60 protein-coding genes and 6 tRNA genes (1 of these 66 only partly in view) are annotated in these 56221 nt (G+C 38.2%); 50 read left to right on the top strand and 16 right to left on the bottom strand.

What is annotated here, in order from left to right; all coding sequences use genetic code 11:
* Positions 1 to 128: 128 nt before the first annotated feature.
* Complete coding sequence (locus GVV20_RS01290) at positions 129 to 1355, top strand: DUF349 domain-containing protein (RefSeq protein ID WP_159812676.1); 1227 nt, start codon at positions 129 to 131, stop codon at positions 1353 to 1355.
* Between the two features lie 82 nt (positions 1356 to 1437).
* The gene (locus GVV20_RS01285; protein ID WP_159740988.1) at positions 1438 to 2493 is read left to right on the top strand and encodes a zinc metalloprotease; all 1056 of its coding nucleotides are present in this window, start codon (positions 1438 to 1440) and stop codon (positions 2491 to 2493) included.
* Between the two features lie 34 nt (positions 2494 to 2527).
* On the opposite strand, the gene GVV20_RS01280 is transcribed toward GVV20_RS01285, so the two are convergent.
* Complete coding sequence (locus GVV20_RS01280) at positions 2528 to 3826, bottom strand: dicarboxylate/amino acid:cation symporter (RefSeq protein WP_159635464.1); 1299 nt, start codon at positions 3824 to 3826, stop codon at positions 2528 to 2530.
* Between the two features lie 295 nt (positions 3827 to 4121).
* Here GVV20_RS01280 and GVV20_RS01275 point away from each other — a divergent pair, with 295 nt between their 5' ends.
* Positions 4122 to 5300 (top strand): BaiN/RdsA family NAD(P)/FAD-dependent oxidoreductase, encoded by a 1179-nt coding sequence (locus GVV20_RS01275; protein WP_159740987.1) that lies wholly within the window; start codon positions 4122 to 4124, stop codon positions 5298 to 5300.
* Positions 5301 to 5370: 70 nt separating this feature from the next.
* A complete protein-coding gene (locus GVV20_RS01270; protein WP_159740986.1) occupies positions 5371 to 5940 on the top strand; it encodes a VanZ family protein in 570 nt (189 codons plus the stop codon).
* A gap of 30 nt (positions 5941 to 5970) precedes the next feature.
* Here GVV20_RS01270 and GVV20_RS01265 read toward each other — a convergent pair whose 3' ends face one another.
* Entirely contained in the window at positions 5971 to 6252 is a 282-nt protein-coding gene (locus GVV20_RS01265) for a hypothetical protein (protein WP_159635455.1), read from the bottom strand.
* A 156-nt stretch (positions 6253 to 6408) separates the two neighbouring features.
* Here GVV20_RS01265 and GVV20_RS01260 point away from each other — a divergent pair, with 156 nt between their 5' ends.
* Positions 6409 to 8184, top strand: a complete 1776-nt coding sequence (locus GVV20_RS01260) for a DUF885 domain-containing protein (RefSeq protein WP_159740985.1) — start codon at positions 6409 to 6411, stop codon at positions 8182 to 8184.
* 16 nt (positions 8185 to 8200) lie between these two features.
* Here the strand turns inward: GVV20_RS01260 and GVV20_RS01255 are convergent, their stop codons facing one another.
* Positions 8201 to 10072: an FtsX-like permease family protein gene (locus tag GVV20_RS01255; protein WP_159740984.1), complete on the bottom strand. Its 1872-nt coding sequence runs from the start codon at positions 10070 to 10072 to the stop codon at positions 8201 to 8203.
* A 99-nt stretch (positions 10073 to 10171) separates the two neighbouring features.
* The gene (locus tag GVV20_RS01250) at positions 10172 to 10735 is read right to left on the bottom strand and encodes a TetR/AcrR family transcriptional regulator (protein WP_159740983.1); all 564 of its coding nucleotides are present in this window, start codon (positions 10733 to 10735) and stop codon (positions 10172 to 10174) included.
* A 97-nt stretch (positions 10736 to 10832) separates the two neighbouring features.
* Between GVV20_RS01250 and GVV20_RS01245 the strand changes: the two genes are divergently transcribed.
* Positions 10833 to 11159 (top strand): zinc ribbon domain-containing protein YjdM, encoded by a 327-nt coding sequence (locus tag GVV20_RS01245; protein WP_159740982.1) that lies wholly within the window; start codon positions 10833 to 10835, stop codon positions 11157 to 11159.
* Between the two features lie 25 nt (positions 11160 to 11184).
* Here the strand turns inward: GVV20_RS01245 and GVV20_RS01240 are convergent, their stop codons facing one another.
* Complete coding sequence (locus GVV20_RS01240; protein ID WP_159740981.1) at positions 11185 to 11907, bottom strand: glucosamine-6-phosphate deaminase; 723 nt, start codon at positions 11905 to 11907, stop codon at positions 11185 to 11187.
* Between the two features lie 240 nt (positions 11908 to 12147).
* Between GVV20_RS01240 and nagA the strand changes: the two genes are divergently transcribed.
* Positions 12148 to 13302, top strand: a complete 1155-nt coding sequence (gene nagA, locus GVV20_RS01235; protein WP_159740980.1) for an N-acetylglucosamine-6-phosphate deacetylase — start codon at positions 12148 to 12150, stop codon at positions 13300 to 13302.
* Positions 13303 to 13398: 96 nt separating this feature from the next.
* Positions 13399 to 13818, top strand: a complete 420-nt coding sequence (locus GVV20_RS01230; RefSeq protein ID WP_159740979.1) for a GNAT family N-acetyltransferase — start codon at positions 13399 to 13401, stop codon at positions 13816 to 13818.
* A gap of 57 nt (positions 13819 to 13875) precedes the next feature.
* Here the strand turns inward: GVV20_RS01230 and GVV20_RS01225 are convergent, their stop codons facing one another.
* On the bottom strand, positions 13876 to 16194 hold the full coding sequence (locus GVV20_RS01225) for an HAD-IC family P-type ATPase (RefSeq protein ID WP_159740978.1): 2319 nt from the start codon (positions 16192 to 16194) through the stop codon (positions 13876 to 13878).
* Between the two features lie 62 nt (positions 16195 to 16256).
* Between GVV20_RS01225 and GVV20_RS01220 the strand changes: the two genes are divergently transcribed.
* Positions 16257 to 17306, top strand: coding sequence for an NAD(P)/FAD-dependent oxidoreductase (locus GVV20_RS01220; protein ID WP_159740977.1), 1050 nt, complete (start codon positions 16257 to 16259; stop codon positions 17304 to 17306).
* Here the strand turns inward: GVV20_RS01220 and GVV20_RS01215 are convergent.
* Positions 17296 to 17610, bottom strand: a complete 315-nt coding sequence (locus GVV20_RS01215; protein WP_159740976.1) for a hypothetical protein — start codon at positions 17608 to 17610, stop codon at positions 17296 to 17298. The two genes, GVV20_RS01220 and GVV20_RS01215, sit on opposite strands and share 11 nt — an antisense overlap.
* A gap of 174 nt (positions 17611 to 17784) precedes the next feature.
* On the opposite strand from GVV20_RS01215, the gene GVV20_RS01210 reads away from it, so the two are divergent.
* The 12 genes from GVV20_RS01210 (at position 17785) to cysE (ending at position 29454) form a co-directional block, all read left to right on the top strand.
* Positions 17785 to 18516, top strand: coding sequence for a LytR/AlgR family response regulator transcription factor (locus GVV20_RS01210; RefSeq protein ID WP_159740975.1), 732 nt, complete (start codon positions 17785 to 17787; stop codon positions 18514 to 18516).
* Positions 18516 to 19838, top strand: a complete 1323-nt coding sequence (locus GVV20_RS01205) for a sensor histidine kinase (protein WP_159740974.1) — start codon at positions 18516 to 18518, stop codon at positions 19836 to 19838. The genes GVV20_RS01210 and GVV20_RS01205 overlap by 1 nt, the downstream gene beginning before the upstream one ends.
* Before the next feature lie 363 nt (positions 19839 to 20201).
* Positions 20202 to 21275 (top strand): ABC transporter ATP-binding protein, encoded by a 1074-nt coding sequence (locus GVV20_RS01200; protein ID WP_159640709.1) that lies wholly within the window; start codon positions 20202 to 20204, stop codon positions 21273 to 21275.
* Positions 21275 to 22159 (top strand): carbohydrate ABC transporter permease, encoded by an 885-nt coding sequence (locus GVV20_RS01195; RefSeq protein WP_159812678.1) that lies wholly within the window; start codon positions 21275 to 21277, stop codon positions 22157 to 22159. Before GVV20_RS01200 ends, GVV20_RS01195 begins: the two co-directional genes overlap by 1 nt.
* Positions 22160 to 22161: 2 nt before the next feature.
* On the top strand, positions 22162 to 22980 hold the full coding sequence (locus GVV20_RS01190; protein WP_159741694.1) for a carbohydrate ABC transporter permease: 819 nt from the start codon (positions 22162 to 22164) through the stop codon (positions 22978 to 22980).
* Entirely contained in the window at positions 22964 to 24223 is a 1260-nt protein-coding gene (locus GVV20_RS01185) for an MBL fold metallo-hydrolase (protein ID WP_159812680.1), read from the top strand. The genes GVV20_RS01190 and GVV20_RS01185 overlap by 17 nt, the downstream gene beginning before the upstream one ends.
* An 11-nt stretch (positions 24224 to 24234) precedes the next feature.
* A complete protein-coding gene (locus tag GVV20_RS01180) occupies positions 24235 to 25506 on the top strand; it encodes an extracellular solute-binding protein (RefSeq protein ID WP_159812682.1) in 1272 nt (423 codons plus the stop codon).
* A 190-nt stretch (positions 25507 to 25696) separates the two neighbouring features.
* On the top strand, positions 25697 to 26620 hold the full coding sequence (locus GVV20_RS01175; protein WP_159741105.1) for a polysaccharide deacetylase family protein: 924 nt from the start codon (positions 25697 to 25699) through the stop codon (positions 26618 to 26620).
* A gap of 94 nt (positions 26621 to 26714) precedes the next feature.
* Positions 26715 to 27260, top strand: coding sequence for a hypothetical protein (locus GVV20_RS01170; protein ID WP_159741106.1), 546 nt, complete (start codon positions 26715 to 26717; stop codon positions 27258 to 27260).
* Entirely contained in the window at positions 27260 to 28186 is a 927-nt protein-coding gene (locus tag GVV20_RS01165) for a helix-turn-helix transcriptional regulator (protein ID WP_159741107.1), read from the top strand. Before GVV20_RS01170 ends, GVV20_RS01165 begins: the two co-directional genes overlap by 1 nt.
* 69 nt (positions 28187 to 28255) lie before the next feature.
* A complete protein-coding gene (locus tag GVV20_RS01160) occupies positions 28256 to 28912 on the top strand; it encodes a deoxynucleoside kinase (RefSeq protein ID WP_159640691.1) in 657 nt (218 codons plus the stop codon).
* A gap of 11 nt (positions 28913 to 28923) precedes the next feature.
* Complete coding sequence (gene cysE / locus GVV20_RS01155; protein WP_159741108.1) at positions 28924 to 29454, top strand: serine O-acetyltransferase; 531 nt, start codon at positions 28924 to 28926, stop codon at positions 29452 to 29454.
* Between the two features lie 29 nt (positions 29455 to 29483).
* Here the strand turns inward: cysE and GVV20_RS01150 are convergent, their stop codons facing one another.
* The gene (locus tag GVV20_RS01150) at positions 29484 to 30275 is read right to left on the bottom strand and encodes a CorA family divalent cation transporter (RefSeq protein WP_159741109.1); all 792 of its coding nucleotides are present in this window, start codon (positions 30273 to 30275) and stop codon (positions 29484 to 29486) included.
* A gap of 81 nt (positions 30276 to 30356) precedes the next feature.
* Here GVV20_RS01150 and GVV20_RS01145 point away from each other — a divergent pair, with 81 nt between their 5' ends.
* From GVV20_RS01145 to GVV20_RS01120, 6 genes are all read left to right on the top strand, one after another.
* Positions 30357 to 31031: a response regulator transcription factor gene (locus GVV20_RS01145; protein WP_159635383.1), complete on the top strand. Its 675-nt coding sequence runs from the start codon at positions 30357 to 30359 to the stop codon at positions 31029 to 31031.
* Positions 31021 to 32025 carry a sensor histidine kinase gene (locus GVV20_RS01140; RefSeq protein ID WP_159741110.1) on the top strand — a complete coding sequence of 335 codons (1005 nt, stop codon included), beginning with the start codon at positions 31021 to 31023 and terminating at the stop codon, positions 32023 to 32025. Before GVV20_RS01145 ends, GVV20_RS01140 begins: the two co-directional genes overlap by 11 nt.
* A gap of 11 nt (positions 32026 to 32036) precedes the next feature.
* Positions 32037 to 33992, top strand: coding sequence for an FtsX-like permease family protein (locus tag GVV20_RS01135; RefSeq protein ID WP_159741111.1), 1956 nt, complete (start codon positions 32037 to 32039; stop codon positions 33990 to 33992).
* Between the two features lie 89 nt (positions 33993 to 34081).
* Entirely contained in the window at positions 34082 to 34849 is a 768-nt protein-coding gene (locus GVV20_RS01130) for an ABC transporter ATP-binding protein (RefSeq protein ID WP_159649845.1), read from the top strand.
* Positions 34839 to 36881, top strand: a complete 2043-nt coding sequence (locus GVV20_RS01125; RefSeq protein ID WP_159741112.1) for an ABC transporter permease — start codon at positions 34839 to 34841, stop codon at positions 36879 to 36881. The genes GVV20_RS01130 and GVV20_RS01125 overlap by 11 nt, the downstream gene beginning before the upstream one ends.
* A gap of 58 nt (positions 36882 to 36939) precedes the next feature.
* On the top strand, positions 36940 to 37329 hold the full coding sequence (locus GVV20_RS01120; protein WP_159741113.1) for a hypothetical protein: 390 nt from the start codon (positions 36940 to 36942) through the stop codon (positions 37327 to 37329).
* A gap of 13 nt (positions 37330 to 37342) precedes the next feature.
* On the opposite strand, the gene GVV20_RS01115 is transcribed toward GVV20_RS01120, so the two are convergent.
* From GVV20_RS01115 to GVV20_RS01080, 8 genes are all read right to left on the bottom strand, one after another.
* Positions 37343 to 38035, bottom strand: coding sequence for a hypothetical protein (locus GVV20_RS01115; RefSeq protein WP_159741114.1), 693 nt, complete (start codon positions 38033 to 38035; stop codon positions 37343 to 37345).
* A 107-nt stretch (positions 38036 to 38142) separates the two neighbouring features.
* A tRNA-Gly gene (locus tag GVV20_RS01110) sits at positions 38143 to 38216 on the bottom strand.
* A 7-nt stretch (positions 38217 to 38223) separates the two neighbouring features.
* Positions 38224 to 38299: transfer RNA gene (locus GVV20_RS01105), tRNA-Asp, on the bottom strand.
* A gap of 176 nt (positions 38300 to 38475) precedes the next feature.
* Positions 38476 to 38551: transfer RNA gene (locus tag GVV20_RS01100), tRNA-Asp, on the bottom strand.
* Positions 38552 to 38635: 84 nt separating this feature from the next.
* On the bottom strand, positions 38636 to 39004 hold the full coding sequence (locus GVV20_RS01095; protein ID WP_159741115.1) for a hypothetical protein: 369 nt from the start codon (positions 39002 to 39004) through the stop codon (positions 38636 to 38638).
* A gap of 131 nt (positions 39005 to 39135) precedes the next feature.
* Positions 39136 to 39209 (bottom strand) — tRNA-Gly (locus GVV20_RS01090).
* 8 nt (positions 39210 to 39217) lie between these two features.
* Positions 39218 to 39293 (bottom strand) — tRNA-Asp (locus tag GVV20_RS01085).
* 5 nt (positions 39294 to 39298) lie between these two features.
* Positions 39299 to 39389: transfer RNA gene (locus GVV20_RS01080), tRNA-Ser, on the bottom strand.
* Positions 39390 to 39781: 392 nt separating this feature from the next.
* Here GVV20_RS01080 and ytvI point away from each other — a divergent pair.
* The 23 genes from ytvI to rplE all read left to right on the top strand — a co-directional run.
* Positions 39782 to 40891: a sporulation integral membrane protein YtvI gene (ytvI, locus tag GVV20_RS01075; protein ID WP_159741116.1), complete on the top strand. Its 1110-nt coding sequence runs from the start codon at positions 39782 to 39784 to the stop codon at positions 40889 to 40891.
* A gap of 215 nt (positions 40892 to 41106) precedes the next feature.
* Positions 41107 to 41526, top strand: coding sequence for a 30S ribosomal protein S12 (rpsL, locus tag GVV20_RS01070; RefSeq protein ID WP_159641142.1), 420 nt, complete (start codon positions 41107 to 41109; stop codon positions 41524 to 41526).
* A gap of 28 nt (positions 41527 to 41554) precedes the next feature.
* The gene (gene rpsG, locus GVV20_RS01065; protein ID WP_159635353.1) at positions 41555 to 42025 is read left to right on the top strand and encodes a 30S ribosomal protein S7; all 471 of its coding nucleotides are present in this window, start codon (positions 41555 to 41557) and stop codon (positions 42023 to 42025) included.
* Between the two features lie 33 nt (positions 42026 to 42058).
* On the top strand, positions 42059 to 44122 hold the full coding sequence (gene fusA, locus GVV20_RS01060) for an elongation factor G (protein ID WP_159812684.1): 2064 nt from the start codon (positions 42059 to 42061) through the stop codon (positions 44120 to 44122).
* A 105-nt stretch (positions 44123 to 44227) separates the two neighbouring features.
* A complete protein-coding gene (gene tuf, locus GVV20_RS01055) occupies positions 44228 to 45412 on the top strand; it encodes an elongation factor Tu (protein ID WP_159635347.1) in 1185 nt (394 codons plus the stop codon).
* A gap of 155 nt (positions 45413 to 45567) precedes the next feature.
* The gene (locus GVV20_RS01050) at positions 45568 to 46548 is read left to right on the top strand and encodes an extracellular solute-binding protein (protein WP_159741612.1); all 981 of its coding nucleotides are present in this window, start codon (positions 45568 to 45570) and stop codon (positions 46546 to 46548) included.
* The gene (locus GVV20_RS01045; protein ID WP_159641133.1) at positions 46536 to 47321 is read left to right on the top strand and encodes an ABC transporter ATP-binding protein; all 786 of its coding nucleotides are present in this window, start codon (positions 46536 to 46538) and stop codon (positions 47319 to 47321) included. The genes GVV20_RS01050 and GVV20_RS01045 overlap by 13 nt, the downstream gene beginning before the upstream one ends.
* A complete protein-coding gene (locus GVV20_RS01040; RefSeq protein ID WP_159741611.1) occupies positions 47314 to 48897 on the top strand; it encodes an ABC transporter permease subunit in 1584 nt (527 codons plus the stop codon). The genes GVV20_RS01045 and GVV20_RS01040 overlap by 8 nt, the downstream gene beginning before the upstream one ends.
* Position 48898: 1 nt before the next feature.
* Positions 48899 to 49780 (top strand): sugar phosphate nucleotidyltransferase, encoded by an 882-nt coding sequence (locus tag GVV20_RS01035; RefSeq protein ID WP_159741610.1) that lies wholly within the window; start codon positions 48899 to 48901, stop codon positions 49778 to 49780.
* 252 nt (positions 49781 to 50032) lie between these two features.
* A complete protein-coding gene (gene rpsJ, locus GVV20_RS01030) occupies positions 50033 to 50344 on the top strand; it encodes a 30S ribosomal protein S10 (RefSeq protein WP_159635332.1) in 312 nt (103 codons plus the stop codon).
* 15 nt (positions 50345 to 50359) lie between these two features.
* Positions 50360 to 51046 carry a 50S ribosomal protein L3 gene (gene rplC / locus GVV20_RS01025; RefSeq protein WP_159635329.1) on the top strand — a complete coding sequence of 229 codons (687 nt, stop codon included), beginning with the start codon at positions 50360 to 50362 and terminating at the stop codon, positions 51044 to 51046.
* On the top strand, positions 51039 to 51668 hold the full coding sequence (rplD, locus tag GVV20_RS01020) for a 50S ribosomal protein L4 (RefSeq protein WP_159635326.1): 630 nt from the start codon (positions 51039 to 51041) through the stop codon (positions 51666 to 51668). Before rplC ends, rplD begins: the two co-directional genes overlap by 8 nt.
* Positions 51668 to 51952 carry a 50S ribosomal protein L23 gene (gene rplW, locus GVV20_RS01015; RefSeq protein ID WP_159635323.1) on the top strand — a complete coding sequence of 95 codons (285 nt, stop codon included), beginning with the start codon at positions 51668 to 51670 and terminating at the stop codon, positions 51950 to 51952. The genes rplD and rplW overlap by 1 nt, the downstream gene beginning before the upstream one ends.
* Positions 51953 to 52024: 72 nt before the next feature.
* The gene (gene rplB / locus GVV20_RS01010) at positions 52025 to 52861 is read left to right on the top strand and encodes a 50S ribosomal protein L2 (protein WP_159635320.1); all 837 of its coding nucleotides are present in this window, start codon (positions 52025 to 52027) and stop codon (positions 52859 to 52861) included.
* A gap of 20 nt (positions 52862 to 52881) precedes the next feature.
* Positions 52882 to 53160, top strand: coding sequence for a 30S ribosomal protein S19 (gene rpsS, locus GVV20_RS01005; RefSeq protein WP_159635317.1), 279 nt, complete (start codon positions 52882 to 52884; stop codon positions 53158 to 53160).
* On the top strand, positions 53160 to 53495 hold the full coding sequence (gene rplV, locus GVV20_RS01000; protein ID WP_159741137.1) for a 50S ribosomal protein L22: 336 nt from the start codon (positions 53160 to 53162) through the stop codon (positions 53493 to 53495). The genes rpsS and rplV overlap by 1 nt, the downstream gene beginning before the upstream one ends.
* Positions 53496 to 53508: 13 nt before the next feature.
* Positions 53509 to 54288, top strand: a complete 780-nt coding sequence (gene rpsC / locus GVV20_RS00995; RefSeq protein WP_159635311.1) for a 30S ribosomal protein S3 — start codon at positions 53509 to 53511, stop codon at positions 54286 to 54288.
* 2 nt (positions 54289 to 54290) lie between these two features.
* Positions 54291 to 54713 carry a 50S ribosomal protein L16 gene (rplP, locus tag GVV20_RS00990; RefSeq protein ID WP_159635308.1) on the top strand — a complete coding sequence of 141 codons (423 nt, stop codon included), beginning with the start codon at positions 54291 to 54293 and terminating at the stop codon, positions 54711 to 54713.
* Complete coding sequence (gene rpmC, locus GVV20_RS00985; protein ID WP_159635305.1) at positions 54710 to 54913, top strand: 50S ribosomal protein L29; 204 nt, start codon at positions 54710 to 54712, stop codon at positions 54911 to 54913. The genes rplP and rpmC overlap by 4 nt, the downstream gene beginning before the upstream one ends.
* Positions 54914 to 54927: 14 nt before the next feature.
* A complete protein-coding gene (rpsQ, locus tag GVV20_RS00980) occupies positions 54928 to 55188 on the top strand; it encodes a 30S ribosomal protein S17 (protein ID WP_159635302.1) in 261 nt (86 codons plus the stop codon).
* 12 nt (positions 55189 to 55200) lie between these two features.
* A complete protein-coding gene (gene rplN, locus GVV20_RS00975; RefSeq protein WP_159635299.1) occupies positions 55201 to 55569 on the top strand; it encodes a 50S ribosomal protein L14 in 369 nt (122 codons plus the stop codon).
* A 10-nt stretch (positions 55570 to 55579) separates the two neighbouring features.
* The gene (gene rplX, locus GVV20_RS00970; protein WP_159635296.1) at positions 55580 to 55888 is read left to right on the top strand and encodes a 50S ribosomal protein L24; all 309 of its coding nucleotides are present in this window, start codon (positions 55580 to 55582) and stop codon (positions 55886 to 55888) included.
* Between the two features lie 14 nt (positions 55889 to 55902).
* Positions 55903 to 56221, top strand: the 5' portion of a protein-coding gene (gene rplE, locus GVV20_RS00965; RefSeq protein WP_159741136.1) for a 50S ribosomal protein L5. 227 nt of this gene lie beyond the right edge of the window; 319 of the gene's 546 nt are visible here — the first part of the coding sequence; the start codon lies at positions 55903 to 55905; the stop codon falls past the right edge of the window.

Here is a 56221-nt window from a genome sequence, read left to right as displayed (position 1 = left end):
TTATTATATAGAATTCATATAGGAGAGAATGTGAAGAGACTTTCAAAGAAAAACTTGACCAAAAATACATCAAACATTACATATTGACTGAATTATGCTAAAATAAGAAGTAGTGATTAGAGAAAGAGGTGTTTATTATTAACGAAGAAAAATTGACTCAGGTCGAAGACAAAGAAGAAGAAACAAAACAACCAGGTTACTCACGCAATGATTTTGGTTGGGAAAGTCTTGCTTCTGTAGAAGAGTCACGCCAAAACCAATTGATTTCCGAAGTTTACAGTATTATGAATACAGGTGACGATGAGAAACTGGAATTCATTAAGCGTGAATGGGATTCGCTTTCAGAGGAAGGCATCGATGCTGCCCTTGAAACGCGCTTCACCCAAGCAATTCATCGTTACGAAACGCGCCAAGAGCGTCTTGAAGAAGCTCAATCTATCAAACATGAACTGATTGAAAAAGCTGATAAAGTCAAAGATTCAACAGACTGGAACAAGACTTCCACTTATTTACAGGAGTTGCAAAACGAATGGAAAGAAGCTGGATTTGCGGGGCAAGATATTGATCAGGATTTATGGGAGAAATTCCGTGCTATCAATGACCATTTCTTCGATAAGCGCAGTAAACATTACGATCAACTAACAGAAGATCGTAAAGATACCCGTGCATTGAAAGAACAATTAATCGTTGAAGCAGAAGCATTAAAGGATTCGACAGACTGGAAGAAAACATCCACAGATATGCGTAACTTGATGACACGTTGGAAACAAGCAGGATTTGCTGGACGTGAATTCGAAGATGAACTCTGGGAACGTTTCAACACTGCTCGTCAGTATTTCTACCAACAACAACGCGTCTTCTTTGACGAAATGCGTGAAACACAGGGTGAAGCTCGCAAAGCCAAAGAAGCTATCATTACTCGTGCTGAGGCATTGGTACAGTCGTTCCATGATGCAACACAACGTTCCGAAATGGAAGCAATGTTTGAAGAGTGGAAACAAGCAGGTCACAGTGGTCGTGAGTTTGAAGAGAAGTTGTGGAATGAATTCCGCGCAATTCAAGATGATTTCTACGATCGCTTCAAAAACCGTGAACAAAACCGCCGTGAAGCAACAATCGCGGATGCAGAAAATCAAATCGAAGATCTAGATGCACGTATCTCGGCACTTGAAAGTATCAATGACAAAATTGAAGCGAAACTTTCAAGTCTTGAAGGTCAACTTGCAAGTAACGACTCCGATGCAATTCGTGAAGAAGTTGCCGCATTAAAACAAACACTTGCCGATAACAATCAAAAACTCGACGAGTATACACAAGAATACAATAAGTTAGACAGCCAACTTAACCGCTTCTAATCTTAAAACACAAAGGGTATATTTCCACGGAAATATACCCTTTTAGTATGAAAGTGTGGTTTAATAATTGCAGAGGTGACCTATGAAGAAAATTCTTAAAATGGTTTTACTATATCTTGTACTTATTGGGCTTGGTTTGTATGGTGGCTTAATGATTGGCTATCTTGCTGCTGAGGCTGATTTTTCAATTTGGCTTTTATTGGGTGTTGGTGGTGTCACCGTTGTCATCAGTCTGTTGATTCATATTCTTATTCATGAGTTGGGGCATCTAGTTTTTGGTAAACTTAGTGGGTATGACTTTGTGTCATATCGAGTCGGAAGCCACATGCTCCAAAAATCAAAGGGTGTTTATAGCTATAAACGTTACCAAATACCGGGAACCGGTGGTCAATGTTTGATGAGTCCATCAGGACTTCCTGAAACCTACCCATACGCAATGTATAACTGGGGTGGTGTTATTTTTAATGGTTTTGCGAGCTTTATCGCCCTACTTATTTTCCTTAGCTTTTCAAGTCTGATGGTGAAGTATGTCGCAACTATATTCATCATTATGGGAATATTTCTAGCGATTATGAATAGTGTTCCGATGAAAAATGGTACATCTGATGGTAGCAATTTGGCGGCCATTAAAGCGAATCCCAAAGCGCGGGAAGCGTTGTGGTATGTGCTTAAGCAAAATGAGCTTTTTGTTGCAGGGGAAACACTCAATACGATTGACAAGCGATTCGTCCCTTTGTTTGATAAACAAGATGTGAAAGATGGCTTAACGATGAATGCCTATGTGAATGCTGTATTTGCATCGGCACGCAATTTAACGCCACTTCAAAAACTAGAATATTATGATGAGTTAGTTACTGACGAGCTTCCGTACATTCCTGTTCTTAAAGGTGCAATTGACTTGGAGTATCACACGCAACAAATGCTCGCCACTGATACGATACCAACTGCAAGTCGTGAATTGGAAATTATCTTAAAAGGAATGAAACACACACCTGAAGTCATTGTGTATCAGTATCTAAAAGTAAAAGGTACGCAAGAAGCACGACCCCAAGCACTTGCGACCTTAGAAAAAATGTGTAAGACATACCCTTATGTTGGAAATGTAACGGAAGCAAAAACACTGATTCAGAAGTATTAAAAAACCCCAAGTTGCTTTGCAACTGGGGTTCTTTTTATGAAGCGGCTTGAACAGGTTCTTCGATTGCACCTTCTCGTGTTGCCACGATTACGGTTGCTGTTGCAGATCCTGTAACGTTTGCCATTGTACGTGCCATATCGACAATAGCCGAAATTGGTGACAAGACAAAGATAATTTCAATAGGTAATCCAGCAGCTGTTAGTACGGCAGTTGCTGCAATGGTTGCAGTTCCAGGTACTCCGGCTGTTCCTAAACCAACGACAACTGTATAAACAATCAATAATAAGTATTGTTGCGTTGTGAATGGAATACCTAAAGCGTTAATACTAAATACGGCGAGTAAAACTGGCCACATTCCAGTACATGCTGGCATACCGACATTGGCTCCCAGACCGGCAACAAATCCTGCGATATCATCTTTGACACCAAGTTTTGTTGTGACTTGTTCGATGACGACTGGAACCGTTCCGATACTGCTTTGTGATGTAAAGGCAACCACTTGAGCAGGCCAAATTGCTTTAAAGAAACGAATTGGATTCATTTTTGCAAATACACTAATTAACGTACCGTGAACTACAAAAGCTTGGAAGAAACTTATCGCATAGGCAATCACAATAATCATTGCGAATGATGCGAGATCTTTTCCACCATCACGTGTGGGAACGTTAGCAATATAAGCAACAACAGCGAATGGTGTTAGTGCGATAATTGATTTAACAACGCGATACGTAAGTTTGTTAGCAGATTCAAAGAATTGAATCATTGGACTTGCGCCCTCAGGATCCTTGGTATTAAATTTGACCAATGCCACACCGACCATTACCGAGAAAATAATAATCGGGATGATTTGGTTCTTTGCAACATGGTTGACCAAGTTACTTGGGAAGAATCCGACAATTGTATCTATAAAAGTTGGAACTTCACGAGCAACATAATCTGTTGGCAATGAAATGGTAAATCCAGAACCAAGTTTGAGGCTAGTAGCTACAATTAATGTAATTGTACTTGCAATCAATGTATTGAGCAGTAACCAAAATACTGATCGGAAACCTAGAGTTTTAAGACGGGTAATACTGTTAAGTGACGCGATACTAGAAATAATGCTGAAGAATAGTAGTGGCGCCACAATTGCATAAATTAATTGTGTAAAGATTGTTCCAAATGGTGTGACGTATTGTGTATTCCCTTGAAATACAAATCCAATTACCAATCCGAAGCCCATCGCAATAATCGTGCGAAGCCCGAAATTCACACGTTTCTTACGCAAATGTTGAAGAAATGCAAACACTACGAGCGTCGTCGCGAATGCAATCCATGGTAAGTATGTAGACATAATAAAATTCTCTCCTCCTTATAAAAAAAGATGTCGTATGACATCTCAAGAATTCTCTTATCTGTGCAAGAGATTAAATGTGTCATGCAAAAAATTACACTTTCGTGTTCCAGTTATCGTTTGAAAATGTACAGCAGCATTGAATTCCCATTTTGATCCCCTTTATGCGTAAAACATATTAAACATATATGTTATACATGTTTCGTTGTAATCATATAGAATGTATCGAAAGTTGTCAACACATTTACTCTTCAAAACGAAGTTTGTTATAATAGCCACAATAAGGAGAACTTGTATGAAACAAATTATTGTAATTGGAGGTGGTCCATCAGGAATGATGGCAGCAATCTCATCGAAAGAACACTGGCCAGAAGCTAATGTAATTTTACTTGAACGTAATGAACGTTTGGGAAAAAAATTGCGTTTGACAGGCGGAGGCCGATGCAACGTTACCGCAGATGTCGATGTTCAAGAAGTGATAAAATATGTCCCGAAAAATGGAAAATTCTTAAATAGTGCGCTCAACAACTTTAATCCCCAAGATATTCAAGCCTTTTTTGAAGCGAATGGGTGCCCATTAAAAAAGGAAGATCACGAACGGATGTTTCCAGCATCAAATAAATCACACTCAATCGTCGATGCTTTACAATCACGATTAGAAGCATTAGGGGTAGACATTCGACTGCACAGTTATGTGGAAAGCCTTGACTCTCATGCACGTATTGTAACTGTGAATGGTAAGGATGTCCGTTATGATGCTCTCATTTTAGCAACGGGAAGTCGTTCTTTATCAGGAACAGGTTCAGACGGAAATGGCTATGTCCTTGCATCCTCATTTGGTCATACGATTACAGAATTGTTACCGGCAGAGGTACCACTCGTTTCAAATGATGTCTTCATCCAAGAAAAAGCACTTCAAGGTTTATCCTTTCATGATGTTGTCTTAAATGTTCATCAAGGTAAAAAAATTAAGAAAGCAATTACTCACGATTTACTTTTTACACATTTTGGTTTATCAGGACCAGCAGCCCTTCGCGGAAGTTTTTATGTACAACAAGTCCTTGAAAAAGAGACCCCCGTAAGGCTGACAATTGATTTTTTGAAAGATGTAAGTATCGATACACTTATGCAAGCAGAAGATATTGAAACGTTTGCGCTTGAAGCGGGCGTACCTAAACGACTGTTAGCGTTTATCAAAGAACAAGCAAGTAATAAAAATATGGTGATTGACTATCTTAAACGTTTCCCAATGACTACGTACGAAACTCGAGGTTTCTCTCATGCTTTCGTAACAAACGGCGGTATATCATTAAAGGAAATAAATCCCAAAACACTAAAATCAAAACTAGATCCCCATATCTCATGTATTGGGGAGTTGCTAGATTATAATGCGTTCACTGGTGGATTCAATATTACCTCTGCTTTTGCTACGGGATTTACCGCTGGTAAATATGCATTAGATATCGAAGTATAGTTTCACGAACATTTCGCAAGGACTGCATCGGGTTATGGTATAGTTTTAACACTGAAAAAAGGAGAGCATTATGTTTGGACGACACAGTGGTCCAGGTTGGATACCGACCGGAATCCTTATCTATATACCACTTTATCTTATCGTGTATTATACGATTTTACGTCACAAAAATACATCTCAAAAAATTACTGGTTCGATCCTACTGCTTTACATCTTACTTGTGTTTGATGTTACGCAGTTTCCATTTCCGTGGGGTAAAGAAGCACAACTCCATGTACTTGAAGCACATCGTTTCCGCTACAATGTGAAGCCTTTGAACAATTTGTATTGGAACTTGTGGGTTGATTTTCAACCCCGATACCTTCTCGAAAATTTTTTGAACGTTGCTATTTTTGTGCCCATTGGCTTTCTCATGGGACGTTATCTTAAAGATCAAAATAAACCTTTCATAAAAACGATGGTATTTGTCATGGCATTTACGCTAACGATTGAGCTGCTTCAATTAGCAGGAATGTACTACGGTTTTAATGTTCGCATCTTCGATATTGATGATCTCATCATGAATACGCTTGGTGGACTAATTGGTTATGGTCTATGGATTCTTGTGGTGCGTAGCCGAAAGTTGAACAAAGGTAAATAAAAAAATGTTGGAGTTTTAATCCAACATTTTTTATGCTTTACGTGATTGGTAAAGTTTAATAACAATTAAGATCGCAATTGCAATCGCAGCAGATGTGATGATTAATGATTGCCATGAACCAAATACGCTAATCGCAATATAGTTCATAATCAAGATTACAAGCGCAAGTACACCCGTAATAATATAAAACTGTTTGGGTGTTGTTTTGAATACCTTTTCGATAAATTTTGTTTTCGCATCTAAGTAATACGCCCCCACAAAGAATAAAATTGCGACAACAAGCATAATCAAATTCACTTGGAAAAATTCCATAATAAGCCCCTCCTATTAAGGACATTATATCGAAGTCGGAAAGCACTTTCCATACAAATAATTTAAAAATAGCCTCAACGAAATAAAAACTGTGGAAAACTTCTCAAGGCCTGTCCAAACATGGTAGGATAGTATTAGAAAATAGTGGGAGGGACTATGAAAAAAATATTGATCAGTGCATTAATTGCACTCTTAGTTTTAACGGGCTGTACGACAAAACCTAAGAGCGTTGGTGGAACGGATACACCCAATGCTGAATTCACAGCATACCTAGATGAACTCTTACCGGAGTTTGTAGATCCAGAGGACTTTTCAATCAATCTAATGTTTGAAAATCCAGCAACATATGGCATCGAAAGTAAAGATTACAAATTGGATTTTGTAAGTGAAGAAGACTATAAGGAAGCTGCAAAAACATCCAAAGAAGTATTGGACGAAGTGAAGGGCTTTGATGATGCAACGCTATCACCACAGCAACAACTTGATAAAAAAGTAATTGTACAACATCTTGAAGATATTGTTGCGTTACAAAACTATTACGATTTCAGTGTCGGATCGTCTGTCCTTGGCTACAGTCGTAACTTGATGGGTTCATTCCCAGCGTATCTTGAAATTTACGAATTTAGAACAGAACAAGATTTAAATGGATACTTTACATTGTTGGAATCGCTGCCAGAAACGATTTCAAAATATATTCAGTTGGAAAGAGACCGCCAAACACGTTCAACAGGATTTACCCAGTATGAATTAACTGAAATGGCTCGGGTAAGTGATGTGACGGCTCAGCAGATTGCACAACCAGACTACTACTTAATTGCTTATATGAATGAGAAAATTGAGGGTGCTACATTCTTAGATGTATCGCAAAAAGAAACTGCAAAGGCAAGAAGTCAGGCTTTAATTTCCAAGCAACTTTATGAGAGTTACCAAATGATGGCAACGGAACTAGGTGCCATCCAAGTTACAGATACAACTTTAGCGGGAATGAGCACGCGTCCAAATGGTAAGGCATTCTACGAAGAACTCTTACAACAAGAGACTGGTAAACGATCGACCGTTAAAGAAATTTTACGTTTTACCGAAAAATCGCAACAAGCAGCTATTGAAACCTTATATTTATCAAATGAGTATACAACTGAAGAGCGTGATCGTTATATGGAACTCATGATGGCTGAATCATTTGGTAATTATGAAAATGGTGAAGCTCTCTTAGAAGATATACATGCGTCGTTTGGGGAAGATTTCCCAACGATTCCAATGCCATTCTATGAGCTGCGTAAGGTGCATCCTTCGATTTCCGAATCGTCTGCCCCTGCGTTTTATTTCTCACCACCAGTTGACTACACTGGAGATGAAGCGCAAGTTATCTATATTAACGGAGAATTTGATAACAGTCTCTACACAACATATGCTCACGAAGGAATTCCAGGGCACATGTATCAATTTAGCTACTTTAAAACATTGAAAGACATGCACCCGATTCGCTCTCTTATTTCACCAGCAAACAGTGCCGAAGGCTGGGCTAATTATGCAGAAAAATTGGCGGTAAAATATGTTCATGATGAAAAATTCGAAGCGTTTTACAACGCCTACATGACATTGATCGAAACGATTCATATCCGTGCCGACATCGGTGTTCATTACGAAGGTTGGACAATGGAACAATTTGGTACATATATGTCTGATTTCTTCTCGTTAGATGAAGCTGGATTAGAGTCATTCTATTACCAAATAATTCAAACACCTGCAGTTTACCCAACATATTACTTAAGCAACCTCTATATTAGAGAACTTAAGAAGACAACCAAAGAGGCCTTAGGGTCACAGTATTCTGAAGTTGAATTCCACAAAGTGTTGCTTGATAGTGGTGCTGCTTCGATGGATATCATGGAACAACAAATGCAAGCATACATTAAAACAAAGAAAAAGTGAGATAATTCTCACTTTTTTACTGTAATACAATACGTTGAACAGATTTTAGCGTTGTGAATCCATAGAAACCATATGCGACCATAAAGCCAAGGGTAACGAGGATTGCAATTAATGGACTAGAAGGCGCTAAACCACCGAGCGATAAAGTAAGGTTGGCGGCTTTGATACCGATAACAGCATGCATCATCGCAATAATCAAAGGTAACGCGAAATAAAGACTGAGTTGAGTGGTAATAGACTGTAGTTTTAAAGACTCTTCAACACCAATTTTGCTAAGTATGCTGTAACGGTGAATATTATCACTTGCCTCAGAAAGTTGTTGCAGTGCCAATAACACGCAACTGCAAATTAGGAAGACCGCGCCAATGTAGAAACCAAGGTAGGTGAATAGAAGTTCGGTACCGGCCATTTCTAATTCCACATCACGTGCTGAAACAAGTTGTGTTCCATCGGGAACATGTGTAGATATGTTAGCTTGCAGGGGAGCAATTGATTGTGTATCGTGGGCATTAATGTTGGTGTAGTATGTAGGTGTAAGTTGGGACTCGAGTTGCTTGAATGTTGTATCACTTACAACAATTTTAAGTGAGTTCATCAAAGCACTGTTCGTTAATCTTAAATCTAAAACGTCAGTTGAGACAGAGTCTGTCAATCCATATTCACTGAAGTCAGGTGTTTCTACGGGTAAATTGGGATGTTTATAGAAGGCAAACTGATTGTCTAAGAGTTGAATAGGTTGCTGGTGATCCCGACTTAAATTTTGGTTCGCGTCATGTTGAGCAATAAATATTACAGGATAAATTACTTCGTCTGATGCATTACCATTAAGAACATAAAACTGATAGCTTTCTTTTATTTGGGAGGTATCAAATTCGTTGAGAGCAATGGGTTGTGTATGTGTTACTGCGATATCGTAGACGATCATTGAATCCTTGAATTGCGCGAGTACATTATTCAAATTGAATGCAGTGACCAATGCGGTTATTGCAGTTAGAAGCATAAGACAAATGATACTCATCGAACGATATGTTGTACTAATTTTTGATGATAGTTGTCGAAAATTAAAGGCATTCAGACCTGAGTAGTAGTGATTCTCGAAGCGCTGCACACTCTGTAGAAGAAAACCGGATAAGGCTTTGAAGAGCAATAAGGTTCCAATCGCCCCGATAACGATTACTGACACCATCTGATTTAAAATACCATAAGGTTGTAACGAGATGGTGTATGCGTAAGCAATACATGATACAGCAAGAATTAGCAAGAGCATTGTTGTGCGTGTGCGTGGTGCTTTGATTGATTCATTTTGCCGATGTGCTGTCAACATATCGAGTAAAGTAAAACGACCGAGAATCAGTGTGTTAAAACCAATAACAACAGTGTAAATTGCACTGAAAATTAGGGTTGTAGATAAAAGTGCGGGCACTGAAAAAATAAATGTGTATGCTGCGCTTACACTCAGAATGGAAGCACTAAACATGGCCATCACTTGTGATAAGCCGATACCAATCGTAAACCCTACGGCCAAAGAGGCAAGTGCCGCGATTAGTGTTTCAAAGAAGAGAATGATACGTATTTTTCGAAAAGGCATGCCCATTAAAGTGTATAATCCCAATTCTTGTTTCCGTCGTCGAATTAGAAATTGATTGGCATAGATGATTAACAGTGCAAAAACAACACTAATAATCACAGACATTGTGTTTAAAACCATGATCAAGGAAGCAATCGCAGTTCCTTGCGACGGATCGAGCTCAAGAATGCTCGATTGCATTTCAAACGACCGAAGTAAGTAAAGTAAAACTACGGAAAAGGTGAGTGTTAAGAAGTAAAGGCTATAGTCTTTATAGCTCTTTTTGACATTGCGAAAAGCAAGTTTTAGATACGATCTCATGAGATGTCCTCCTGTATCCTATGATACGAGAATATCGTTGAATCGTTGAGCGAACTATCGTACAACTTGCTTACACTATTGTAAGATGAACCATGCTGGTTATTTGTATAGAGTGTGGCTTATCAGTTCAATTAAGAAGTCAATATCTTCGTCGCCATGACGCAGCGATTCTAAGAAATTCCGAACGACAAAAGCATTGAACTTTTCTTTCGTAAAATTCTCGTTCCAAATTGTTGGATTTTGGAACACATCAGAATCGAGAGATTGTTTGAATACATCTTCGATTGCTTTGAGGTTACGATGGTGTGTTTCGATTGTACGTTTTCGGTCGTCTTCCGAAATCGTACGGTAATAGCCAATGAAAATAGAATGGTAGATACGAGCATGATAAGAAGCTTTCTTGAATGATTCTTTAAGCATGGTCGTATAACGATCATGAGAACTAATGTTTTTGAGATCACCTATCATAACCTTATCCCAAAATTCATTGATAACTTCGATCGTTAGATCATTTTTAGATTCAAAGTAATTGTAAACAGAACCAACTGAAACATCAGCGTCTTTAGCAACGCGACGGATACTTAAAGCATCCAAACCATCGGTAAAAACAATGTGACGTGCGACATCAATAAGGGCTTGTTTACTAATTGTACTTTTCTTCATAGAATCACCATCCTGAACTTTGTTCATTATAGAACTCATTCGAAAACTTGTCAAATAAAACGGTTACTGTATACTTAAAGCGTAAAGGAGATTATCAATGACATATCCAAGTTGCCCACAGTGTAATGAAAACTATACGTATGAGGATCGTGGCATGTTTGTTTGCCCAATGTGTGCTCACGAGTGGTCTGAGAATGAAGTAGTGGCTGAAGATGTTATCCGTGATGCTCATGGATCCATTCTTAATGACGGTGATTCAATAATAATCATCAAAGATTTAAAAGTTAAAGGCGCGTCTGCTCCTTTAAAGCAAGGGACAAAAGTGAAAAATATCAAGCTTGTAGATGGTGACCATAATATTGATTGCCGAATTGAAGGTTTTGGTGCGATGAGTCTCAAATCTGAATTTGTAAAGAAAGCATAAAAAAAGGTTCCTTGCGGAACTTTTTTTATTGATGTTTTGTAACGTCAAGTTTTGAAGCTGCTTGCTCATCAACGATGACGATTACGTTATCATGATTTTGTAAAGCACTTGCTGGGAGCGCTTCTGTAGGTGTTTCTTCCATCATTTTATAGATAGCATCAGCTTTCTTTTCACCATATGCAAACAAGATAATTGTTTTTGCAGTCATGATGGATTTGATACCCATTGAGTATGCAAATTTAGGTACTTCATCAATTGAATCAAACATACGTGAGTTTGCAATAATTGTGCTTTCAGTTAATGCAACTTTTTCTGTCAATGAATCAAATGATGCTCCTGGCTCATTGAAACCGATATGACCATTTTCACCAATTCCTAAGATTTGGATATCAATAGGATTTTCAGCGATGATTTGGTCGTAACGTGCGCATTCTTTAGCTGCATCTTCTTCCAAGCCATTTGGCAAATAATTAGCTTTAAATGGTTTTTTACCAAATAAATGTTTATTCATGAAGTAGTTATAGCTTTGGATATGATCAGCACCAATACCAATGTATTCATCCAAGTTAATGGATACCACATTTGTGAAATCTAAGTCACTTGCAGTAATGCGATCGTATAAAGAAATTGGTGTACTTCCAGTAGCTAATCCAAAGACGTTTAAGTTTCCGCTAACTAACGCTTCACGAATGATGTTGTAACCAAGTTCTGCTCCTTCTTGGTTATTTTTAACAACAAATAATTTCATTGTAATTCCCTCTCACTTTCATTCAGTATTATTATAGACTACTCCACATTAAAATCAAACTTGTTTTCTCGGAAACATCGAATAGTCTTTTTCAATTAAATTTGAATGTTTGAAAAAAATATTTAAGATACTCTAAATTGTTGAAAAACATAAGAATATCCTTAGAATGTGCCTGTGTTTATACAAACGCGTGATAAAAAAAGTGCTATAATTATACATGTATACATAAGGAGGCAATTTATGTTAATCATTAATGGGAAAATTTATTTAGAAGACCGTGTTATCGAGAACGGTTTTATTCGTACTGAAGGAGACCGTATCGTTGAACTTGGTATGATGGAAAATGCACCAAAACTAGAAGGTGATGTCATCGATGCGAAGGGACTCAATGTCTTGCCAGGATTTATTGACCAACACATTCATGGTGCTAATGGTGCTGACCATATGGACGCCGATCAAGCAGGTTTACTAAATATCGCAACATTCCTTCCCAAAGAAGGAACAACGTCATATCTTGCGACAACTATGACGCAATCAATTGAAGCTGTATCGACAGCATTGGGTGCAATTGTAGAGTTTATGGATGATACAAACAAACCAGGACAAGCTGAAATCGTAGGGATTCACTTAGAGGGACCGTTTATTTCGAAAAAACATGTTGGGGCACAAAACCCTGCCTTTGTTTTAAAACCTACGACAGAGTACTTTGATACATTCTGGAATGTTGCGAAAGGACGCATCAAGTTAATTACCTATGCACCTGAAGAAGCAGCGCCAGGTTTTACAGATTACCTACGTTCAAAAGGGGTTGTACCTTCAGCTGGCCATACCGATTCAAATTATCAACAAATAATTGATGAAATTCCGAACGGACTTTCAAACTTAACACACTTCCACAATGCGATGAAACCACACCATCACCGTGAACCAGGAGCAGTTACTGCTGGGTTCTTACGACCAGAATTAAAAGCAGAATTAATTGTGGATGGTATTCACTTACATCCAGATGTTGTTAAGGCAACATATGAAATTAAAGGTGTAGACAATGTTATTGCAATTACGGATGCGATGCGTGCTAAAGGACTTCCAGATGGTAAGTATGATCTTGGTGGTCAAGAAGTTATTAAAGTTGGAAAAGAATGCCGTATTGCCACAGGATCGCTTGCAGGTTCAGTTGCCGAAATGGACTTCGTTGTTCGTAACTTTAAACACTTTACTGGCGCAAGTATGCGTGACTTGGTAAAAATTTCTTCGGAAAATGCCGCAAAACACCTTGAAATCTTTGGACGTAAAGGAAGCATCGCTATCGGTAAAGATGCTGACATTGTTATTGTTGATAACGACATTAATGTTGAAACAACAATTTGCCGTGGTGTTGTAGGATATCAAAAATAGCCTCCAATCAGACTATATTTAAAAGTTAGCCGTTAGGTTAACTTTTTAATTTCAAATCGGGATAATTGCGAAGCATCTAGAATTAGGAGATATTTGATGAAATTTGAAGAGACACTTGCACCAGAAGAAACAGATATTATTAAACTTAGAGATCTTCTGAGGAAATACAATCGACAAAACTTTGAAACTTTAGAACATTCTGAATTTGCTATCTATATTAGAGATGAAGATGATAATATTGTTGGAGGCATTTCAGGCGAAATATTTGGCAATTGGGTAGATGTCGAATACTTAATAATCCACGAAGATTTACGAGGACAAGGACTGGGTAAAGCATTGTTAGAGAAAGTTGAACACATGGCAATCGAACATCGGTGCCGTTATATCTTTCTGAACACATTTGGTTTCCAAGGTAAAGATTTTTATCCGAAATTTGGATTTAAAGAAGTCTATGTAAAGCGAGATTATCCATTGACAGGAACCGATCATTTCTTTGTCAAAGAATTGTTCTACTAAGACTTTAGAAGATTGATAATACAAAGAAAAGGGTTAGCCGCAGGCAAACCCTTTTCTTTATGCACTTTGGTGAAGTCGGTGTCGTGTTACGAAGAATTTGCTAATACGAGCGTAGAGTTTCACAATTGGAATACTAATGAGCACGACAACAACCAAAATTATAAGATGATGTTGCGTAAATGACACGAGCTCTAATAAGGGGTGCATTACGATGCTTGTTATTAAAAAGCCTGCAATATCAAGGGCAAGAATGAATGCTCTGAAACGATTCAAGGGCGTCAAGATGCGATAAATTAGGTGAATCGAGAGAATTCCGTTTACAAAGAAAACGATGGATTGAATTGCTTTAAGGTCCAGTCCTAAAGGTTTATTAAAGAGAACAAGAATAAACCACATAGTGACTATCCCAAGAGCACTGGGAAGTGCATAGAGCACGACATGTTCTAAGACCGTATATTTTGGCTTATAATCATGCAATTCGAACATGATAAGCAACGAAGGAAGTCCACCAACAAATATATTGGTAAGGGTTACTTGGAATGGAATGAAAGGGAAACGAACATTGATGAGGATTGCAAGAATCGCAACACTAATGGTTAAGATTGTTCGCAAGTAAAAAAGGGATGCCGATCGCGTAATATTATTGATGGTTTGTCGTCCTTCGCGAACAACGTCCACTAAGGTTGACAACATTCCATCAATAATAACAATTTGACTAATGTTTAAAGCTGCGTCGCTACCTTCACCTAAAGCAATCGATACGTCTGCTTGCTTTAGTGCAAGGACATCATTTAGACCATCACCGGTCATCGCAACACGGTTTTTACCCTCTTGTAAAAGCTTAACAAACTCAAGCTTTTGGGTTGGTGTTGCCCGTCCAATGACATTGTATTTGAATATTGCTTCATGCAACGCCTCTGGTGTCGTTAAGGTTGATGCATCGACAGCTCCTTGGATTGTATTGACACCCGCTTTGTGTGCAATAGCAAGAACTGTGTCGATGTTATCTCCGGATATTACTTTAATATTGACACCATTGTTTACAAAGAAATCAATCGCTTGATGTGCGTCTTCTCGGAGTGGGTCTTCAATCACAATCCATCCAAGTGCATGTAACGATTGCGGGAGCGTTTTGTCAGCTGGTACATCATAGCTAGATGCAGCAAGAATAATGCGGGCACCGAGTTTACGATGATTTAGAATGACCTCAGGTAAATCTAGGTTCGGCATTAATATTTCTGGTGCACCGATGAAGAGGGTTTCCTGATTGTCAAACGTCATCGAGGCCCACTTGCGTGCTGAAGCAAATGGAATTGTATCAATACATTGCATCGTTTCAACAGGTTCAAAATAATGTTTAATGGCTAGCATGGTCGCATTATTATCATGAGTGTAGTTGACATAATGATTCATGAGAAACTGAAACTTAACATCAAGACTCAATGTATCGATGACTTGCATTTCACCTTTGGTAAGAGTTCCGGTTTTGTCGACACATAAGACATCAATTTGAGATAGCGCTTCAATCGCATACAAGTCTTGAACTAATGTTTTGGATTTTCCGAGTTTAAGAACTGCTGTCATCAAGGTAACGGTTGTTAATAAGACCAAACCTTGGGGAAGCATACCAAGGAGTGCCGATGCAGTATTCACAACAACTTGATAAAGTGACTCATGTCGGAAGACAAATCCTTGGATAAATAAAAGTGCACCGATTGGAATGATAAAGAAACTGGTAAGTTTTGTGACACTTGTAAAGGTGTTTAAAAGATCACTGGCGATGCGACGTTGCGTAGATACTTGTTGCGTTACTTTGGTCGCATAGTTGTCACTTCCAACATGGATAACCCGAGCATAACAGGTTCCGCTAACAATGAAAGATCCTGATAAAAGTGTGTCGTCGGTATTTTTGTCGATAGGATCGACTTCTCCTGTCAAGAGAGATTCATTGGCTTCCACAGAACCGTCTAAGACGACGCTATCTGCCGCAATCTGATTACCAGGCTCATAGTAAACGACATCATCCAAAACGATATCGTCAGGCGTAATTGTTTGAATTACACCATCTCGTAAAACTTTGACATGCGGTGCTACTAGGATATTAAGATTTTGAACAAGATTTCGAGCTCGGATTTCTTGGATAATGAACATCGAAGAATTAGAGACGATAACGCCCATGAAGAAAATACTGGTATAAGCACCGACAGCTATCAAAGCAATAGCGATTACAATATTAAATAAATTGAAAAGGGTGAAAATGTTCCCTGTGATAATATCTTTGTTTGTCTTCAGTTCAGGTTTAGGTTGTGTATTGACTTGATGATTCTGAATGCGCATTTGAACGGCTTCGGTTGATAGTCCTTTTAATTTCGTCATAGGTGCTCCTTAGATACTTGGAAAGTTCCTTAATACTTACTATAATAACATTGGGTGATAACATGAAACAAATCGCAATTATTGGCGGGGGTATTGTCGGTATGACTGCCGCCTACTATTTAAAGAAAAACGGCATGGAGGTCGTTGTATATGATGCTGATTATGCACAAGGGACGCGGGCTGCTGTGGGGATAATTTGTCCATGGGTGAGTCAGCGCCGTCATCAAGCTTGGTATGCCTTAGCCTCTGATGGTGCAGCATTTTATAAGATACTAGTTCGTGATGTGTCAGATCCATCATTTTATCGACAAACAGGAACATTGATTGCACATACGACTCGTTTGGATGCATTGAGTGAGCTTGCCTTTGAGCGGGCTAAAACAACACCAATGATGGGCACGGTCCAACGATTACAGAAAGCAGCGCTCGCAGACTTTATTCCAGACTATGTGACGCTTGAGGATGCATTGTTGATTGAAGGTGGTGCGCAAATCGATGGCGCTCGCCTTATCGAAATTCTTCAAAAAGATCAAAACATACCTGTTATTAAAGAACCAACAACTGTCGAACATCTTGAAGCATGCGGTCGATTTGACCATATCATTGTTGCTGCTGGACCGTGGATTAACGCCGCACAAAAAAAATACATATTTGACGTAAAACCGCAAAAAGGACAGCTTGTAACACTCCAAAATGCCTTTGATATAGATAAGGCGTATCCAGTCATCATGCCCCAAGGTGAAATTGATATTTTATTTGACCAAACGATGCTGGTGATTGGTGCATCACATGATAATGAAGCAGGATTTGATACGCATCGTGATCTCAATGTTGAAGCGCGTCTGATTCATGATGCTCAGATGTATATCCCCAGGATTACCAGTGCGGACATAACTGGTTTCCGGATTGGAACCCGGGCATATACCTCTGACTTTGCACCATTCTATGGGCCCATTGATACATCTAAAAAAGTATATGTAGCAAGTGGACTGGGTTCATCAGGGCTAACAACCGGACCGATTATTGGATATCGCATAGCATCTGACATTTTAGGCGCGACATTTGATTTTAGTGAAATGTCTCCTACAAAATATATTAAATCTATCGTGTAAACCGAATCTGGTTATCGATTTGAACAAATGTAGTTTCGGCGTATTCGGACTCACCATCCCAAACAAAGCGAATGGTTTGGCGAGCACCCGAAAATGCATCATCGAAACTTACATCCCATGTAGATTGTTGCTTCATAATTGTCCATTTCGAATACTCTGGCGGATTACATCCATATTCATAAAATTTTTGGCGTGCATAGTTTTCAATGAAGTGTTCTTGGTTTGAAGGAAGATCTTGGGCGATAGTATTGATCGAACAACTTACAAGAAAAAAAGCGAGTAAAATAACAGATATTTTTTTCATAAGTCCTCCTTAAATACTGAACGTAGTCTAACGATATCACGCAATGTCGAAAAATCCGTAACAACAGCTTGAATTTATGATGAAATTTATGTCAAATATATTTACTTAAAGAAGAGTGTTGTCAGTACCTGTGAGTAAAAACTCGTGGTATAATAAACAAAATGAGGTGGGATTATGATAACAGTCTATTTATGCGATGATGATATTGAAATTATCGAATCATACAGCGCACTTATTAAACGCTACAGTAAAGCCCGCATGCTTGAACTCAAGCTAGAGACTTTTCACCGTGGAGAAGATTTGCTTTTTCATCTGGATGGTTTTACCGATGCTCCAGATATTATCTTACTTGATATTTATATGGATGCCTTAAACGGTATAGAAACTGCGAAGCGAATTCGTGAACGCAATGTTGATGCACAAATTATCTTCTTAACGACATCGTCTGAGTTTGTATTCGATGCGTTTGATGTGCGTTCTTTTAATTATCTTGTAAAACAAGATACGAGTGATGCCCGATTTGAGGAAGTATTCAACAACGCGATTAGTTTAGTTGAGAAGAAAGCTACAGATTTTTTTGACTGCTCCTTTGGATCTGAATCACGCCGGATTGCACTTAAAGATATTTCCCATTTTGAAATCTACCGTCGTGTCATGCGGGTCCATTACAACACCAATGAAACGTTTGATTTTTATGAAACAATGGATTCGTTGACCGAAAAATTAGCTGGAAAAGGCTTTGTTCGGGTTCACCGCTCCTATCTTGTAAATCTCAAACATATTGTGATGTTTAAGAACCAAACAATTCGCCTCTCAAATGCGGAAGAATTGCCGCTCGGAAAAGCATATCAAGTTAGCGTTAAGGACGCCTTTAACGCGTTCGTTTCAGACAGTTGGGACGCATAATGTACCTGACAATCTTGGGATTGTTTACGATTGCCCTGTATTGCTATATCTATATGTCGGTAGCTGACATCAGTCAATATGGTAAATTTCGTAAACATGCGTATGTTTTTTTAGCTATTTCGATGGCGACACAATCAATTATTTTTATTATCTCGCATAGCTATGGATTGGAGATGTTTGAAACCTTTTGGCTGATCCTGGCGGTGATGTGGTTAACGTTCTATTTTACAGTTGACCTTCCGATTTATGTGGTGTCCTTTGCGACAGTCAGTCACGTATTTTATCTTTTCACCATGCGGGCGTTTGCAGTAACTGTTTTATCAATAGTTACACAAGTTCCCCTCTATCGAATCAATGCCTCTGACAACTTCTACCTACTCGTATTTTTAGTATCAACAGTCATGTCGATTACATTATTGTTGTTTGAGTCGAAATATTATCGTAGTGGAAAACGAATGCGCCAACTTATCAACAATCACACACAATTGAACTTTGTGACTATCGTTAAGTTTTCGCTGGCATCTTACCTTATGTTTATTACATACGGAACACGTTTTTCCGCAAAAGAAAGCTGGAATACACTTGCATACTGTGTGGGCTCAATGATGGTCGTTTGGATGGCGCGGTTGACATTGAATCATTCGGTTCGTATTTCGGAAATGCTAGAGTATGAAAAACAAACAGCTGTACTTCAACAACAACTTAATACGCAAGTAAGTCATTATAAATCGTATCAAAAGTATACAGAGACGTTTAGAAAGTTCCGTCATGACTATAAAAAAGTCCTTTCGACAGTTAATATGCTGCTGCGAAATAATGAAACTGAAAAAGCAGTCAAACTATTGGATGACATGGGTGTTCAGATGGCAAAGGGTGTCGATGCTCACGTTGAATACTCAAACAATGTATTTATTGATGCAATCTTGCAAGCATATGCAAACTATTGTGCAGAAGCGATGATTCAGTTTGAAGCTAAAGTTTATTGGGATCCTAATGTCATCATTGATGATTTGGATTTAGCCCGAATCTTCAACAATGTCCTAGAAAATGCCTATGAAGCGAATCTCAACCTTGAACACGAACAGCGTTTCATTAAAATACGCAGTAATTTGCGCGATTATTGGCTCGATATTGAAGTTTCGAATCGTTTCTCAGGTACCGTCAAAGCCAATCTCGAAACGACAAAAACAGAAGAAATACAATTTCACGGAATTGGGACCAAAATCGTCGAAGAAGTAATGCAAAATCAGGGTGGAATGGTCTCATGGCTACCTGAAGAAGATGTCTTTAAAGTGCGTTTGCATTTCCCACGTAAAGCATAAAAATCTAACATAAAATCAGAGCACATGATTATCGTGTGCTTTTTTCAATTTCAAGCGTTGCAAGCGTTAGATTTTACGCTCTTTTATGCTATACTTAAATTGTTACAGAAATATTTACGACAACTTAACACAAGGCACCTATTTTGATGGTAAAATGAAGTGTTCATGGGATTTGCAATGTTTTCGAAAGAAATCGTTCGAAAACCTATGAATATTAACGAAAATTTACACAACGTGGAACGTGCCTTGTTATAATGTTGAGTAGACTTTTAAGTTATAGACATTTTTATAACCCTATAAAAATGAGTAAATAGTTTAGAGTAATAAATGGAAGCAAAAGCTTTCAACTTAGGAGGAAATGGAATGATTGAAGTCAAGGACTTGAGAAAAGTGTTTGATAATGGGTTTGAAGCACTTAAGAAAGTTAATTTCACAATTGAGAACGGAGATCTCATTTGTTTGCTCGGACCTTCAGGTTGTGGTAAAACTACAATCCTAAACTTAATAGCTGGTCTTTTAGATCCAACTGAAGGCGATATCTTAAATGAAGGTGTGACAATGGTCGATAAACACCCTAAAGATCGTGATATCGGATTTGTTTTCCAAAACTATGCATTGTATCCACATATGACAGTTTTAGAAAACGTTATGTTCCCACTACGTGTTGGTGAGAAAAAAATGCCTAAAGAAGAAGCAGAAGCAATCGCTCGCAAGTTTATGAAACTTACAAGCATTGAAGAACTTGAAAATAAAAAACCTGGAACGATGTCAGGGGGACAACAACAACGTGTTGCGATTACCCGTGCTTTAGTACAAAATCCAAGTATTTTATTATTGGACGAACCGCTCTCAAACTTAGACGCACGTTTACGTTTACGTATTCGTGAAGAAATCCGTCGTCTTGTTAAAGAAGTTGGAATCACAACTATCTTTGTTACCCATGACCAAGAGGAAGCTTTATCCATTAGTGATAAAATCGTGCTCATGGACGAAGGTGTTATCCAACAACATGACGATCCACAAAATCTATACCTAGAACCAAATAACCTTTTCGTTGCAAAATTCATTGGTAATCCAGTCATCAATATTTTACCAATCGAAGTTAAAGATGGAAAAGTTATCGGTGAAAATTTCGAATTTGCCCAAGCAAACTTTGTGGCAGATCGCTTTAAAGAAACAATGACTGATGGCAAATACCTCTTAGGTGTACGTCCTGAAGACGTTACCCTAACAAACGATAATCCAATCTTTAGTGCGAATGTCGAAACTGTGGAACTCATTGGTCGTGAACGCATCCTAAACTTTGATATGGGCGGTATTCACGGAAAATCAATCGTAAGTATTGATGAGCAAGTTCTTGAAGGTGATGCAATCTCATGTGACTTCAACTATCCACGTGTATTCGTATTCAAAGAGAGTGGAGAGCGAGTTTACTAATGAAGGGATTCAAAAAATATAGCGCAGAGAATCAACCCAAAGCGTGGCTATTTCTTTTTCCTGCGTTAGCTATTATTGGCGTGTTCAATATCTATCCGATGTTTAAATCCTTATGGATGTCGTTTCAAAAAGGAACACTCCTTAATCCACGCTTCACGGGCATAGATAACTATGTCACAGTCTTAAAAGATCCAGTATTTCATACAGCGATGAAGAACACTGCAATTTATGCGTTCTTTGTGGTTCCAATTTGTTTGGTAATCTCATTACTAATTTCATGGTTAATCTTTGAAAAAATCAAGAATAAAGGATTCTTTGAAACAATCTTCTTTATTCCTTACGTAACCAGTACCATAGCTATTGGGATTGTCTTCCGTTACCTTTTCAATGGTAATTATGGAATTGTTAATCATGTCTTGGGATGGGTTGGTATTGCGCCCATTAACTGGCTTAACAGTGTAAATATGTCGGTTCCAACGCTTATTATCTTTGGTGTTTGGACAGGACTCGCGTTTAATATTATTATCTTGCTTGCAGGTTTTAGAAATATTAGCGAAGAATACTACAAAGTAGCCGATATGTTTGGTGCATCGAACTGGGAAAAATTTGCCCGCATCACGATGCCGCAATTAATTCCTACAATTACATTCTTACTTACCGTTAATTTTATCGGAGCATTTAAAATTTACTCGCAAGTCTACGCGCTCTTCGGAGGAACTGCTGGTGTTGCCAACAGTGCTCAGACCGCCGTATTCTATATTTATGATAAATTCCACGTCGCTGGACGACCAGGAATTGCTATGGCTGCAACGATGATTCTCTTTGCACTCATTCTCTTATTTACTGCGTTCCAGAATAAGATCGTGAAAAGGGTGGAACGTTAATTATGAAAAAAGTAGTTCAGGTAATATCAGTAGTATTCATTATATTTATGGCGTTAATTACATTGTTCCCGTTCATATACATGCTCCTAGCAAGTGTTATGACCTATCAAGAGGCAACAAGTATTCCGCCTACATTTTTCCCGTCATCACCACAATTCATTAACTTTAGGTTAGTGTTCGAGCATGCACCGTTCTTACGTTACTTCTTCAATACAGTATTTGTTTCATTAACAACTACGTTTGGAATTCTTATAACGTCAGTCCTCGCAGGCTTCGCATTGGTAAAACTGGAATTCAAACACAAAAATCTCGTATTAATTGTCATGATTTCATTACTCATGGTACCTTACGAATCAATTGTCTTTACAAACTATCAAACAATTGCACAATTGGGATTACTTAACACATATAGTGCGTTAATCATTCCATCACTTGCAAGTGTCTTCTACATTTATTATTTACAAGGATATCTTAAAGGAATTCCAAGCTCATACTACAAAGCAGCTAAAATTGATGGCTGTGGCGACCTTGAGTTTATTTGGAAAATTATGATTCCTTTGGCAAAACCAGCATTGGTAACCGTTGGGATTCTAAGCTTTATCTCAGGTTGGAACTCATTCCTATGGCCATTGCTTGTTACAAACGACTCGAATATGCGTCTTCTTAATAATGGTCTTTCTGCCTTTACGACAGAAAGTGGTAGTGATGTTCATTTGCAAATGGCAGCCGCTACACTCACAATTATTCCAATTTTGATTGTTTACTTCATTTTTAGAAAAGAAATTATTCGCGGGGTTGCCAAAAATGGAATTAAAGGATAAGAAAACAACCATTACATTCCACAGTGGTATCTTAACCATTGGGGGTACAGTTATTGAAGTTGCGTATGGCAATGATCGTATCTATTTTGATTTCGGAACAGAGTTTGTTCCAGAACTGAATCTTAAAGATGAATCCATTCACTCATTGTTAGAACATCGCCTTATTCCGGATTTAAATCATATTTATGATCCACGTTTGGGTTATAAAGAAACAGAAACCAATACATTTGACAATACTGCAGTATTTTTAAGCCATTGTCACTTGGATCATTCACGGATGATCAACTATCTGGATCCAAAAATTCCACTTTATGCTTTAAATGAAACAAAGATTTTACTCGAAAGCTTGAATAGCACAAACGACTTCCTTTTACCAGGAGTTGATACGACATATACACGTGAGATTACAGGTCTTGCGGACGGTACAGTCCTAAATATCGGTGCTATTGAAGTTGAACTTCGCCGCGTTGACCATGACGCTTATGGTGCCTGTGGATTACTCATTCGCACACCCGACTTAAAAATCGCCTATACGGGCGACTTAAGACTCCATGGTTTTGATAGAGAAGCCTCTCTAGATTATGCACAACGTGCCCACGGATATGACGTCTTAATTATCGAAGGTGTTTCAATCAGCTTTGATGATGCAAGACATGTAAACAGAATTAATAGCGAACAAGAGCTTCTTGATCGCTTGGTACAAGTCGTTAACGACAACGACGGGAACCAAGTGACATTCAACACCTATCCTGCAAACGTAAAGCGTTTAGCAGCAATTGTTGAACAAAGTCCCCGACCTGTTGTTCTGGAAGCATCGTATGCTCATATCTTAAAACAATGCTTGAATATAGATACTCCATATTATGTCCGAACTGAGACGTTCGGATTGAATCCCGATTTGCGTGTAGATTATGACATGCTCTTGGCGGATTCAAAAGAGTATCTATGGCAAGTTGTTGCGGATCACGCTGATCTTAAAGGAGGTGGTGTCTATATTCATAGCGATGCAGCACCGTTAGGAGATTTCGATCCAGCTTACCAACCATTCTTAGATGCGTTGGCAGCGAACGATATAGTATTTGAGAGATTGGCATGTTCAGGACATGCATTCCCCGAAGACTTAGAGGAAATTGTTGATCGAATTGCCCCTAAATTATTAGTCCCAATCCATACATTACGCCCAGAAAGACTGGAAAATAAACATGGTTTGAGACATTTGCCTACACGAGGAGAAACTATTTGAAGGAGACATATATGAAAAATATCAAAAAGTATTTCGTAGTATTACTTGCAGTATTAGTATTAGTTGGATGTTCAAGTGGCTCGGGAAGCAAAGGTAACACAGATATCGTTACCGAGGTTCCTGCAGGTACAGAAATTACATTCTGGCACGCTATGAATGGTGGACAACAAGATGCGCTTGTTAAAATCACTGATGATTTTATGGCAGCAAATCCAAACATCAAAGTAACATTACAAAACCAATCAAAATACCCAGATTTACAATCAAAAATTAACCAAACAATCGCATCACCAAAAGATTTACCAACAATTACACAAGCATACCCTAACTGGTTATGGAATGCAGCAACACAAGATAAAGTTCTTGTAGACTTAGATCCATTTATCAATCACGAAACAATCGGATTAAAAGACAAAGCTGATATCTTACCAGTATTAATGAACGGTGCTAAAATTGATGGTGTTCAATATGGAATCCCATTCAACAAATCAACTGAAGTCCTTTACTATAACAAAACTCTTTTAGACCAATATGGTGTTCAAGTTCCAACAACAATGGAAGAACTCGCATCAGCATCTAAAGAAATCTTTGAAAAATCAAATGGACAAGTTATCGGTGCAGGTTTTGACTCACTAAACAACTACTATGCAATCGGTATGGCTAACGAAGGTAAAGAATTTAATAAAGACTTAGATATCGCAGGCCCAGAAAGCTTGAAAGTTGCGAAATTCTACCAAGATGGTGTTAAAGAAGGATACTTCCGAATTGCTGATAAAGGGGAATACCTATCAACACCATTCGGAGCAGGATTACTTGCTATGAACGTAGGTTCAATGGCTGGAGAATCACACGTTAAGAAAGCTGTCGACGGTCGTTACGAATATGGAGCAGCTGTACGTCCTGATGTTAAAAACATCCAACAAGGTACAGACATCTACATGTTCAACAGTGCAACACCTGAACAACAAACAGCAGCATTCTTATACATGTCATACTTAGTTTCACCTGAAGCACAATTACACTGGGCTACAAAAACAGGATACATGCCTGTAAGCGCAAAAGTACAAGCATCAGACGAATACAAAAACTCAGGTTCATTAATTGCTAAGATCTTATCAGACGCTACAAAAGATCTCTTTGCAATTCCAGTAATTGAAAACTCAGATCCAGCATATAACAAAACACGTGAAATGATGGAACTTATCCTTTCAGACCCTTCATCAGACGCACAAGCAATCTTAAATGATTACAAAGTCAAAGTTGAAGCTGAGTGGAATCAATAATATATTGCAAAACCAAACTTCGGTTTGGTTTTTTTTGTGTGAAAGAACCGATAAATTTAACGAAGTTGAAGAAAGAAACGAAGTCTATATTTTTTAACGATAATGAAGACGAACTTTTGATACAATTATTTGTTAAGTTAGTATAAAGTTTCGTATAATGAAATTAATAAATGATGTGAGGTGGGGGACAATGAAAAACAAACGTCAACTGCGTTTTCAAGTGAAGATAGCAGTGAGTGTAATTTTAGTAATGGTTTTAGTGATGACAAGTTATTATGCAGTGTCTCATGCATTTGAGCGCAAAGATACAGCCTATTCAAGCTTACAATTGGAAGTTGAAGAAAAGGCAACGAAAGATGCGTTATTGAAGCAAATTAATCAAGATGGTATTCCTGTTTTAGCGTATCATGGCGTTACAAGCGTCGAGACAAAAGCAGGTCGTTATAGCAATTCTGAACTTTGGATTGATGATGTCCAGTTTGATTCACATATGAAAGCACTCCATGATGCTGGGTATGTATCCGTAACGTTGGATCAATTTTATGAATGGTATGTGAATGGTCAACCGATCAATCCTAAATCGGTTCTGATTACATTTGATGATGGCATGAAAGATGTCATCACGTACGCGGGGCCAATTCTAAAGAAATATAATTATACCGCCGTTTCGTTCAACATTGGATCGTGGGTTAAAACAGGTGAGAGCGCATTTATTAGTTTGGCAGATATGGAAGCAAGTCTTGATACGTTTGAACATGGTAATCATTCCTTTGATTTTCACCGTATTGTTCAATTGAATCAAGGGGGTTACTCCCGAATTACTGTTATGAATGATGCTGATTTAATGAAAGATTTTGAACTCGCAAATCAGTATGCGCTAAAACCACACCAATATTTTGCGTACCCATTCGGGTCGTTCAATGCCTCGGTGATCGATGCATTGATTAAGAATAACTATCGATTGGCATTTACGTTTTCTGCACCTGTAGCGGGTCATGTTAATGCGCGACCTCAAGATGGGCAATGGACAGTACGAAGATTGCCAGTTTATACGAGCAACTCTGCGGAAGAACTTATATCACTAATCACTCCGAAAACAGAAACACCTTCATAAAGGTGTTTTCTTTTACAAAATTTCCAATAAAGTCATAATATATGACAGATATTGTCGTATACTAGTTATATACTAGGTTCAAGAGGTGATCAATATGACAAAAGGATTAACAATTGCACACTTAGTACATTCAATGAAAGGACACGATATTACAACGTTTATTCGTGATCAGCACTATCAATTTACAGAACGCTTCGGACTCAATTACGATGAACCTGTCATGGTAACACTCAAATTTGAAACGCAACAAGATGCCCATGACTTTTATAATGAAATTCGAATGAATCCTACCTATGCGCAGGAGTACACAGTTACATCACATCCATTCCATGAATTAAGTCTATGTGTCACAGGTCAAGCAACTTTGTATGATTATTTTGGAAGTCGTGAGCCAAATCTTCTCACAATAAGCCGAGATTTAGATCTACGCTTTGAGATTGAATTTGTCCAAAGTTATTCGAAAACAACCTTTACAGGTTCTGTAAACCATGGAGAGCTTTTAAGTCGTCAATGTTTGATCGAAGTGAGTGATGTGCTTCCTGAATTAACACTGGGAGGTTTGGTTCAAATTGGACGTAGTGAACGCGAATTTGAAGATTTACTAACCCGTTGCTATATCGTGAAAGGTATGTCACTTTAATGAGCAAATTAACGAATGCATTAGCAATGCTTGATATATTGTCCGCACGTGCAATCGTGCCAATTGATGAGCTAGCACAAGCATTAGAAATTAGTGCCCGTAGCGTTCAAAGATTGAAGGAAGAATTGGAAGATGCGGGATATGTCATCGAAACCGTCATGGGTCCAGGCGGTGGGTATCAGCTCCACAGTCGTAGTCAAATCCCGCCGGTTGCATTTGATATGAAAGAACGCAAAATTTTGAAACAGGCACTCGCAATGGTCATTCAGCACAATAACTCTGCTATGGGCGGAGATTTTGTGCGTGCAGTGTCAAAACTATCGCAGCAACTCAACTACCAAGATGTCAGCAACACAATGGCCTTTCAATCCGTTAAATTAAATGTCGATGTGAAACAGTATCAGGAGCATCTTGAACTAATTGAAGTTGCAATTGAAACGCACCAACGGCTCAAACTGAGTTATAAGAAAACTCATAAAGATCGGAACACATATACATTTGAACCGTATGAACTCATTCTCGTAAATCAATTCTGGTATATGATGGGTTATGATGAACGAAATCGCTATCTAAGTTTGAAAGTTAATCGAATTGAAACTTTGACGATGCTCGATGAAACATTTCGCTATGAAGCACCGAGCAATAGCAAGGGTGCCATCACGGAATTTGGCTATAAAATTAAGCCGGTTCAAGCGACATTAGTTGTTCGTAATCTCGATTTTCTAAGTGAGTACATTTGGGGTAAAAATCAGGTGATAACGTGGTTGGACGATCATCGTTTTCATATGGAATTGGAGTTTCCTAATGAAGCAGCCGCAAAAGATTTTATTCGTAAAGGTGGTGCAAATTTGGAAGTGTTAGCGCCTCTAGAACTAAGAATGTGGATTCAGGATGAGGCACAAAAAATCATTGCAAAATATGATTGACAATCACTTGCAATTTACGCAATCACCGACTACACTTATAGTACATGAAATTTGGAAATGGTGACGACTATGAACTTTTCATACAAAGAAATATTGAGTTATGTATCAAAGAAAGAGGTCTATGACATGATTGTTATTGAAGGTGTTGTAGGGGTTGGGAAAAGCTCCTTAATGCGTATTATTGCAGAAAATGATTATGAAGCTTTTGAAGAACCCGTAGTAGATAATCCAATTTTGGATAAATTCTACTATGATCGTGAACGCTATGCGTTTCCACTACAAGTATTCTTTTTGAATAAACGATTCGAGCATATTAAACAGGCTAAGGATGTATCTAAAGCGGTTATGGACCGAAGTATATACGGAGATGCAATTTTTGCAAGGATGTTAAATCTAAGTAAGGAAATGAGCGATGAGGAATTCCAAACCTACACGGAATTACTAGCAAATATGTTGGAACATGTGCATGTTCCCAAACTAATGGTTTATCTTGAAATTAGCGTTGATGAAGCAATGCGTCGTATTAAAAAACGCGGCCGTGATTATGAATTGGTGGTTGAACGTGAGTACTGGCAGAAACTCAATGATGAGTATCGTGCCTATTTCGATAACTATGACTTATCACCGATCCTTAAAATTAATGTTGATAATTTAGATTTTGAAAATAATCCTGAAGATCGAAAAGTTGTTCTTGCACAAATTCAAGAAAAACTTAATACATTATAAGCGGGCAAGTTGTGAAGTGGCTCGAAACAGCGAGGGCGTATAAAAAGCATGATCCTGCCGTCCGAACTATTGCGGAAGTGCTTTTCCTCTATCCAGGTTACCATGCAATGGGATATTATCGAATTGCGCATCAGCTTTACAAGTATCATTGCTTTTTCCTAGCACGTTTGATTTCTCAAATGGGTCGTTTTATGACTCAAATCGAAATCCATCCTGGCGCACAAATTGGGCGCCGCTTCGTGATAGATCATGGTAATGGTGTGGTGATTGGTGAAACGTCAATAATTGGTGATGACTGCCTGATACACCACGGTGTTACTTTAGGGGGTAAGACTCGTCAAAAAGGGAAGAGACACCCAACTTTGGGGAATCGTGTTCATGTAGGAGCCGCTGCTCAAATTATCGGTGATATTACAATCGGTGATAACGCTGTAGTGGGAGCGGGAAGTGTCGTTACACACGATGTTGCTCCCGGCGATATTGTTGCAGGTGTTCCAGCAAGAACTATACGCAGTCGATGCTCAGATAGTGGTAAAATATAAAAGTTTGGCTTTTCAGCCAAACTTTTTTGTTAGAAGAAATCTTTTTTGTAAAGGTACGCAACGGTTGCTATCGTTAATACTGTACTAATTGTAAAAACGATAACTAAAGAATAGGGGTGCCCCTGAAATGGTAGGTCAATGTTCATTCCATAGAAACTGGTAATAAGTGTTGGAATGGACAGAACAAGGGTAATAGCTGATAATCGTTTCATCGTTATGTTTAACTTATTTGAAAATAAGGAATCCGATACATTCATAATCGCATCGATAATCTGTTGGTACATAATGATATTTTGATCAAGTTGGTTGATTTCAATCCGAATATTGGCATATTCAGAAACATTGGCAGGTGACCATAATTGCTCAGGTTTCTGGTCATTGATATATTGGGTGACATCACCAATCGCATTGATGGCAGTTTGATACCAAATGAGTTGCCGGTTGATACTAAATAATTGCCGTATGTTTTCTTTCGTAATTCCACGGTCCATGACATTCTCAAAGTGATTCAGCTTAGCATTCACATATTTGACCAGTGTCTCGTAATTTCGTAATGTCTTAATGATTAGATCTGTAAAGGTATAATCAGCAACGTTGTCATCGAGAATGACAGTATCGTGCGCATACAATGTATAATCAGATCCATCGGCCTCTACACAAATGGGGTGCAAATTTTTAGGGCTGCTCGGATAATTGAGAATGATAAAAGTTTTATTATCGAGATGCCGAATATGAGCCAACTCAGCTTTATCACGAAGTGATTGAATGACATAAGCAGGTAAGGTTAAGGTCGTTGCGTCGGTGTAAGTAATTATTTTCATAGGAACCTCCATTTTAGATATTATATCATGGTTATGCATAGAACTGTTTTAGTGTATAATAAAAGAAATGGAGGCACAACTATGTATCGAATTATGATTGTTGAAGATAATGAAAAGATTAGAAATGAGCTCAGCACATTTCTGCAAAAAAACGGGTACGAAACCCTTGTTATCACAGATTTTGGGAATGTTATCGAAACGTTTAAAGCACAGGATGTCCATTGTATTTTGTTGGACTTATCATTGCCTGTTGTTGATGGCCATTACCTTGCCAAGGAAATCCGTAAGATTAGTGAAGTTCCAATTGTAGTGGTTACAAGTCGTGATAGTACGATGGATGAGCTGATGCTTATGAATTTGGGAGCCGATGACTACATCACCAAACCATATAACCTACAGATACTGTTGGCCCGACTCCAATCAATACTCCGACGAAGCTATGAAAAATCAGATAGCCAAGTCGTTACAATTCGTGGTGTCGAACTTGACTTACCACGTGGTAGTGTTAAGTATCGTGACGCCCAACAAGAACTTACAAAGAATGAGTTGCGGATTCTATCATTTCTCATTCAAAACAAAAATACAATCGTCTCAAGACAAGATCTGATGCAATATTTATGGAATACAGATTGGTTTGTTGATGATAATACATTAACGGTAAACATCAATCGCCTTCGTAAAAAACTTGAGGAAATCGGAATTGAAGACTTTATAGAAACCAAACGTGGTATGGGGTATACCATTTATGACAATTAAAGGATTCTTCGAAGACAAGCGTTATATTATTCTATCAACACTGTTAGTAACAGTGTTTTTAGCTTTCTTTTTAATAGTCCTTAAAATTCAATGGGAAATAATTGTGGTGGTCATTGTTTCGGTGCTTCTACTGTTCTTTATAATGATGGGCGTCGAATTTAGTCGCCGCTATCATTTCTACAATGAAGTCGCTATGAATCTTGCCGCACTTGATCAAAAATATCTCATTACAGAATTATTACCAAACTCAGGGTTTTTGGATGGGGATATCCTAATTGAAACGCTTCAAATATCCAATAAATCGATGAGTGATTACGTGAGTGCTTACCGGCATAGTCAAGATGATTACATGAATTATCTTGATTTATGGATCCATGAAGTAAAAACACCACTTGCAGCAATTGACTTAATCGCTTCAAACACCAATACCCGTGAGATGAAAGAAATTCTAGAAGAAACAACCAAAGTTGAGAACTATCTTGAGCAAGTGCTGTATTATGCGCGTTCTTCATCGCTAGAAAAAGACTATATCATCCAAAAAGTGACACTCGAAGATTCGGTGCGTAAAGTCATTAAGAATCTGTCAGCAACATTTATCCAAAAACGAGTTCAGCTACAGTTGGAGAATTTGGATGTTGATGTGTTTAGTGACGCAAAATGGCTTGAGTACATATTGAAACAAATTATCGATAATGCTTTGAAGTATGTGACAGCAGGTGAAGGTATGATTACCATTTCTTCGGAAACCCATGACCAAAGTGTGTCACTCCATATTAAAGACAACGGACCAGGTATTGCTGACAGTGACATTCGACGCGTATTTGAACGCGGATTCACCGGTCAAACTGGTCGCTTCCACCAACAAGCAACCGGCATGGGCTTGTATCTTGTCAAGATCCTAGGTGACAAACTTTACTTAGATATAAGCATTAAATCAGAACAGGGTACCCATGTTACCATTACATTCCCCAAATCCGATATGATGTTTCAATAAAGAGGTAATTTATGATGAGTATTAAATTGGCTTTTGCCAATGTTAGAAAAAGCTTTAAGGACTACTTGATGTACTTTATAACACTGACCTTCTCAGTGGCGCTTTTCTATATCTTTGGATCTGTTGACCAACAATTGTCGTTAATTAAAATACTCCAGGCATCTGACGGGATTGTCGCTAACTTTGATTCATTCATTTTAGGTTTCTCAATTCTCGTTTTCATCATTTTCTATTTCTTAGTGCGATATGCCAATAACTTCTTGGTCAAACGCCGCAATCAAGAATTTGCTACCTACATTCTACTTGGGATGCGTAATCGAACTATGGCCGTAATATTAGTCATCGAAACGCTTGTAATCGGGGTCGTATCACTAATAGTGGGACTCATCATGGGAGTTGCTCTTTCACAAGTTACGAGTGTGTTTACAGCCTTTGTACTTGAAAGTGATATTGAATTTTCATTCATCTATTCCCAAGCAGCATTCAAAAATACCATAATCAGCTTTAGTATTATTTTTATTCTTGTGAGTTTCGGTAATATTAAGAAAATCCGTAAATTTAAACTTGTTAACCTTCTTAATGCAGTACGCCACAATGACGTAATTTTGAACATAAAACCTTGGTTTGGATATGTAAGTCTATTAGCAGGGATATATATTCTTTTTTATGCTTATCGATGGGCATTACAACCGTACCAACTCATTATCGGATTCATTCCAATTGTGTTTTTAGGAACACTAGCAACACTCATTATCTTTTACTCAATTGCACATATCTTTATGAATCTAATTACGCGAATCAAGCCTGTTTATTATAGAGGAACAAACATATTTGTGTTTCGTCAACTTGGAACTCGTATCCGATCCACCTATCGAATGATGACATTTATTAGTGTTATTATGCTTTTTTCATTGGTCTTTTTAACGACCGGAATCAATACTAATGCGTATCTCTTGAAAAGTGCTTACCGTACCTCTCCCTATACTCTGTCTGTTATGTATGACAAAGAAACGATTGACTTTCAAAACTATCTTTCAACGAATGAAGTACCCCTACAATATTCACAATCGCTTGAACTCTACGAGAGTGAATACACAATTTCAGACTTTATCAACGATGATAAATTATATTCTGGAACGATTTCTATCGTATCCAAACAAGATTACGATGCAGTTCGAGCACACTTCAATTTGCCGCCGCTAGATATGCATGCTGAAGATGTGCTCCTAGCAAGTGACATTGTTTCCACCAATCCGTTCAATCAATTTGATTCCAGCAAACTTGTAACCGAAATCATTCTTTTTGATTCGCCCAAAACGGTGCGCCAGCTACCAAGTGCTGAAACAGTAATCCTAAGTAATGGAGCCGGAATGGCATCCTATTTGATTGTGGAAAATTCAGTTTTAGAGATGTGGCAAACACACGGTCACATCAATTATATCCAGACTGTAGTGAACATCGACACGACTAATGATGAGATTATTGAACAATTGATTCCATTAAATCAAGACAGCAAAATATTTCTTTCAACTCAAGAAAACGCTCTACGAACCGTAAATGAAATCCGTGTCGCTATATCGTACACCACACTATATTTAGGTGTCGTATTTCTAATAAGTGCTATGGTCGTTCAGTCGTTGCATGTTATGAGTGATGCGATGGATACACGAAAAAACTATCGAGTGCTGGATAAACTGGGCGTTGATGATCAAGAGTTCACTAAAATAATTCGTAAGCAAACGCTTATCTATGTGACAATGCCTTTAGTACTCGCGCTTTGCCATACACTCGTTGGAAACCGCGCTGTTGCGGCGAGTGCTGGTCTCTTTGGGACCGATGCTACGACCTACCTAAACTATCGCGGTGTTGCTGTTGCACTCGTTATATTTGTGTGCTACTTACTTTACTTCTATGTTCTTTATCGGTATATTGTCGGTCTTTTCAAAGAACGAAACAAAGAATTGTAAATTATGACAAAAATGTAAGTCCACTGTAAGTGAGATAAATTGTACTAAAAACTCAACAAAGTATACTTAATATAGACACGGAGGGAATTATGACAACGATTCTAAAAGTAAGTAATATCGAAAAATATTACGGTAAAAAAGGTAATGTAACAAAAGCTCTCGATGGAGTTTCATTTGAAATTGAGAAAGGTGAGTTTGTTGGTGTGATGGGACCGAGTGGTTCTGGTAAAACAACATTGTTAAACTGTATCTCAACGATTGACTCAGTTACTAGTGGAGTCATCACAGTTAATGGAAAAGAAACGACGAAACTGAAAAAAGAAGCGCTCCAAGCGTTTCGTAGAACTGAATTAGGATTTATTTTCCAAGACTTTAATCTATTGGATACTCTAACAGCATACGAAAATATTGCACTTGCGTTGACCATTCAAAAAGTCGGTCACAAAGAAATTGAAAAACGCGTTAGCGAGGTTGCAAAACTTCTAAATATTGAAGAACATCTTCAAAAGTTTCCGTATCAAATGTCTGGTGGACAACAACAACGTGTAGCTAGTGCGCGAGCATTAATAACAAATCCGAGTTTGATTCTTGCTGATGAGCCGACAGGTGCTTTAGATTCAAAATCAAGTCGTATGCTTCTTGAAAAAATGCAAGATCTCAACGAGACACAACATGCAACAATCATGATGGTTACTCATGATGCTTTTAGTGCGAGCTATGCAAAACGTATATTGTTTATCAAAGATGGTAAAGTTTTTAATGAGCTCATTCGAGGCAATCAATCAAGAAAAGAATTCTTTGATCAAATTATCGAAGTAGTAACTGTATTGGGAGGCGACACATCTAATGTACTCTAAACTCGCTTTTCGTAATGTGAAAAAGAGTTACCGAGACTATTCTATATACTTTATTACATTGATGTTTTCAGTAGCGCTTTTTTATGTTTTTAACTCATTTGAACAACAATCAACAATCCTCAAAATGAACGAAATGCAAGGGTCAATGGTTAAACTATTGGTCAATGTTATGAATGTGATGTCTGTCATTGTTGCTGCAGTATTTGGTTTCTTAATTCTTTATGCAAATAACTTTCTGATTAAACGTCGTAAAAAAGAATTGGGTCTTTATACCCTTTTGGGAATGCCAAAACGTAAGATTTCGACGATTTTAATTTTAGAAACGATGTACATCGGATTCTTCTCATTACTAGCTGGGCTCGTCTTTGGATTCATTGCGTCTCAAGGAACTGCAGTCTTAACGGGAAAAATGATGGCTGCAGATATGAATTATGGTTTTGTTTTCTCGCTCGAAGCGACACTCAAAACGATTGCTATTTTCCTAGGGGTCTTCCTAGTAGTTGTGCTTTTTAACCGTATACTTCTTGAAAAATATGAACTCATTGAACTTTTAAGAGCCGATCGAATCAATGAAGAAAACTTTGTAAAACGTGCGTGGATGTCTGTTGTGATATTTGTTATTGGTACAGGGCTACTCATTTATGCTTACAATTGGGCGCTGCAACCAATGCAACTCTTCATGCAGTTGCTGCCGATAATCGCATTGGGTTCATTTGCAACATTCTTAATTTTCAAATCTTTCTCAGGTTTCTTACTCAAGTTTATGCAAACAAGCAAGAAGAGTTATTACAAAGGTCTTAATGTCTTTGTTTGGCGTCAAGTAAGTGCAAAAATTAACTCGACCTATAAAATGATGTCTGTGATTAGTATTATGCTGCTTTTCGGAATGGGTACCCTCATAACAGGATTTAACTTAAACTCAGTTATGAATGAGCAAATATCGGGAATGATTGCGAATGACATTTCTGTAAAATACTCTTATCCAATCGACAGCAGTATGATAGGGCCAAACCTTATTGATTTAAATGATTCTCGTATCAAAAATGCGGAAACCATGACTTACTATTCATCAGTAAATATGCGATTCAATGTCGTCTTTGAGAAGTACATTGATCAAAATGATGCCAATAGTTTTATGTACGAAATCACAGATGTTGGGTTTGTGAGTGTGGAAAACTTTAATAAAGCACGTAGAATGCAAAATCTAGAACCAATTACAGTTGGCCAGGGTCAATTTTCAGTTATTGCACCAATTCAACAAATGGGGCCAGAAACCATTTCTCCAAGTTCTATCTTTAAAGATGGAAACACCTACGATTTTGCGAACCAAAACTTGGCTTACAAAAAAGTTCAAGATATTGAAAAAACTAAAATTGACAATAATGGTAATGATGATGTGTTGGTTATTATGAATGATAACGAATTACAAAATGTTGTGGATTCGAATGAGGGTCTTACCACTGCGGTGACCGTACATATGATGAATACGCAGGCAGGTACGGATAATAAAGAATTTGCGAAAGCGTTAAGAACCTCGATTGCAACACATTACGACAACAAAGAAGTTGGCGATGACATGTTTGACTACATGTATTTTGTAACCCCTGCACAAGAAATGATTGAATCATCAATGGCGATGGGTTTACTTCTAACATATCTTTCATTCTATCTCGGGGTCGTATTCCTTGTGACAAGTTTTGTTATTCTAGCGCTCCAACAACTTTCAGAAGCTAATGATAATCAAAAACGATATCAAATACTAGCTAAATTGGGTGTTGAAGATCGAATGATTGATCGCTCAATCTTTATGCAAAATGCAATCTACTTCTTTATACCTCTAATCGTTGCGCTATTACATACGTATATTGGTGTAAGTGCAGTAAACGTGAACTTAAAGTTGATTAGTTTGTCAGCAAGTTCAATTATGCCAGCATTAATTACACTCGGATTTGTCCTCATTGTATATGCGATTTACTTTATAATTACATATCAAGGAAGTAAGGCAATCATAAAAAATAAAATGACAAAATAAATTAGAGACCGTCGGTAGACGGTCTTTGTGTTACAATCAAATAAAGGAAGTGAAGAAAATGAATTTATACCTATTGGAATCGTTTAGAACTAATAATTTTACTGATGAAGCGATGTTGAATAAAATCCAGGGAGCATGGGTGAATATATCAAAGCTAGAGCCTGGTTTGGAAGGAGACATCTATGCTATCTATACAGATTATCACAGTGACTATCGTGGCGATTATGGGTTTGCTTTAGCGACACAAGAGCCCCGTACAGAAATGATGATACCCATCACACCAAACATTGATTACCGTGTCTTCGATGTCGTCGACAGAGACGTTGCAGGAACGTGGAAACATATTTGGGAATTGGAAGATGGCGGATTGTTAAATCGTGCTTACACGATTGATTATGAGCGTTACGGCATAGATGGCAGTATAAAAATCTATATAGCAATCCAGTAGTAAAAAAGACGACTTATTGGAGGTCGTCTTTTGTTTGTTTGTATTGAATAAAATGATTAAGGCTTAGGATATCAATAAAGTGATCAACACCTGTTTCAAAGAAGCGTTTGAGGTTTGGATTCACATTATTATATTTTGCAGCCAGTAAATCCTTAGGGTTGATGAGTTCTTTACTAATGTCATAGCGTATCTGTGCGATGAGAAGGCATGCGATGGCGTTTGTTTCATAACGGGTCCAATCAATTTGATAGTTGAGAGCATCAGACGCTAAAATCTCTAGCGTTACGTAATGTTCCGATAATAAGTTACTTTCAAACATGGCTTTTTGAAGGTAGATCGCAGTCTGTGTTGAAAGTTGATTACCATACGCAGTGACATAGGACATGACATCATTAAAAGAATCAAGCCCTTCAGGAGTATTGAAATATGTATGAAAAATTTGGGAATCGAAGTCTGTTTGATAAAAGAGGTATGTAAGCTTTTGAAGAGCGCTTCGTAATGATTTGTCTTTTTCAAGCTTGTTTTGTTGCTCGATATACTTTTGTTGGTTTTTCTCAATTTTACGAAGCTCATTCTTTTGTGATTGTTGATTTCCGTAGTATGAGCTGATATATCCAAAAATTGAACTTAGAAGTACACCTCCGACACTGATAAAGGCGGCGATAACTTGCGGACTCCAGATTTCGTTTTGTGTTGTAGCGGGCATTGGCGCTCCTCCCTTTTTGATATAGATACAGTTTATCATAGATTAAATTCGGTTCATTGTGTAATGATAAAAAAAGAATGACAAATGTCATTCTTTAAATTTTTAATTGGAGCAGGTGAGGGGAATTGAACCCCCGCCTCAACCTTGGCAAGGTCGTGTTCTACCATTGAACTACACCTGCAATAGAATGGCGGTCCAGACGGGAATCGAACCCGCGATCTCCTGCGTGACAGGCAGGCATGTTAACCGCTACACCACTGGACCATTCATTGTATTGACTGCACTTCTTAGTGCTCATTTAGAATACCATAAGAACATACATAGTGCAACAAGAAAATGCAATTATTTGTAAATACAATTAAACACGTGTGAAAAGAGCAACCTCATTAAAATGAATATAAAAAAAGAGCGAATTGAATTCGCTCATAATTGACTAAGAATGGCGGTCCAGACGGGAATCGAACCCGCGATCTCCTGCGTGACAGGCAGGCATGTTAACCGCTACACCACTGGACCAGTTGATTTGCAACCCTTAGCGGATTATAGATTAACACAGGATTTTAATCTTGGCAATACTATTCTTGAAAATAGTCTAAAATATTACTCTAACTCAACCGCTGATTGTATTATCGTGGCTTGATGGAAGAGTAATTTTAAATCATTATCTTGCTTACGCCATATTGAAGTGCGTGCAAGATGTTCTTGGTCTTCTTGATTTCGAGATTCATAGTTTATGAGAAATGTACTCGGTCCAATTTCTTGTATCATAAAATTGGTGATATCAATGTTTCGATCACGTTCCGTTGAGCAAAGCGAATTAACAACACTTTCGCGATTTTGTCGTGTACCGTCAGATTTTAGTTCAAAGAATGTTGGATCAATGCGTTGTTCGACATTTGCTTTACAACTTATAAATTCGAAATCAAGAAAATCTAATTCATATTGTTTGAGTTTATTATTTATGTTCATTATGACTCCTTCTATGATCGATATCTGTACTTGAATTTTATAGTGAGATGTTGTTAAGGTCAAGGTAAAAACATCGAGTATTATTCAAACCAATAAAAAAGAGCGACTATGTCGCTCTATGCTATGCAATTTGGAGCAGGTGAGGGGAATTGAACCCCCGCCTCAACCTTGGCAAGGTCGTGTTCTACCATTGAACTACACCTGCAATACGAATGGCGGTCCAGACGGGAATCGAACCCGCGATCTCCTGCGTGACAGGCAGGCATGTTAACCGCTACACCACTGGACCATTAATGGCGGGGATGGAGAGATTTGAACTCTCGCGCCAGTTACCCGACCTATACCCTTAGCAGGGGCACCTCTTCAGCCACTTGAGTACATCCCCAGTGCGTATATTCGCCATTTCGTGATTGCTTATACATACTATCACAAGAAACATATCATGGCAATACTCTTTTTGAAAAATTAACACCTTTTAAAACAGCGGTTTTTTGAACCAAGAGAGAGGAATTTTAAGTGCGTGAATTTTACATAAAATACACATGAATTAAAGTTGATTTTGTTATTATATATAGAAAGAGTGTCCGGCTTGTTAAATGGAAATGGTCATTTTTGTAAAAAAATACACATCAATCATGGTAATGTCGTTTGTGGACAGTATTTGATGATAATCTTTGATATACTAAAATCAGATTATTTACCAGGTCTGAAGATGCTTTCCTGGAAATAGTAAGCATAATATTAAAACGTAGAGGAATTCGTTAAGGAAGGGTACTTATGACATTAGAAGAAAAGAAGCGGTTTATCATAAATTTTGTCTTTTATACACTAATTGCGGGGCTCGCATTTTTAGTCTTTAAGTTTTCGGTAAAGTATTTAACCCCGTTTATTGTTGGATTTGTGATTGCGTCACTCTTAAAACCAATAATTCAAAAGCTTGTAAAAATGTTTGGCGAGAACAAATACCTTCGAATTGGAGTCATCGTTGTTTTCTATATAGTAGTGGGGATTGTAATTTTCGGATTAACACTCGCAGCAATTTCGGGAATTCAAGGTGTTGTGAAACATGCACCTACATATGTGGAATCAACTCTAATTCCAGCGTTGACTTCGATATTCAATTATGTTGAGTCATTATTTGAACACATTAATCCAGATATACTGAGCAATTTGTCAGAAGTTACTAATGCAATTTCGAAACAGATTCAACAGTTGGCTGGAACTGTATCTACTAGTGCAATTTCATTCTTGACCCGATTCGTCAGTAGTTTGCCAAATTTATTCATCTCGATTCTAATTGCAATTATCTCTTCATTCTTCTTCACATTAGACTATAAGAATGTGGTGGATACAGTGCTGGCATACTTGCCACAACGGTGGGTCCAGTTTATGTATGACGTCAAAGGCGGATTCTTTGATACTGTAGGGAAATATATGAAAGCCTATGCCAAATTAATGACACTCACATTTATTGAATTATCGATTGGGTTTGCCCTCATTGGGGTTGGAAATCCAGTTGGCTTAGCTTTTATGATTTCAATTGTTGATATTCTACCTGTACTTGGTACTGGAACGGTTATGATCCCGTGGACAATCATCGAACTCGTTATGGGAAATTTCGAACGCGCTATTGGTCTTTTCGTTATTTATGTCGTTATCACGGTGATTCGTAATATTTTGGAACCGAAAGTGGTTGGGGATCAAATTGGATTACATCCGTTGGTAACGTTAATATGTATTTTTGTAGGGATGAGACTTGCTGGGATTATTGGTCTATTTGGCTTACCAATCCTTGTAACGATTCTTAAGACGCTTCACGATGAAGGGAAAATCCAATTCTTCAAAAAATTTGAAAAAAGGGAACTTCCTCAATCTGTCGAAAAATAAACACATTGAGAGTGGGTGGAGTACGTTGAGATAGCGTCACGTACTCCATGCAATAATTGCGTGGGAAAAGTGTGGAAAACCTATTGACAATGAATCGCTATATGATAGAATGTAAAGGCTTATGATTAATCTAGGGTTTCTGCGAAGAGACCTAATTAATATGGAGCCCACGGCACACTTGGTACTGTGTGCAATAGTCAGGAAGGAGACAATTAATGCCTACAATTAATCAATTGATTACACATGGCCGAACAAGTCGTGTATACAAATCAAAATCACCGGCACTAGGTCGTAGTTTGAATACGATTAAACGTCAAACAACTCAAGTAAACAGCCCACAAAAACGTGGAGTATGTACACGTGTTGGTACAATGACACCTAAGAAACCTAACTCAGCTTTACGTAAATATGCGCGTGTTCGTTTGAGTAATGGTATGGAAGTTACGGCTTACATCCCTGGAATTGGTCACAATTTACAGGAACATAGTGTCGTTTTAATCCGTGGAGGTCGTGTTAAAGACTTACCTGGGGTTCGTTACCACATCGTTCGTGGAACATTGGACTGCGCTGGAGTTACAGACCGCCGTCAAAGCCGTTCATTATACGGTACTAAAAAACCAAAAGCATCAGAATAATACATCAAAAATGAGAGGAGTGAATTAAATGCCAAGAAAAGGACATGTTCCAAAGCGCGACGTAGTTGCTGATCCAATTTACAATTCAAAATTAGTAACACGTTTAATTAACAGAATCATGATTGATGGTAAAAAAGGTTTAGCTCAATCAATTCTATATAATGCGTTTGCAATTATCGAAGAAAAAACAGGACGTCAACCAATGGAGGTTTTTGAACAAGCACTTGACAATGTATTGCCAGTGTTAGAACTTAAAGCTCGTCGTATTGGTGGATCAAACATCCAAGTTCCAATTGAAGTAACACAAGAGCGTCGTTTGACACTCGGACTACGTTGGATCGTTCAATACTCACGTACACGTGGAGAGAAGACAATGGAAGAGCGTTTAGCTGCTGAAATTATCGATGCTTCAAATGGTACAGGCGCATCCGTTAAGAAACGCGATGACGTACACAAAATGGCAGAAGCTAACAAAGCTTTCGCACATTACCGTTTCTAATAAACAATATAGCGAAAGGAGATTTGAAAACTTATGTCACGTGAATTTACATTAGACAATATGCGTAATATTGGTATTATGGCCCATATTGACGCTGGTAAGACTACAACAACTGAGCGTATTCTTTACTATACAGGTCGAACACATAAAATTGGGGAAACTCACGATGGTGCCGCAACTATGGACTGGATGGCGCAAGAACAAGAACGTGGTATCACTATCACTTCTGCTGCGACAACTGCTGCATGGAATGGTCACCGTATCAACATTATCGATACACCAGGCCACGTAGACTTTACAGTTGAAGTTGAGCGTTCATTACGTGTTCTTGACGGTGCGGTTACAGTTCTTGATGCTAAATCAGGAGTTGAGCCACAAACTGAAACAGTTTGGCGTCAAGCTACAAAATATAACGTTCCTCGTATTGTATTCGTTAATAAAATGGATGCAACAGGTGCTGACTTCTATATGGCAGCCGGAACAATTGTTGATCGTTTAGGAGCTAAATCAGCACCTATCCAATTACCAATCGGTGTCGAAGATTACTTCGATGGCCTTATCGACATTGTTGAGCAAAAAGCTCACATGTTTGCCGATGTTTCACAAAAAACAGATGACATCATTGATGTTCCTGAAGAGTTTAAAGCGCAAGTAGCTGAAGCTCGTGAGAAACTATTTGATCAAATTTCTGATTTCGATGAAGATTTCATGATGATGATTCTTGAAGGTGTAGAACCTACTGTTGAACAAGTCAAAGCTACTATCCGTAAAGCGGTTATTAGTGGTGAATTCTTCCCAGTTCTTTGTGGAGCTGCTTATAAAAACAAAGGTGTTATCGCAATGCTTGATGCAGTTATCGATTACTTACCTTCACCATTAGACATCCCAGCTGTTGCAGGTACATTACCAAATGGCCAAGATGCTGTTCGTGAAGCAAGTGACGAAGCACCATTCTCAGCGTTAGCATTTAAAGTTGCGACAGACCCATTCGTAGGTCGTCTAACTTACTTCCGAGTATACTCAGGTGTTGCTACATCAGGATCACCAGTTTATAACTCAGTAAAACAAAAACGTGAACGTTTCGGACGTATCATGCAAATGCATGCCAACCACCGTGAAGAAATCGAATCAGTTTACGCAGGTGAAATTGCAGCTGCAATCGGTTTAAAAGTTACAGGTACAGGTGATACTCTTTGTGATGAAAAACACGAAATTATCCTTGAATCAATGATCTTCCCTGAGCCAGTTATTAACGTTGCTGTTGAACCAAAAACAAAAGGTGACCAAGATAAGATGGGTCTTGCTCTTGCAAAACTTGCTGAAGAGGATCCTACTTTCAAAACTTACACTGATGAAGAAACAGGACAAACAATCATCGCTGGTATGGGTGAGCTTCACTTAGATATCATCGTTGACCGTATGAAACGTGAATTCAAAGTTGAAGCTAACGTTGGTGCACCACAAGTTGCTTACCGCGAAACAATCCGTAAAGCTGCTGAAGCTGAAGGTAAATTTGTTCGTCAATCAGGTGGACGTGGACAATATGGACACGTTTGGATTAAGTTCGAACCAAACCCAGGAAAAGGATTTGAATGGGTTGACGCTGTTGTTGGTGGAACGGTTCCTCGTGAATTTATTAAACCAGCACACGATGGATTAAAAGCTGCTCTTGATGGCGGTTTAGCATATGGATATCCAGCAATCGATATTAAAGCTACTTTATTCGATGGATCATCCCATGATGTTGACTCCTCAGAAATGGCTTATAAAGTTGCTGCCAGCCTTGCATTACGTGAAGCTGCAAAACTTTGTGATCCTGTATTACTAGAACCAGTTATGGATGTTGAAATTACAGCTCCAGCTGAATACCTCGGTGCAGTTATGGGAGATATCTCATCACGCCGTGGACAAATCCGTGACCAAGAAGAACGTAACAATGCTGTTATCGTTAAAGCATTCGTACCACTTTCTGAAATGTCAGGATATACTACAGATCTTCGTTCATTTACACAAGGTCGTGGTAACTCATCAATGCAATTTGATCACTATGAAGCTGTTCCAAAGAGCATTGCTGAAACAGTAGCTAAGAAAAAATAAGACTTAAAACACTTAGTTAAACATTAATATTGCTTTTCATCATTGTTTGTCTTAATATATATTTGTAAAACAATGAGTTAAATTTAAAACAGGAGGACAATTCAAATGTCAAAACAAAAATTTGATCGTTCCAAACCACACGTAAACGTTGGTACATTGGGACACGTTGACCACGGTAAAACTACTCTAACAGCTGCTATTACAACTGTATTAGCTAAAAAAATGGGTGGAGAAGCTCGTGGATATGACCAAATCGATAACGCGCCAGAAGAAAAAGAGCGTGGAATCACAATCTCTACATCACACGTAGAATACGAAACAGAAGCACGTCACTATGCTCACGTTGACTGCCCAGGTCACGCGGACTACGTTAAAAACATGATCACAGGTGCTGCTCAAATGGACGGAGCTATCTTAGTAGTTTCAGCAACAGACGGACCAATGCCACAAACACGTGAGCACATCCTCTTAGCTAAACAATTAGGTGTTCCTTCATTCGTAGTATTCTTGAACAAATGCGACATGGTTGATGACGAAGAGTTAATCGACTTAGTTGAAATGGAAGTACGTGAAGCACTTTCAGAACAAGGTTACGATGGAGACAACGCTCCAGTTATCCGTGGATCAGCTCTTAAAGCTCTTGAAGGCGATGCTGCATGGGAAGAAAGAATCGTTGAATTAATGGACGCTGTTGACTCATACGTTGCAGATCCAGTTCGTGATACAGACAAACCATTCTTAATGTCAGTAGAAGACGTATTCACAATCTCAGGTCGTGGTACAGTTGCTACAGGACGTGTAGACCGTGGAGAAATCAAAATCAACGAAGAAGTTGAAATCGTTGGTATCCGTCCAACAGCTAAAACTGTTGTTACAGGAATCGAAATGTTCCACAAAATGTTAGACTCAGCTATGGCTGGAGATAACGTTGGAGCACTTCTACGTGGTGTTAACCGCGAAGAAATCGAGCGTGGACAAGTTCTTGCTAAACCAGGATCAGTTACACCTCACGTAAAATTCAAAGCTCAAGTTTATATCTTAAGCAAAGAAGAAGGTGGACGTCATACACCATTTGTTAACAAATACCGTCCACAATTCTACTTCCGTACAACAGACGTTACAGGTACAATCTTACTTCCAGAAGGAACAGATATGGTTATGCCTGGAGACAACATCGAAATGGAAGTTGAATTAATCGCTCCAATCGCTGTTGAGCAAGGTACAACATTCTCAATCCGTGAGGGTGGACGTACTGTTGGTGCTGGAAACGTTACAGAAATTATCAAATAATTTCTCAACAAACTAGTCAATCAATCTAAGGGAACTCGTAAGAGTTCTCTTTTTTTGTTTGTACACAAACACTATGTTCAACACAATAAAAAAATACTTCAAATTGAACACAACACAGTTTTAATAGTGTATAATAAACGATAGTGAGGTATTTTATGAAAAAATTCTTTATTGCGGTTACAGTGCTCGCACTTATATGTTTGTGGGCTGTGTCACAACAAAACAGCTCAACAATTATTATTTATTCTAGTATGGAACAATTTCGAGGAGAAGCGCTACAGGAACAACTTAATGAAGAATTTCCGGACCTTCATGTTAAGGTTGTATACGCATCAACAGGTAAAAGTGCAGCAAAACTCTCTGTGGAAGGTGAGAAAACGGATGCGGATATCATCGTCGGATTAGAGACTGGCTACATGACTCGAGTAATCGATATAATGGCGTCGATGAGTCATTTAAGTGCAATAAATTATATTGATGAATTTAATCCAAGCATTTTTTATAATCAAGCAGTTATTTGGGAACGTTATGGAGGAAGCTTAATTATTAATACAGATGTATTGAAAAAATATGATCTTCCACAACCAAAGACATATCAAGATCTTTTAAATCCGATCTATAAAGATAAGATTGCAATGCCAGACCCTAAATCCAGTGGTACAGGATACTTTTTCTATAAAAGTTTAGTGAATGAGTTTGGGGTAGATGGAGCATTAGACTACTTTGATGCACTCCATCCAAACATTAAGCAATTTACGGAGTCTGGTTCAGGTCCAATAAAGCTTCTTAATCAAGGAGAGATTGCGATAGCAATGGGGATGACGTTCCAAGCAGTAAATGAAATTAATAAAGGAATGCCGTTTGAATTAGTTTTTCCTGAATTAGGATCTCCTTACAATACTTCTGCCACTTCTATGTTAAAAGGACGTGAGAATGATCCAGATGTTGTGCAAGTTTATACTTACATCATAAATGAAGCATTTATAATCGATAAAGATTTGTACTCGCCAGAGCAAGTTTATAAAGATCAAGTAAATAAAATTGAGAAGTACCCTGAGCATATTCCATATGCGAATATGGAAGGAATTCATAGCATCGACGAAAAGGACCGGTTATTAGAACAATGGAAATATTAGATAATAAAATTAAATTAAAGGTGACGAACCTGCATAAAGAATATGAAGGGAAAGTCGTATTGAACGATATAAACTTCGATGTCTATGAGGGAGAATTTTTGAGTATTCTTGGACCATCCGGGTGTGGAAAAACAACACTTGTTCGTATCTTGATGGGATTGGAACACGCAAATAGTGGTGCTATATTGAATGAAGGGATCGATATCTCGAAGCAACACCCGTCAGAAAGAAATATGGGAATTGTATTCCAAAACTATGCACTGTTCCCAAATATGACGGTATTAGAAAATGTTGAGTATGCATTGAAATTGAACAAGGAAACGAAAGAAAAATCTAAGGAAATTGCGCTAAAGACATTGGAAATGATAGGTATGCTTGATCAGATTGATAAAAAGCCACGAAAACTGTCAGGAGGGCAACAACAACGAGTTGCGATTGCACGTACCCTCGCGCTTAATCCGTCTATATTACTTCTCGATGAGCCAATATCCGCTCTTGATGTATCAAATCGAGAAATTATGAAAAAAGAACTCAAGCAAATTCAAAAGACTTTTAATGTAACGATGATTTTTATTACGCATGAACAAGAAGAAGCCTTTTTCTTATCTGACCGCGTAATGGTCATGTCAGAAGGAAAAATTGAACAACTTGATTCACCGCAGGCAATCTATAATAATCCAGCAAATCCATACATCAAACGTTTTGTTGTTGATCACTTGGACGCTAAGTTGGAATCTTTGAAACGAACCACAGGTAAGTCGACCTATGAATAAACGATCGATGAGAACGTCTATACTTGTTATTGGCGTCGTCTTGGTTATTGCCGTCATATTGCCCGTACTCAAACTTGTGAGTAGTGTATCGTTAACGGATATTACAGCGGTCGTTGGTAGCGAGCAATTTCCGAAGTACATGATGAATTCTTTGATAACAGCATCAATTGCTACAATTCTATCCGTTTTAATCGCATTATGCTGTGCTTGGGCGATTAATCGAACCAATATTAAATATAAGAGTGCATTCGCAGTATTATTTACGCTACCGATGTTGATTCCATCTATTTCACACGGTACTGGACTTGTGTTGCTGCTAGGTGATAATGGTATTATTACTAATTTGCTTGGTATTAATATTGGATTATATGGATATCCGGGAATCATCTTGGGATCCATACTCTATTCATTTCCTGTTGCATTTTTGATGTTAACAGATATCTATAAATATGAGGACTATACAGTTTATGAAGCCGCGACAGTTCTGGGCCTCTCAAAACGACAACAGTTTGTGACAATAACACTACCGAATTTGAAAGTTCCGTTAATTGCAGCTTTCTTCGCAGTCTTTACAATGATTTTTACAGATTATGGTGTTCCACTCGCAGTTGGAGGCAAAACGATGACATTGTCGACGTACATGTATCGTGAAGTAATTGGACTTTTAAATTTCTCGAAAGGGGCGGTAATTGGAGCGTTCTTGCTAATACCAGCAATCATTGCTTTTATTATTGATTTAAAGAGTGAGAAAACGACGAGTGCTTCCACAATAACGAAAGAATATATAGTCGAAAAAAACAAGAAAAGAGATCGCATTGCAATTCTCTTTTGCACGGTCTTGGGGATTGTGATTGTTACACCACTGATAAGCTTCTTAATATTGTCACTAGTTACAAAATATCCGGTTGATTTAACGTTCTCATTGGTCAATATCGAAAAAGCATTTGATATAGGAGTGGGAATGTATTTGCTAAACTCATTGGCTGTGGCGTTGTTCACAGGACTAATTGGAGTTGTCATAACCTATTTAACGGCATATATTACTGCTCGAAGTGATAAGAAACTAAGCGCACTAGCGATTCATTTTATTTCACTAACGACACTTGCCATACCTGGTGTCGTCTTAGGTCTGAGTTATGTTATGCTTTTTAATGGTTCCATTATCTATGGTACGATAGCAATTCTTGTGCTTGTCAATATCATCCATTTCTTTGCATCACCGTACTTAATGGCGTATAATTCACTACAGAAGTTTAATCAAAATTTGGAAGATACTGCTAATACTTTGGGTATATCGAAAATGCGTCTACTGTTTGATGTTTATATCCCAAGTACGAAAGAAACGGTTTTGGAGATGTTTCTCTACTTCTTTATTAATGCTATGATTACGATATCTGCGGTTTCGTTCCTAGCGAATATGCGAAACCAACCTTTATCACTTTTGATACCACAGCTAGACTCTCAATCAATGATTGAATCAACAGCATTTATTTCTATTTTAATTCTACTTGTAAATGTGATTGCGAAAGTAGCGGTGTCGTTAGTGAAGAAACATGAAAAAGAGGCGGAGGTTTAGAATGATCGATTTGAATCAGTTTGAAATATTATGTTCAGTTCACGATGGTGCAGTAGCGTATACGACCGTAAAAGAAAATCCTTATTTTGTGGAGAAAACTTTCAACGAATTACTGTTAATGGGACTTCTTGTGAATGAAGAGATGGTGCAAATAACTCAAAAAGGAATTGAGGCACTCGAACCATACCGAGTAAAACGTGCGATTTTCTTGGCTGCTGGATTTGGGTCAAGGTTGGTGCCGGTGACGTTGAGCACACCGAAACCGTTAATCCAAGTCAATGGCAATCGTTTAATTGATCGTCTTATTGACGCAGTGATAGATGCGGGAATTGAAGAAGTCGTAATTGTTCGGGGGTATCTAAAAGATTCCTTTGAGGCATTACGTGTTAAGTACCCGCAAATTCGTTTCATTGATAATGATGGTTATAATAAAGCCAATAACATTTCAAGTGCGTATTTGATCCGTGATATATTGGATAATGCACTTGTACTTGAATCGGATTTGCTTTTGTATAATTCTAAAATAATTCGCAAGTACGAGTACAGAAGTATGTATATGGGAATTCCTATGGCGGAAAGCGATGACTGGATCCTTGAAACTGAAGGTGACCTAATTGTTGACATTGGTATTACTGGAACGAATACAAATCAGATGGTAGGAATATCTTATTGGAATCAAGATGATGCAAAAACGTTATCTGAAGACCTCAAACGTGCATTTGAATCTGAAAATGGAAAGCAATTATATTGGGATGAAGTTGCATTGCGTTATAATCGCGAAAAATACAAGATATATTTGCGCAAAGTTACACTCGAAGATATTGTTGAAATTGATACATTTGCTGAGTTGTGCGAAATTGATGAACGATACAAAGGAGCTTGATTTACTCAAGCTCTTTTTTCTTAAAATACCCTCTGAATACTGCGCATTTTGATTGATTTTGAGGAATGTAAAAAAAGTCGAATAAATATTACAAAATCCCTTGATTCTATATGTATTTAGTGTATAATACTTAAGCGACTGCATAGAAGTGCGAGGTTGCCGGCACACTGAAGAGCGTTGTCATGGTCAGTGAGAAGTCGGGGAATTCGCATGGAGCAGGCCTATTTAATAGGCGGAAGAAGGAGGATTTCCATGGCAAAGAATTTTATTCGTATTCGTCTAAAAGCTTATGAACACCGTACAATTGATAGTGCGGCACAAAAAATTGTTCAAGCAGCAAACGATCACGGTGCAAAGAAAGTAGTTGGACCAGTACCATTACCAACTGAAAAACAAGTCGTAACAGTTTTACGATCGGTACACGTAAACAAGGATTCTCGTGAACAATTTGAATCAAGAACTCATAAGAGATTGATTGAAATTGTTGGACCTACAGCAGAGACAATCGACGCATTAAGTCGTCTTGATCTCCCAAGTGGTGTCGATATCGAGATAAAACTTTAGTAGAAGGGAGAAATCATGAAAGGATTATTAGGACGTAAATTAGGAATGACTCAAGTCTTTACAGCAGATGGAACTCTAATTCCTGTTAGCGTAGTTGAAGTATTACCAAACGTTGTTCTTCAAAAGAAAACAATGGAATCAGATAACTATGAAGCAGTTCAATTAGGTGTTGCCGATGTGAAAGAACAACGTGCAAACAAATCTGAGATTGCTCACGCTGCTAAAGCAAACACAGCTCCAAAGAAATTCGTTCGCGAAATTCGTGGATCAGAAATGATGGAACACGAGGTAGGAGCAGTATTAACAGCAGGAGTATTTGCTGCTGGGGAATTTGTTGATGTCTCGGGAACATCACGTGGAAAAGGTTACAACGGGGCAATCGTCCGTGGAAACCAAAAAACTGGACCTAAAGCTCACGGTTCAGGATACCACCGTGGAATCGGTTCATTAGCATCACAAGGTATTATCCCAACAATCAAAAAAGGTGGAGTAATGCCAGGACAACATGGTGGATTTACTACAACAAACCAACACCTTGAAATTGTCAAAATTGATGAAGAAAACAACTACATCTTAATTAAAGGAAACATTCCTGGACCACGTCGTGGATTTGTTGAAATTAAATCAACAGTAAAACGCGTGAAATCAAAAGATCCAGTTGAACTAGTTGACTACGCTAAGGAGGATTCAAACAATGCCTAAGCTAGATGTTCTAAACTTAGAAGGTAAAACTGTTAGCGCAATTGAATTAAGCGAAGCAGTATTTGGAATTGAACCAAATAACCAAACAATCTTTGAAGCTGTTGTCATGCAACGTGCATCAGTTCGTCAAGGAACTCACTCAACAAAAAACCGTACAGAAGTTCGCGGTGGTGGACGTAAACCATGGCGTCAAAAAGGAACAGGACGTGCTCGTCAAGGGTCAATCCGTTCTCCTCAATGGCGTGGTGGTGGAATTGTATTTGGACCGAAACCAAGAAGTTACAAATACAACCTCAACCGTAAGGTTCGTCGTTTAGCTGTTCGTTCAGCATTATCACAACACGTTATTGATTCAACAATGAAAGTTGTTGCTGACTTAACATTCGAAAACGTGAAAACAAAAGAATTTGCAAAAGTTATGAGTACATTAGAACTTAACCGTAAAACATTATTCATCGTCGCAGACGAAGAAGATGTGATTAACGCTTACTTATCAATGCGTAACTTACCAAACACAATGTTATTAACTGTTCAAGACTTGAACACATATGACATCGTTAACGCTGATACTTTAGTATTCACAGCAAAAGCTGCGGAAGTAGCTGGAGAGGTACTAGCATAATGAAACGTAACCCTAGAGATATTATCTTGCGCCCAATCATCACTGAAAAAACAGTAATGATGCAACAAAATGATAACAAAGTTACATTTGAAGTTGCTAAAGGCTCAAACAAAATTGAAGTTCGTCAAGCAATTGAAGAAATCTTCAATGTAAAAGTTGAATCAGTAAATATGATCAACCAAAAACCTCGCACAAAACGCGTAGGTAAATACGAAGGAACTACAAAATCAGTACGTAAAGCTATTGTTAAACTTGCTGAAGGTTCTAACATCGACGTTCTTTAATAAGAAGAACAATAACACTTATCGGAAGAATAACGCTATTTCCGGACAATTTGCGTAGGAGGAATTATTAAAATGGCAATCAAAAAATATAAGCCAACTACTCCTGGACGTCGCGGGATGACTACTTTAGCTAATGAAACATTAACTAAAGGAAACAACCCTGAGCGTTCATTAGTAGCTCCATTAATCAAGACTGGTGGTCGTAACAACTTAGGTCGTATCACAACTCGTCATATTGGTGGAGGACACAAACGTCAGTACCGTATTATCGATTTCAAACGTAACAAAGATGCAATTCCTGCAACTGTTGCAACAATCGAATACGATCCAAACCGTTCAGCAAACATTGCTTTATTAAATTATGCTGATGGTGAAAAACGTTATATCTTAGCTCCTAAAGGGCTAAAAGTTGGTGACAAAGTTGTTAGTGGATCAGAAGCTGACATCATTGTTGGTAACGCTAAAGAACTTGGACAAATGCCAGAAGGTACTACAGTTCACAATATCGAATTAAAACCAGGACGTGGAGCACAATTAGTGCGTTCAGCTGGAACATCAGCACAAGTTCTTGGTGTTGAAGACAAATATGTTACAGTTCAACTTGCTTCAGGTGAAGTACGTAAGATTTTATCAACATGCCGTGCAACAATCGGTGAAGTTGGAAACTCAGAGCACTCACTTGTAAACATTGGTAAAGCTGGACGTAGCCGTCACATGGGTATTCGCCCAACAGTTCGTGGTTCTGTAATGAACCCGGTTGATCACCCACACGGTGGTGGTGAAGGACGTACACCAATTGGACGTAAATCACCAATGACTCCATGGGGTAAAAAAGCTATGGGTGTTAAAACTCGTCGCACTAAGAAATCTTCGACAAAACTAATCGTTCGTCGTCGTAATGAGAAATAAACGAAAGGAAGGAAAGAGAAATGAGTCGTAGTTTAAAAAAAGGTCCATTTTGTGATTTACACTTGATGAATAAAGTAGAAAAACTAAATGAATCAGGTAAAAAAGAAGTTATCAAAACATGGTCACGTCGTTCAACTATTTTCCCTCAATTCGTAGAACATACGTTTGCGGTGCACAATGGTAAAGAACACGTTCCAGTGTTTGTATCAGAAGACATGGTAGGACACAAATTAGGTGAATTTGTTCCAACACGTCGTTATACAGGTCACGCAGCAGATAAAAAGGCGGGTCGTAAATAATGGAAGTTAAAGCAGTAGCAAAAACAGTACGTGTTACATCACGTAAAGCGCGTTTAGTATTAGACGAAATTCGCGGTCTTGATGTTGATCATGCAGCAGCAATTCTAAAATACTCACCAAATAACGCATCAAAAATCATTGAGAAAGTTTTAAAGTCAGCAGTTGCTAACGCTACAAACAATCATCAATTAGAAGAAGATAAATTATTCATCTCAGCATGCTATGCTGACGAAGGAATGACAATGAAACGTTTCAGACCTCGTGCCAAGGGGAATGCAGCGCCAATTATGAAGCGTACAAGCCACATTACTATCGTGGTTTCGGAACGCGTGTAAGGGAGGAAACACAATGGGACAAAAAGTAAATCCGATCGGTATGCGCGTTGGTGTTATTCGTGATTGGGAATCACGTTGGTATGCAGAAAATAATTTCGCAGACCTTCTCCACGAAGACACACTTATCCGTGAATACATCTTTAAAAATCTTAAAGATGCATACGTTTCACGCGTAGAAATCGAACGTTCAAAAAACCGCGTTGATGTTATCATCCGTACAGCCCGCCCAGGTGTTGTAATCGGTGTTAACGGAGCAAACATTGAAAAAACAAAAGCTGCAATCGCTAAGATTTCAGAAGGAAACACAGTAAATGTTAAAGTATTAGAAGTTGGAAATCCTGATTTAGATGCACATCTTGTTGCTCGTAACATTGCTGAGCAATTGGAACAACGTGCTTCATTCAGAACTGCACAAAAACGTACAATCCAACGTACAATGCGTTCAGGAGCAAAAGGAATTAAAACTGCTGTTTCCGGACGTTTAGGTGGAGCTGATATGGCTCGTACTGAGGGATACTCAGAAGGAATCGTACCACTTCATACATTACGTGCTGATATCGACTATGCTCACTATGAAGCAAATACACAATTCGGTATCTTAGGTGTTAAAGTTTGGATCTGCCGTGGTGAAGTATTGCCAGGACAATTAGTACAAGAACCAGAAGCACCAAAAGGTGGAAAATTTGATCGACCACGTCGTCGTCGCAATGACCGTAACGACCGTCGCCCAAATAACCGTCCACAACGCAACGATGCTCAAGCAGCATCAAAAGACGAGCAAGGAGGTAATTAGTTATGTTGATGCCTAAACGTACTAAATATAGAAAACCACACCGTCTTTCATACGAAGGACGTTCAAAAGCAGGACGTACAGTTGCTTTTGGAGAATATGGTTTAGTTGCTGAATCAGGAAACTACGTAAGCAACAGACAAATCGAAGCTGCTCGTATTGCAATGACACGTTATATGAAACGTGGCGGAAAAGTTTGGATCAAAATTTTCCCTCACTTAGCAATTACAAGAAAACCACTTGAAGTCCGAATGGGTTCCGGTAAAGGGGCACCTGAAGGATGGGTAGCAGTAGTTAAACCAGGTCGAGTAATGTTCGAAGTTGCTGGTGTACCAGAAGAAGTTGCGCGTGAAGCGTTCCGTCTTGCATCACACAAGTTAGCAGTTAAAACTCGATTCGTCCGTAAGGGAGAGGAGGAACAAGTATGACATCATTGAAAGAAATCCGTGAAGCTAATAATACAGATTTATTAGTTCAAATCGACACATTAAAAGAAGAATTATTTGACTTACGTTTCCAACAAGCTATTGGTCAACTTGAGAACCCTGCTCGTTTACGTGAAATCCGTAAAACGATTGCACGCATCAAAACAGTAATCACTGAGCGTCAGCTTAGTGACAATAAGTAGGAGGTCACAAAGCGATGGAAAGAAATAAACGTAAAGTTTACCGTGGTACTGTTGTATCTGATGCAATGGACAAAACGGTAGTCGTTGAAGTTAAAACATCAAAACGTCATCCACTCTATGGAAAACGTGTAAACTATTCAAAAAAATTCAAAGCTCATGACGAGAAAAATGAAATTAAAGTCGGAGATATCGTAGAAATTATGGAAACACGTCCATTATCAGCTACAAAACATTTCCGTGTAATTCGTTTACTCGAAAAAGCTGTTGTATTGTAGGAGGTTGTCAAGATGATACAAAATGAATCAAGATGTAAAGTTGCAGACAACACTGGTGCAAAAGAAATCTTAGTTATCCGTTCACTAGGTGGAAGCTTCCGCCGTACATCAAACATCGGTGATATCGTTGTTGGTACAGTTAAAGAAGCAATCCCAGGTGGAAGTGTTAAAAAAGGTGACGTTGTTAAAGCAGTTGTCGTGCGCACAAAATACGGTGTTCGTCGTGGAAATGGTTCATACATCAAATTTGATGACAACGCAGTTGTTATCTTAAAAGATGATATGACACCAAAAGGAACACGTATCTTTGGACCAGTAGCTCGTGAGCTTCGTGAAAAAAACTTCATGAAGATCGTCTCATTAGCTCCTGAAGTGTTATAAGGAGGCTTTTATGAAAATCAAACGTGGCGATAAAGTTCAAGTTATCACTGGATCATATAAAGGAACCATCGGCGATGTCATTGAAGCAAGTCCTAAAACTGACAAAGTCAAAATCGAAGGTGTTAACTTAGTTAAGAAACATATGAAACCAACTCAAATGAATCCAGATGGTGGAATCATTGAACAAGAAGCATGGATTCATGTTTCAAACGTAATGCTATACGATGCTAAAGCTAAAGCAGCTAGCCGTGTAGGATTCAAAGAAGAAAAAGGTAAGAAAGTACGCGTCTACAAAAAATCAGGCAGCGTAGTTAAATAAGGAGGTATAGCTAGATGAAATTAAAAGAACAATACAAAACAGAAGTAGTTGGAACTTTAGTTAAACAATTTAACTATACTTCAGTAATGCAAGTTCCAAAACTTGAAAAAATCGTTGTCAACATGGGTGTCGGAGAAGCAATCAATAATGCGAAAGCAATCGACGACGCAGTTGCTGACATGGAAATGATTACAGGACAAAAACCTGTAGTTACAAAAGCTAAAAAATCAATCGCTAACTTTAAGTTGCGTGAAGGAATGCCAATCGGTGTTAAAGTTACTTTACGTGGCGAAAAAATGCATGATTTCTTAGAAAAATTAATCAAAGTTGCAC

It is taken from the genome of Erysipelothrix aquatica (genome assembly GCF_009828775.2).
GTDB lineage: Bacteria > Bacillota_I > Bacilli_A > Erysipelotrichales > Erysipelotrichaceae > Erysipelothrix > Erysipelothrix aquatica.
The sequence above is the reverse complement of the archived record's forward strand: the minus strand, read 5'-3'. Positions and strand labels throughout refer to the sequence as shown.

Excerpts from the sequence above, each read along its gene's own strand:
- GVV20_RS01160 (WP_159640691.1), top strand. The coding sequence starts at position 28,256 with ATGAACTTTTCATACAAAGAAATATTGAGTTATGTATCAAAGAAAGAG.
- GVV20_RS01175 (WP_159741105.1), top strand. The coding sequence starts at position 25,697 with ATGAAAAACAAACGTCAACTGCGTTTTCAAGTGAAGATAGCAGTGAGT.
- GVV20_RS01200 (WP_159640709.1), top strand. The coding sequence starts at position 20,202 with ATGATTGAAGTCAAGGACTTGAGAAAAGTGTTTGATAATGGGTTTGAA.
- GVV20_RS01275 (WP_159740987.1), top strand. The coding sequence starts at position 4,122 with ATGAAACAAATTATTGTAATTGGAGGTGGTCCATCAGGAATGATGGCA.
- GVV20_RS01210 (WP_159740975.1), top strand. The coding sequence starts at position 17,785 with ATGATAACAGTCTATTTATGCGATGATGATATTGAAATTATCGAATCA.
- GVV20_RS01130 (WP_159649845.1), top strand. The coding sequence starts at position 34,082 with ATGACAACGATTCTAAAAGTAAGTAATATCGAAAAATATTACGGTAAA.
- rpsG (WP_159635353.1), top strand. The coding sequence starts at position 41,555 with ATGCCAAGAAAAGGACATGTTCCAAAGCGCGACGTAGTTGCTGATCCA.
- GVV20_RS01045 (WP_159641133.1), top strand. The coding sequence starts at position 46,536 with ATGGAAATATTAGATAATAAAATTAAATTAAAGGTGACGAACCTGCAT.
- GVV20_RS01145 (WP_159635383.1), top strand. The coding sequence starts at position 30,357 with ATGTATCGAATTATGATTGTTGAAGATAATGAAAAGATTAGAAATGAG.
- GVV20_RS01215 (WP_159740976.1), bottom strand. The coding sequence starts at position 17,610 with ATGAAAAAAATATCTGTTATTTTACTCGCTTTTTTTCTTGTAAGTTGT.
- rplC (WP_159635329.1), top strand. The coding sequence starts at position 50,360 with ATGAAAGGATTATTAGGACGTAAATTAGGAATGACTCAAGTCTTTACA.
- GVV20_RS01270 (WP_159740986.1), top strand. The coding sequence starts at position 5,371 with ATGTTTGGACGACACAGTGGTCCAGGTTGGATACCGACCGGAATCCTT.
- GVV20_RS01205 (WP_159740974.1), top strand. The coding sequence starts at position 18,516 with ATGTACCTGACAATCTTGGGATTGTTTACGATTGCCCTGTATTGCTAT.
- GVV20_RS01250 (WP_159740983.1), bottom strand. The coding sequence starts at position 10,735 with ATGAAGAAAAGTACAATTAGTAAACAAGCCCTTATTGATGTCGCACGT.
- rplB (WP_159635320.1), top strand. The coding sequence starts at position 52,025 with ATGGCAATCAAAAAATATAAGCCAACTACTCCTGGACGTCGCGGGATG.
- GVV20_RS01180 (WP_159812682.1), top strand. The coding sequence starts at position 24,235 with ATGAAAAATATCAAAAAGTATTTCGTAGTATTACTTGCAGTATTAGTA.
- GVV20_RS01190 (WP_159741694.1), top strand. The coding sequence starts at position 22,162 with ATGAAAAAAGTAGTTCAGGTAATATCAGTAGTATTCATTATATTTATG.
- GVV20_RS01140 (WP_159741110.1), top strand. The coding sequence starts at position 31,021 with ATGACAATTAAAGGATTCTTCGAAGACAAGCGTTATATTATTCTATCA.
- GVV20_RS01170 (WP_159741106.1), top strand. The coding sequence starts at position 26,715 with ATGACAAAAGGATTAACAATTGCACACTTAGTACATTCAATGAAAGGA.
- GVV20_RS01245 (WP_159740982.1), top strand. The coding sequence starts at position 10,833 with ATGACATATCCAAGTTGCCCACAGTGTAATGAAAACTATACGTATGAG.
- GVV20_RS01050 (WP_159741612.1), top strand. The coding sequence starts at position 45,568 with ATGAAAAAATTCTTTATTGCGGTTACAGTGCTCGCACTTATATGTTTG.
- GVV20_RS01225 (WP_159740978.1), bottom strand. The coding sequence starts at position 16,194 with ATGACGAAATTAAAAGGACTATCAACCGAAGCCGTTCAAATGCGCATT.
- GVV20_RS01185 (WP_159812680.1), top strand. The coding sequence starts at position 22,964 with ATGGAATTAAAGGATAAGAAAACAACCATTACATTCCACAGTGGTATC.
- GVV20_RS01135 (WP_159741111.1), top strand. The coding sequence starts at position 32,037 with ATGATGAGTATTAAATTGGCTTTTGCCAATGTTAGAAAAAGCTTTAAG.
- rpsC (WP_159635311.1), top strand. The coding sequence starts at position 53,509 with ATGGGACAAAAAGTAAATCCGATCGGTATGCGCGTTGGTGTTATTCGT.
- GVV20_RS01255 (WP_159740984.1), bottom strand. The coding sequence starts at position 10,072 with ATGAGATCGTATCTAAAACTTGCTTTTCGCAATGTCAAAAAGAGCTAT.
- ytvI (WP_159741116.1), top strand. The coding sequence starts at position 39,782 with ATGACATTAGAAGAAAAGAAGCGGTTTATCATAAATTTTGTCTTTTAT.
- GVV20_RS01260 (WP_159740985.1), top strand. The coding sequence starts at position 6,409 with ATGAAAAAAATATTGATCAGTGCATTAATTGCACTCTTAGTTTTAACG.
- rpmC (WP_159635305.1), top strand. The coding sequence starts at position 54,710 with ATGACATCATTGAAAGAAATCCGTGAAGCTAATAATACAGATTTATTA.
- GVV20_RS01035 (WP_159741610.1), top strand. The coding sequence starts at position 48,899 with ATGATCGATTTGAATCAGTTTGAAATATTATGTTCAGTTCACGATGGT.
- rplX (WP_159635296.1), top strand. The coding sequence starts at position 55,580 with ATGAAAATCAAACGTGGCGATAAAGTTCAAGTTATCACTGGATCATAT.
- rpsS (WP_159635317.1), top strand. The coding sequence starts at position 52,882 with ATGAGTCGTAGTTTAAAAAAAGGTCCATTTTGTGATTTACACTTGATG.
- rplV (WP_159741137.1), top strand. The coding sequence starts at position 53,160 with ATGGAAGTTAAAGCAGTAGCAAAAACAGTACGTGTTACATCACGTAAA.
- GVV20_RS01265 (WP_159635455.1), bottom strand. The coding sequence starts at position 6,252 with ATGGAATTTTTCCAAGTGAATTTGATTATGCTTGTTGTCGCAATTTTA.
- rplD (WP_159635326.1), top strand. The coding sequence starts at position 51,039 with ATGCCTAAGCTAGATGTTCTAAACTTAGAAGGTAAAACTGTTAGCGCA.
- rplP (WP_159635308.1), top strand. The coding sequence starts at position 54,291 with ATGTTGATGCCTAAACGTACTAAATATAGAAAACCACACCGTCTTTCA.
- GVV20_RS01120 (WP_159741113.1), top strand. The coding sequence starts at position 36,940 with ATGAATTTATACCTATTGGAATCGTTTAGAACTAATAATTTTACTGAT.
- fusA (WP_159812684.1), top strand. The coding sequence starts at position 42,059 with ATGTCACGTGAATTTACATTAGACAATATGCGTAATATTGGTATTATG.
- rplN (WP_159635299.1), top strand. The coding sequence starts at position 55,201 with ATGATACAAAATGAATCAAGATGTAAAGTTGCAGACAACACTGGTGCA.
- rpsJ (WP_159635332.1), top strand. The coding sequence starts at position 50,033 with ATGGCAAAGAATTTTATTCGTATTCGTCTAAAAGCTTATGAACACCGT.
- GVV20_RS01285 (WP_159740988.1), top strand. The coding sequence starts at position 1,438 with ATGAAGAAAATTCTTAAAATGGTTTTACTATATCTTGTACTTATTGGG.
- GVV20_RS01115 (WP_159741114.1), bottom strand. The coding sequence starts at position 38,035 with ATGCCCGCTACAACACAAAACGAAATCTGGAGTCCGCAAGTTATCGCC.
- GVV20_RS01280 (WP_159635464.1), bottom strand. The coding sequence starts at position 3,826 with ATGTCTACATACTTACCATGGATTGCATTCGCGACGACGCTCGTAGTG.
- rpsQ (WP_159635302.1), top strand. The coding sequence starts at position 54,928 with ATGGAAAGAAATAAACGTAAAGTTTACCGTGGTACTGTTGTATCTGAT.
- rplW (WP_159635323.1), top strand. The coding sequence starts at position 51,668 with ATGAAACGTAACCCTAGAGATATTATCTTGCGCCCAATCATCACTGAA.
- GVV20_RS01240 (WP_159740981.1), bottom strand. The coding sequence starts at position 11,907 with ATGAAATTATTTGTTGTTAAAAATAACCAAGAAGGAGCAGAACTTGGT.
- GVV20_RS01095 (WP_159741115.1), bottom strand. The coding sequence starts at position 39,004 with ATGAACATAAATAATAAACTCAAACAATATGAATTAGATTTTCTTGAT.
- GVV20_RS01125 (WP_159741112.1), top strand. The coding sequence starts at position 34,839 with ATGTACTCTAAACTCGCTTTTCGTAATGTGAAAAAGAGTTACCGAGAC.
- GVV20_RS01150 (WP_159741109.1), bottom strand. The coding sequence starts at position 30,275 with ATGAAAATAATTACTTACACCGACGCAACGACCTTAACCTTACCTGCT.
- tuf (WP_159635347.1), top strand. The coding sequence starts at position 44,228 with ATGTCAAAACAAAAATTTGATCGTTCCAAACCACACGTAAACGTTGGT.
- GVV20_RS01220 (WP_159740977.1), top strand. The coding sequence starts at position 16,257 with ATGAAACAAATCGCAATTATTGGCGGGGGTATTGTCGGTATGACTGCC.
- GVV20_RS01195 (WP_159812678.1), top strand. The coding sequence starts at position 21,275 with ATGAAGGGATTCAAAAAATATAGCGCAGAGAATCAACCCAAAGCGTGG.
- GVV20_RS01040 (WP_159741611.1), top strand. The coding sequence starts at position 47,314 with ATGAATAAACGATCGATGAGAACGTCTATACTTGTTATTGGCGTCGTC.
- nagA (WP_159740980.1), top strand. The coding sequence starts at position 12,148 with ATGTTAATCATTAATGGGAAAATTTATTTAGAAGACCGTGTTATCGAG.
- rpsL (WP_159641142.1), top strand. The coding sequence starts at position 41,107 with ATGCCTACAATTAATCAATTGATTACACATGGCCGAACAAGTCGTGTA.
- GVV20_RS01230 (WP_159740979.1), top strand. The coding sequence starts at position 13,399 with ATGAAATTTGAAGAGACACTTGCACCAGAAGAAACAGATATTATTAAA.
- GVV20_RS01165 (WP_159741107.1), top strand. The coding sequence starts at position 27,260 with ATGAGCAAATTAACGAATGCATTAGCAATGCTTGATATATTGTCCGCA.